This is a genomic window from Clostridium sp. Cult3 (assembly GCF_021655115.1).
Taxonomy (GTDB): Bacteria; Bacillota; Clostridia; order Tissierellales; family Tepidimicrobiaceae; genus PPXY01.
In genome coordinates, this window is the sequence record NZ_PPXY01000034.1 from 1 (window position 1) to 57,671 (window position 57,671).

Here is a 57,671-nt window from a genome sequence, read left to right on the forward strand (position 1 = left end):
ATATAAATCCTAAAGCAGAACTAAAAAGGGAAGATGCAGCAAATATAATATATAATTATCTATTTAGTGGAAATTAATATTATATACCAAATAATAAGTCAGGGCTGCACCCCTGACTTATTATTGGTAGAATACATGTCCACCAATTCTTGATACATAGGTTTTATTTTTTACTATCCATGTCCCAGCTGCTTTACTTGGATTAAAGAAATATGTGGAATTGCCAACGGGCCTTACACCGTTTATGGCTTCCTTTGCAGCATTAATACTTTCTTGGGATGGAGTATTGTAAATCGTGCCGTCGGCAACGGGACTGAATTGAGGAATACTTCCATAATACTCAAATATTACATTATAGATGGTATTTGGAAACTCTTTAGAATTGACTCGGTTTAAGATTACATTTCCAACGGCTACCTTACCTTGGTAGGATTCTCCTCCAGCTTCTGCCTGGATAATTCGGGCTAACCAATAGAGGTCACCATCAGTGTAGTTTCTATTGATTGTCCCCCCTCTTGAAGGAGTGGAATTGCCATGCAAAGTTCTTTGAGTTTCTGGCCCTGCGATACCGTCAATTCTTATGTGATGGTCTATTTGAAAGTTGATAACAGCTCTTTCCGTTATAACTCCATATATTCCATCTATGTTATAATTATAGTAGCCTTTCTGATTTAGAGTTTGTTGAGGTTTACGAACATCATCCCCACGATGTCTAAACTGCAATGTTCTAGAATAGCCACTAGCCGATACCGGTACAGTAACTGTCACTAATATCAGCATGATCAACAAAATATGTGCAATTTTCTTCATTTCTATGCACCCCTTCCTAAATTTTATCTCCGAAGTTAGCATTCCTTCAGGGGGTTACCCCTTGTGTTGGTTCCCTCGTACCTAAAAATTTAGGACTCAGCCATTGCATGATTTACAATAAACAATATTATATAGGAACCAATATATTATGTAAACAGCTTTTAGACAATTACCAGAAACTACATTATTTTCATTACCTACATCTTATTATTCATTGATAAAACAATTTTCGTGTGATACAATAGCAAAAAAACACAATCTATTTTTGGAATTTTAATCAAATTTTAATCTTTCTTAAATGGTTTTCAAAGCTTCTGTTGTTATAATTAAGCTACATTAAATAACAGGAGGTTATATTTATGGTCACATTAGAGCAGGTTGAGAAATTACGCCAGAGAGCTAATATATCCTATGATGAAGCAAAAGCGGCCCTTGAAGAGACTAATGGAGATATGCTTGAAGCAATAATTAATCTTGAAAAACGGAATCGTATTAAACCGCCTAAAGGTGGTGGCTATTACAGTTCAAAAAATTCACAAGAAGGCAGAAAACAAGAACAGTATAATGGAACTACGGAAGACGGAACAAAGGTAGATTATGGTGCATCTTTTGGGGAATTAATGGGTAGGTTTTTCAGATGGTGCGGAAAGATAATAAATAGGGGGAATAAAAACCATTTTGAGGTTATTAAAGACGGGGAAAAAATAATGGCCATACCGGTAACCGTACTAGCAGTTCTTCTAATATTTACATTCTGGATTACTATTCCTATCATAATCTTAGGACTATTCTTTGGATATAGATATATGTTTAGTGGTCCTGATTTAGGGAAAGAGAATGTTAACCGTGCCATGGATTCAGTTGCCGATGTAGCTGATAATCTAAAAAAGGAAGTAAAAGGTGAGAAATCTGATGGAGAGAATTCTGATCGTTGAAGATGAGGAAAAAATAGCTCGTTTTATTGAATTAGAGCTTAAATATGAGGGGTATGAAGTAGAAAAAGCTTTTAATGGAAGAGATGGGCTGGAACTTGCTAGAACCCAGCCCTTCGATCTTATTTTGCTGGACATAATGATTCCAGGTATAAACGGCATTGAAGTCCTTAGGAGGATTAGACAATTTTCTGATTTACCTATTATCCTTCTTACAGCTAGAGATGCAGTTGTAGATAAAGTCACAGGTCTTGATGGAGGGGCTGATGATTATATTACTAAACCTTTTGCAATAGAGGAGCTGCTGGCTAGAATTAGAGTTGCACTAAGAAAAAGGGATACGACAAATGAATCGGGAAAATCCTCTGAGCTGGTCTTAGGGCCTTTACATATTGATCCTTTGAAAAGGGAAGTTCGGGTAAATGATACTTTAATACATTTGACTAAACGGGAATTTGATTTATTATACTATCTTTTGGAAAATAAAAATATTGTTTTAAGCCGTGAGAGGATACTTGAGAAAATTTGGGGATATGATTTTTCAGGTGAAACCAATGCAGTAGATGTATATATTAGATACATCCGAGCAAAGATTGAAGAACCTTTTGGATTAAAAATAATATACACTGTACGGGGAGTGGGGTATGTAATAAAAGATGAATAGAAAGAACAAATCTTCAACCAATTTAACTACAAAAATACGTTCATCCCTTGTTATAAAACTAAACCTAAGAATGACAGGAAGGTTAATTTCAGGCTTTTTAGCAATTAACATCCTCATTCTTCTACTGGGTTCCTTTGTCATCCTTTGGAAAACCGAAGAAGGACTTCAAGATATAGTTGGCGTTGTAGATGAATCTGGTGATAATTTAGGACAAATAGATTATGGAAGAAAAAACTATCAAGTATTAGTGGGAGAAAAGATGTCAAAAGGTATTAAACTCCCCAGTAGTATACAAAAAAGTTTACCCTTAAAAATTCATGATGCAAAACGAAATATTTATATACCTCCCCATGATAAAAACATGAGGTGGCTGGAAAAAATAGACTTAGTAGAATATACTATTGGATTTACCATTGACGGTGTATCTTATCAAATAATATATTACATAGGCTCTGATTTAAAACTATTCTTATACTTATTCTTTATTATACTAATATTTGAGTTATTGATACTAATTGGAAATATAGAAAAAGGTTCCAGAATGATTAGAAAAACCCTAAAACCCCTGGCTGAATTAGCGGAAACAGCTAAAAGCCTTAACCAAGAGGTATCTTCAATGGCCGATGGAACCTATATTAAAGATTTAGCAGGAGCTATTAGCAATATTGATGCTAATAGACTTGATAGCCGCATTTCTGTAGATAGTTCTCAAAATGAGCTTAAAGATTTGGCTGCTGCAATAAATGATATGTTAAACCGGATTAACGATGCATATCAGTCCCAAGTTCGGTTTGTATCCGATGCATCCCATGAACTAAGAACCCCTATATCCGTTATACAAGGATATGCCAACTTACTGGATCGATGGGGAAAAAGGGACGAGAAGACTATGCAAGAATCCATTGACGCAATTAAAACTGAGGCAGAAAACATGAAGGATTTAGTAGAACAGCTTCTTTTTCTTGCTCGAGGAGATAACGAAACCATCCAACTTCACAAAGAAGTGTTAGATGCTTGTGAAGTAGTGGATGAGATAATTCGAGAAGCTGAATTAATTGATAAAAGTCATAAATTTGAAATGGATCTAATTAGACCAGCTTACATTGATGCAGATAGACAGCTTCTTAAACAAGCTATACGAATACTAGTGGATAATAGTATAAAATATACACCTAGGGGAGAAAAAATATTCCTTAGAATTTTTAATAAAGATGGGCATATCCATATTACGGTCCAAGACAGTGGCATTGGAATAGACCCTGAAGACTTACCCCATATATTTGATCGATTTTACCGTTCAGATGAATCTAGAGCGAGAGAAACGGGAGGTTCTGGTTTGGGCCTATCTATTGCAAAATGGATAATAGAACGCCATGGTGCATATTTTGAGATACTGAGTAGGATGAACATAGGTACTCGCATAACTATTATTTTTCCTGCAGTTGAGAAAATATATACTGAAACTACAGTTCAAGAATGATACGATCAATTCCCTTGCATTAGGATTTTTTAATCATTACGGTTTTGCATTTAGGGCAGGTAATGGCAATTTTGCCCTTCCCCCTTGGTACTCGAAGGGTTTGTTTGCAATTGGAGCATTTATAGTATTTGTAGTGTTTTAAGCTTTTAATATGTTGAATTTTATTGTTGACTTTTCTCTTTATGGAATTCCACTTGTTTAGGAATTTGGCATTTTCCTGGTAGCGCTTTGCTATATCTTTGGAAAACATTCTATATAGTACCGTCCCTAAGGGGATGATATAGAGTATAGCTAGTACTTGACTGTGTAAAATATTAGATAAAATAGATATGAATATGGAAATCCCCAAAAGGGTCCAGGATAGTTGGTCTACCCCATATCTACCAGCCATAAACTTCTTTAGCCAATTCATATATAAAACCTTCTTTCTAACGCATATTGTTGTACCTATCTATATTATCATCACTTAAAAATTCATAGGCATTATTTATTTGTTGAAACATCCTTGTAGCATCGGGTGATTTGTTTAGATCTGGGTGATATTGCTTTGCCTTTTTTCTGTAGGCTAGTTTTATCTCATATTTATCTGCATTGTATCCAACTCCTAGCATGTCACAGCTTTCTTCATATTTCTTTTTGAACTCGGTAGTTGGATTTACATAGGCTTGCTCATTATTATATCCGGTGTATTGACCATATCCACCATATCCTCTCTGTTGGTTTTGGTATTCGTACCACTGTCTAAATCTCTCTTCCCATTCTCTTTGTTGCTCAGCTTGACGTCGTTGTCGTTCTTTCCTTCTTTTTTCGTCTTCCATCTCTCTATAGTAGTTTTTGTATTCATTAAAGGATTTGAATTTGTAGCTTGTTCCCTCAATAAGATAGTTAGCCCGATCAAACATATATTCCGTTAGGATATACTTTATATATTTTAAATAGGACACGAATTGGGTTCCCAAAATTGGGAATATGACGAAAAACAATATGACTAAAAGAATAACAGGATTTAACAACACTACAAGGCCTAGGGGACCAGCAAACATGAAAAGTAACAGACATCCTCCTAGTCCAATTAAGGCGATGAACCCTGTTGCGATGCTTCTCACAAGATTAACTATAATCTCTATGATTTTGATCAAAACATCTAATATGGCAGAAACTGCCGTAGCAATACCATATAATATTTTTCCACCTATTTTTTTAAATATATTCATGTATCATTAGACTCCTTAACTTTGCTATTGTATATTTCATATATAGTTTAGATTATATCACAATCTTTTAAACATTAATATAAAATTGAAATATAAAGGGATACTTTCAAAAGCTGGTTTGAATTGACGGGCTATCTTCAGTTATATAAAATGATAGTAAAGGAGGCATGTGTAGATGGATTTTGATTATAAATTAAATTTGGTAGATGCATTAAATAGTTTGGAACAAAGAGGGGCATTTTTGACGGTAAAGGATGAAGAAGGTAGAGTAAACACCATGACCATAGGTTGGGGAAATATAGGCTATGAATGGGGTAGACCTGTATTTATAGTATTGGTTAGGGAGAGTAGATATACACATGAGTTACTAGAAAAGGCTGAAGACTTTACCGTATCCATTCCATTAGATGATAATATGAAGGATGCCTTAGCATTCTGTGGGACTAAATCTGGTAGGGATCACGATAAATTTGAAGGCTGTGATTTAAACATACTAGATAGCAAGAAAGTCAAATCTCCAGCTATAGGGGATTGCCAAATGATCTATGAATGTAAAATAGTCTATAAACATGATATGGATTTACAGCTTTTAGATGGTGAAGTAAAGGATAAATGGTATAGTTCAGAGGGCTATCACACCATTTATTATGGAGAAATAGTCAATTGCTATCAGAATGATTAACCTCGTACAAGAGGGGCGGATCCTTTGCTCATGAAAAAGATCCGCCTCTAGTGTACAATAAAGGGGGGAGCCCTATGAGAATGGGGGAATTTTCTAGAAAGCACAATATACCTAAATCCACGGTGAGGTACTATATCGATTTAGGTTTGATTGCTCCTAACAAGGTGAATTCACAATACATATTTGATGAAATGTGTTCCAAAAACTTAGGGACAATTAAGAAACTAAAGGATCTAGATTTTAGTTTAGATGAAATAAGCGATATTCTGTCCTTTATGCTGTTGAGCGAGGTTGAAGATTCAATATATGTGGATTATTTTACTAAAGTATATTCTAAAAAGAAAGATGAACTTATAGAAGAAAAAATCAATATAGAAGAGAAGCTCAAGGCTATTGAAAAAGAAATGGAAAGATTGAAAACCATAGAGAAGGATGATAATGAGAAAATAGGAGTTCCCTTGAGTTTTATACCTTATCTATATTGTCCTAAGTGCAAATCGGAAGTAACGGTGAATAGCAACAATGTGAAAGACAATATGATAATGGAAGGAGAAATAAAGTGTTCCTGTGGCTTTACTATGGAGATATATGAAGGGGTAATTATCGTAGATGAGAGTTTAAAAAGTAGATTGGACTTAGATGTAGACTTAGACAAATTCCAATTGAATTATATCGGTAAAACCGATAGGGAATTTATAAAGCTTATATATGAAGCATCCAATTGGATTGCAAAGAAAATAGATTTAAAATCCCTTTCAAATAAAATAATCATGAAGAATAATACAGGTACAGGAATGTTTATTAGAAAGTATTGTGAACTATTGCCTAAGGATTGTTATTATATAGCAGTGGACAACAAATTGGATTTTTTAAGGTATACCAAGGAAGTATTGGAGAAAAAATCAGAAAGGCCTAAGATTATTTTTATATGTACTGAATTTGATGATATGCCTATAAAGGATAATATCATAGATATAATTATCGATAAGACCAATGGTTCATTTTATGATATTGATAAAGTAGCCTTTGTAATGGATATGCTATGTGATAAGTTGAAGGATAAAGGCAAGTGGTTGGGAACCTATCTATACTTTCCCCATGGGAAATATCCAAAGAAAATGGAAGAGAAGTATTTTAAGTATTTCGATATAGACAATCTAAAAGGAGTTTTTAATAAAAATTATAAGGAAATAGACACAATGGAATATGCTCCCTTCCGTATGAAAATTGGTGAATATGGCTCCTTTTTAGAAAAGGGAGATATAGTATACCAATGGACTTACTATGGGGAGAAGAATCCAAAAACCTAAAGTCGACTTTAGGTTTTTGGATTTTTTATATTTAATCTAGTCTTTTATCATATTGACCTAAAGTGAACTTCAACAGTTAATATATAATTAAGAAGATTCCAACAATTACAATGAGGGGGTATGAAATGTGGAGGATTATCTGAGTATTGCTAACAGTTCTTTTATCTATGTACTAGGAATTATCATAGTGGTTTTTGTTATGATTCAGTCATTTATATTTCTTAGAAGGGCTTGGAAAGAAGGATTAAAAATAGGATTAAGTAAAGAAACTATGATAAACGCCATTAAATCCAGTGCTATTTTTTCCATAGTTCCATCTTTACCAATAATCATATCATTGATTGCAATGGCACCAGTACTGGGATTGCCTTTCCCATGGATTAGACTTTCCGTAGTGGGTTCAGCACCTTATGAGCTTCTATCTGCAAATGTAGGAGCCCAAAGCATGGGAATCAAAGGGTTAGGTGGTGCAGGATATACTGCTGAGGTCTTTGCTAACTCCATGTGGGTCATGAGTTTTGGTATAATCTGGGGGCTTTTGCTAGTAATATTGTTCCTAAAAAAGCTTCAAAGCAAAATGGACAATATAAAGAAAAAGGATTCTCGATGGTTAGAGATCCTTATCTCATCTCTATACTTTGGAATGCTTTCAGTATTTATCGGTCAACCGGTTGTTGAAGGTGGAGTCCCGCTAGCAACCATACTTTCTGGAGCAGCAATAATGACTTTTCTTACCTATATCATAAAACGATTTGAGATTAAATGGTTAAACAACTTTGCCTTAGCAATAAGTATGGTTGGGGCCATGGCATTGGCTATTCTGTATTCGAATATATAAAGGAGGACTTCTAATGGAAAAAGGGATAAAGATTGTTGATGATTATGACGAGAGGACCCATAGATTAGGCAGATTAACTGGGATATTAGCTTTAGGTTTGATATTTATGGTTCCAACTCTAGTCTGTATAAAGTTTAATATATTTCCACCTATAAAAAATGTGATTTCTGGTATTTTGACGATTTGGATGCTAGAGCTACCTATTTGTATAGCTGAGGTATTAACCTACACTCCTATGTTAGGAACAGGGGCTTCCTACTTAGTATTTGTAACGGGCAACTTAACCAATCTTAAGATTCCTTGTGCAACTATGAGCATGGAAATAGCTGGTGTCAAACCTTCTACAAAGGAGGGAGATATAATATCCACCATTTCCGTTGCAGCCTCTTCTATTGTGACAGAAGGAATTATTATAATTGGCCTTATAGCCATAGTACCCTTAACACCAATACTAAGTTCACCAGTATTAGCACCTGCCTTTGAAAATATCCTTCCTGCTCTATTTGGTGGATTGGGCGCCTATTGGATATTAAAGGGATGGAAATTAGCTGTTACACCCCTTTTGGTAACTGTAATCATTTCCCTATTTATCGATGTAGAACCAGGAGCGCTTATACCCGTATGTGGGCTAGTATCCGTCTTAGCAGCTAGATTTATGTATAAAAAGGGATGGATATAATATTGGAGGTGAATTAATATGGGTTTAAAACTTGTAATTACAGGGATATTCGTTTTAATTATCATAGTTATCATAAGGGCTTTGATGTTAAAACCAAAGAAAGCTTCTATAAGAGAGAAGGCTCAAATAGATATAGATGTACAAGGAGCAGCAGAAAAGCTATCTGAAATGGTCAAATGCAAGACCATATCATCAAGAGATCCATCAAAGACAGACTATAATGAGTTTAAAAAACTACAGGATTATATGGATAGTGCCTTCCCTCTAGTCCACTTGAATCTAAAAAAGGAAACCGTAAATGGTTATGGACTCCTTTATACTTGGAAGGGCAAAGAAGAAGGGAAAAAACCTATACTATTAATGTCCCATATGGACGTGGTAGCCATAGAAGATGGAACGGAAAAGGATTGGGAATACCCTCCCTTTAGTGGAGCCATAGAGGAAGGCTTCGTTTGGGGCAGAGGTACTTTGGATATAAAGATACAAGTCCTTTCAATTCTGGAAGCGGTGGAAACCCTTCTTAAAGAAGGCTATGAACCGGATAGGGATATATACCTAGCCTTTGGATTTGATGAGGAAGTAGGTGGATACCAAGGTTCCACCTATATTGCTCAATTGTTAAAAGAAAGAAATATAGAATTTGATTTCGTATTAGACGAAGGCGGCTGTGTAACGGAAGGAGGGATAGAAGGCATATTCAAGCCAATAGCTGTCGTAGGGATTGGTGAGAAGGGATATGCAGATATAGAATTTGTAGCAGAAAGTGGTGGCGGTCATGCATCTATGCCTCCTAGGCATACAGCTGTAGGGGAGATAAGTAGGGCTATAGTAGATTTGGAAAAAAGGCCCATGAAAACAAAGATAACGGAACCAGTAAAGGAAATGCTTAGGTATGTAGGACCAGAGATGAGCTTTTTAAACAGGATAATCATTGGAAATCTATGGCTGTTTGGAGGAATATTTAAAAAGATATTTGCAGCTAATTCCTCGGGAAATGCACTATTGAGAACTACTGCAGCCCCAACCATTATCGAAGGTAGTAATTCGCCTAATGTATTAGCCCAAAAAAGCAGAGCAGTTGTAAATTTTAGGATATTGCCAGGAGAGACGAGCAGTGAATTGATAGAGCATATTGAAAGAACTATACACAACCCAAATATAAAGATTGTTCCTCAGAGAGTAGATGAACCATCTAATATATCTAGCACCAGATCCAAGGGATACAAGATAATAGAGGAGACCATATACCAAGTATTTATAGACTCCTTAACCACCCCTTATTTGTCCCTTGGCAGTACAGATGCTAGGAAATACCAGATCGTCTGTGACAATATATATAGATTTTCTCCCTATCAAATAAGCACAGAAGACCTAAGCCGTATGCATGGAACCAACGAGAGAATATCCTTTGATAATATTGAGAAGGGAATAGATTTTTTCATTCAATTGATTATAAACTCAACAAACTAATGCAAGAGGGGCGGATCTTTTGCTCATGAAAAAGATCTGCCCCTAGTGTATTTTGTATTACTAAAGAAGCTATCTAGAAGTGGATCCATAAAAACTAGTTATTCGGAGCTGACCCATACCAATATTGTCAATGAAGATGATGGAAGATGTGAAGAGAATATTATAATTATAAAAACCTTTTCCTAAAAAGGCTTTACAAATATTAAAAAATAGTATATCCTTTATATAAAGGGTGTGCAAGCGGTTGCACAAATTTATTGCAAGAGGAGACGGGTATGAAAACATATAAATTAAAAAATGACACAAAGATATTTGAATACGGCCATCCCATAGAGACTGGGGCTGTAGTTGAAGCAAAGATAAAAACAAAATTGGAAGAAGATTTATATATTCGATTTGAAGAGGGGCATGCTAAAATTTCCCTAAAGCTTTTACCAGAGGATGTGGTATTTGGCCTTGGTGGAAATCTAGGGGGAATCAACAAGAGAGGTAGACTATATGAATCCTATTGTACCGACGAACCTTTGCATATTGAAGATAGGGCTAAGCTATATGCAGCTCACAATTTTTTTATAATATCAGGAGAGGAAGCCAGGGGATATTTCATCGATTTTCCTAGTAGGATTAAATACGATGTGGGATATTACGACAAGAATTATCTTAATATTGAAATTTGTGGACAAGATTTTTATATTTACATAATTGAAGGAAAAGATGCAGAAGAAGTTTCAAGGAAGTTCTTAGAAATAATCGGCAGGTCCTATATTCCGCCTAAATGGGCTTTTGGATACTTTCAAAGCCGATGGGGATATAAGGATAAGGATGAGGTTAGAAAGGTCTACGAAAACTTTAGGGAGAACGATATCCCATTAGAGGGGATTTTCCTAGATCTAGACTATATGGAGGATTTCAAAGATTTTACTATATCGGATGAGAAATTTAGTGGATTTAAGGAATTTGTAGAGGATTTAAAAAGAGATGGCCTATATCTAGTACCTATAATAGACGCTGGTGTGAAGGTGGAAAAAGGCTACCACATTTACGAGGAAGGCATTGCAGGAGATCATTTCTGCAAAGATGAAGAGGGAAAACCCTATGAAGGGGTAGTATGGCCAGGGAAAGTCCATTTTCCAGATTTCATGAAGGAAGAAACTCAACTGTGGTTTGGTTCTAAATATAAGATCTTAACGGACTGTGGGATTGAAGGCTTTTGGAATGATATGAATGAGCCAGCTATATTTTATGAACCAAAAGCTTTAGATGCAGCCATTCAGTATGCGCAGGAACAAAAGGGCAAGGATTTAGATGTATTTTCCTATTTTGAATTGAAGGATAATTTTACAAATCTAGCTAACAAGGACTCATACTATAAGAATTTTTATCATGAAATAGATGGAAAAAGATTTTCTAACGACGAAGTTCACAATCTGTACGGTTATTACATGACTAAATCCGCCAACTTAGGCTTAACAAGATTGTTAAAGGACAAGAGGTTTTTATTAATATCTAGAGCATCTTCCATTGGAATGCATAGATATGGCGGCATTTGGACAGGGGACAACTCCTCTTGGTGGTCCCATTTAGAGCAAAATATTAAGATGCTACCGTCCTTAAATATGTGTGGGTTCTTCTATATAGGTGCAGATACTGGTGGCTTTGGAGGCAATTGCAATGGAGAGCTTTTGACTAGATGGCTACAATTAAGCATATTTACGCCATTGTTAAGGAATCATTCTGCTATTGGCTGCAACAATCAGGAACCCTATGTTTTTACAGAAGAGGTACTTGAAAATACTAGAAATTTAATCAAGGCAAGATATAGCCTAATTCCCTATATATATTCAGAATATATGAAGGCTGTAAACAACTATACTTTAATGTTCAAACCTTTATCCTTTGAATTTCAGGGAACTTTAGCTGAAGAAGCAGAAGACCAAATTCTATTAGGAGATCAGTTAATGCTTGCACCAGTATATGACTCCAATCGTAGAGGAAGATACGTATATTTCCCAGAGGAGATGCTAGAGGTATCTTTCTTGGAGGAAGATATGACTACGACTATAAGGAAAAAGGGAATTTACTATATAGAATATGGACTGGAAGATTTGAAATTCTTTTTAAGGAAGAACTCAATCCTTCCTTACGTTAAGCCTTCTAAAAATGTAAAGGAATTGGATCTGAAAAACATAGAGATATTAGCCTATGTAGATGATGAGGCTATATATGAACTATACGACGATGATGGCAAAAGCTATGATTCAAGCTATTCAACTAATATAAATATAGTTAAAAAGACAGAGGATTATGATGTAAAAGTGGATAATGACAATCCCTCTATAGAAAATATAAATATTAAAATTATTGACTCTAAAAACAATATCAAACATAAAGAAATTTTGATCAGAGGAGAATAATATGGCAAAAAAACGATCAAGCGGAATTTTAATGCATATATCTTCATTGCCTGGTGAATATGGAATTGGAGATTTTGGTAAAGAAGCTTATAAATTTGTTGATTTTTTAGCAAAAGCAAATCAAAGGAATTGGCAAGTATTGCCTTTGGGAATTACAAGCTTTGGTGACTCCCCCTACCAATCATTTTCTGCCTTTGCTGGGAATCCCTATTTTATAGATTTAGATGAATTTATTGAAAGGGGATACTTGACCAAAGATGAAATCAACAGTTTTGATTTGGGGAGGGATCCTAGCAGGGTAGACTATGGTTTGTTATATAAAAACAAGATGGAGCTTTTGAGAATAGCCTATGGGCGAGCTAAAGACTCTATGAAAGAAGAACTTAATGATTTCTATAGGGACAATAGGGACTGGCTTAGGGAGTTTGGCCTATTCATGGCTATAAAGGAATACCAGGATAACAGATCCTGGATGCTTTGGGATGAAGAATATAGAAAAATAAATTCTATAGAAGTACAGGACTTTGAAAAACAAAATGAGGATTCAATTTACTTTTGGGTTTTTACACAGTATTTTTTTACAGAACAATGGATTAGGCTTAAAAATTATGCAAATGAAAATGGGATAAATATCATTGGAGATCTACCAATATATGTAGCTGAAGATAGTTCTGATGTATGGGCAAATCCAGAATTATTCAATTTAGATGAAAACTTGGTGCCAATAACCATATCTGGTTGTCCTCCCGATGCCTTTTCTATAAAAGGACAGCTTTGGGGAAATCCAATCTATAACTGGGATGCCATGGGAAAGGATGAATATAGTTGGTGGATCAAAAGATTTGAATACAGTTTTAAACTATTTGATGTACTTAGAATCGATCATTTTAGGGGGTTTGAGTCCTATTGGGAAGTGAAATATGGAGCTGAAGATGCGGTAGATGGACAATGGACTAAGGGACCAGGGATAAAACTATTTAATAAACTCAAAGAGGAATTAGGAGATTTAAATATAATAGCTGAGGACTTAGGTTTTTTAACAGAAGATGTAAAAAAACTACTTGAGGAATCTGGATTTCCTGGGATGAAGGTATTGCAATTTGCTTTTGATTCAAGAGAAGAAAGCGATTATCTTCCCCACAATTATGATAAAAATTGTGTAGTATACACTGGTACCCATGATAATTCCACAGTAGTGGGATGGTGTTCTAGTGCAGATAAAGAAGATGTAAACTATGCAATTGAATACTTAAAACTAGACGTTCATGAGGGGGTGAATTGGGGTTTTATAAGAGGTGCTTGGAGTTCAACAGCTTACCTAGCTATAAGCACTATGCAAGACCTTCTAGGTTTAGACGATTCAGCTAGAATGAATATTCCTTCTACGGTTGGAGGCAACTGGACCTGGAGAATGAAAAAGGAAGATATTACAGAGGAGATAACAAAAAAATTAAGGGATTTAACAAGAATTTATAGGAGGTGACCCTTTGGAAGATAAGGAAAAAATGATGGAAAGAATAGAAGCCTATGCTTTGACTACATTTGGGAAAGATTTTATTTACTGTGATGACAAAGAAAAATATATTGCTCTAGTTAAAGCATTGATGGAGGATATAATACCTAAATGGAACGCCTCCCTTAAAAAACATGAGGATGAAAAGAAAGCTTATTATCTTTCAGCTGAATACTTGATGGGAAGAGCATTGAGCAACAATCTAATCAATATGAATATACAATCTGAAGTAAAAGAATTGCTAGAAGAATGGGGCATAGACTACAACCGTATTGAAGAAGCAGAGGAAGATGCAGGTTTAGGAAATGGTGGTTTAGGAAGATTGGCTGCTTGTTTCTTGGATTCAGCGGCGACTCTAAACTATCCCTTAATGGGATATGGAATCAGGTATGAATATGGAATATTTCGCCAAAAGTTTGAAGATGGATTTCAAGTAGAAGAAGGAGATGATTGGCTTAAGCTTGGAGATCCTTGGTCTATAAGAAAGGATAAGGAAAAAGTTCTAGTGAGTTTTGCAGATGGGGATGTGTTAGCAGTTCCCTATGATACTCCAATTATAGGCTATGGTGGAGGTACCATAAACACCTTAAGACTATGGCAAGCAGAGGCCATCGATCCCTTTGATTTAGATGAGTTCAACAAACAGAACTATGATCTATCTGTAAAGGAGAAAAATAAGGCAGAGACCATATCCAAAGTCCTGTATCCAAATGATACAAAGGATGAAGGGAAGATACTAAGGTTAAAACAACAATACTTCTTTGCTTCTGCTTCCTTACAGGATTTAGTTAAGAAACATCTAGATAAATACAATACTTTGGATAACTTCCATCAACTACATGCAATACAGCTAAACGATACTCATCCAACGGTGGCTATTCCCGAATTGATGAGAATTTTAACCAAGGTCTACAATATGGATTGGGATAAATCTTGGAATATAGTAGTCAATACCTTTGCCTATACAAACCATACCATTATGCAAGAAGCACTGGAGAGGTGGCCTGTAAGGATATTCAAATCCTTGCTACCTGAGATATATGAAATAGTCGAGAAGATAAATAGGAATCTAGTAGAAGAACTTGAAAGAAAGGGTATCCCCTATGAGGAGATAGAGGAGTTAAAGATAATAGAAAAGGACAACATCAAGATGGCATATCTTGCAATATATGGCACTCACTCCACCAATGGGGTAGCAAAAGTTCATTCGGATATATTAGCAAAAAGGGAATTGAACAACTGGTACAAAGTATATCCAGAAAGATTTAACAACAAGACCAATGGAATAACCCAGAGAAGATGGCTACTAAAGGCCAATCCAGAACTATCAGAGTTGATTACAGAGCTGTTGGGCTCAAAGACTTGGATAACCAATCTAGAAGAATTAAAAAGATTAGAAAGCTATAAGGATGATGAGGAAGTTCTAAAGAGATTCTTAGACATCAAGCAGACTAAGAAGAATCAGCTAGCTGAATATATAAGGATCCAGGAGGGCATAGATATAGATCCCTATTCCATATTCGATATTCAGATCAAGAGATTTCACGAGTATAAAAGGCAGCTTTTGAATGCTTTCCATGTACTAGATCTATACTATAGGCTCAAAGATAATCCAGACCTGGATATAGTAAATAGAACCTTCATATTTGGAGGAAAAGCAGCACCAGGATATGATAGGGCTAAAGGGATTATAAAGTATATAAACGAAATCAAAGAACTGATAAACAACGACAAGGATATAGATGGGAAGATCAAAGTAGTATTTGTAACTAACTATGGAGTTTCCTATGGGGAAAAGCTTTTTTCTGCAGCTGATATATCAGAACAGATTTCTACTGCTGGAAAAGAAGCTTCAGGTACTGGAAATATGAAGTTTATGTTAAATGGCACTCCTACCATTGGAACATTAGATGGAGCAAATATCGAAATAGTAGAAGAAGCAGGAGAGGAGAACAATTTCATATTTGGATTAAAGGTTGAGGATATTGAAAGAATAAAATCCACCTATGATCCGAAGGAATACTATGAGAAAACAGAAGGGCTTAAAAGAGTAGTAGATTCCCTAGTAGATGGAAGCTTTGGAGATGGAGGTAATGGCATATTTAAAGAGCTTCATGATTCTATATTGAAGGGTGCATCATGGCATAGACCCGATGCATATTATCTGATGAAGGATTTTGATAGCTATAGGAAAGCTCAGCAAAGGGTTAATGACGCCTATATGGATAGAATATCCTGGGCACAAAAATGTTGGGTAAACATGGCCAATGCCGGTAGATTTAGTTCTGATAGAACTATAGAGCAATATGCTAAAGAAATATGGGGTATTGGGAATTAGTATTATATAAAAATTAGGAGGGAATGAGATGAAAAGATTTGGTATTTTATTATTAGTGGTAGTATTGTCTTTGTCCATGGTAGCTTGTGGTAACAAGGAACCTGCAAGTACAGGAGAAGATGAGAGTAAAACTGAAGGGGAAGTTGTAGAAATCAAAGAGACTATCACCGTACAAGTAGAAGAAGAATGGTTGCCTCATTACGAAGCAGCAGCAGAAAGGGTTAAAGAGATACATCCAGATGCAACAATTGAGTTCATAGTTACGCCTTCTTTCGACCATTTAGATGTATTGGATGCAACGGATGTTACAAACAAAGATGTAGCAGATGTATTTGCTATTCCAGCTGATAGAATATATGGATTAGCACAAAACGAAGCATTAGCAGCTATGGATGCTAAAGCTATGGCAGAAAATGTAGGAGGTTTCTCCAACTATGATGAAGGCCTTGGTGGAAATTTCAACGTAGAAGGAGATTATTTAGCTTTTCCTATGAATATTGAAACCTTAATCATATTTGCCAACAAAGCTAATGCAGAAGCCCATGATATAGACCTATCGAGTTCTATAGAATTTACTGAATTAGAAGCAGAAGATATGTTGATACCAGTATTTGATGCTTGGTTTGGCGTTGCAGTAACCAACTCAGCTGAAATAGAATTACTTGGGAAAGATGACTCTGGAAATCTATTCTCAGATCTAACTTCTGATTTTGATGAACTACCAAAAGAAAAACAAGAGGTATTTACAGCTTTATTTGACTATTGGAAAGCACACAACGAGGCAAAAACCTCCCTTTGGGATGAGGATGCAGCTTGGGGATATATGGACTCTGCCTTTAGTTCTGGTGGAGATGCTTCCTTAAGACTTGAAGGACCTTGGTCTACAGGCAGTCTATCCAATCTAGCAAATGATGGAGAAGATTTGGAAATATTACCTATAAACAATGTTACCATTAATGGAAGACCACTAGCCCACTGGAAAGGTGGATGGGGCCTAGCAATCAACTCCCGAGTAGAAGAAAATGAAGAAAAGATGTTACTAAGTCAAAAATTCATCGAAGAAGTGGTAAACCCTGAATATGCAGTAGATTTCTTCAAAGCTACAGGTAAGATATTGGAAAATGTCCCACTATCTGCCTATGAAGATTCTGATCTATCGGATACGGATAAGGTTGTAATTGGAGCAGTCATTGAATCCTATGAAAATGCTCCAGCTCGTCCACTATTCTTAGAATGGGGTTCTGTTTGGGATACATGGAAGAATGCAATACTTTCATGGCCAAATACTAAGCCAGCTACTGTAGAAGACGCTTATAAAGAAATAAAAGCATCCTTCGATGCTATGATGCAGAACTTCTAAAGCTATCAATGATTATATAGGGAAGAACCGCTTAGGCTTTCTTCCCTATACATTTATTAAACAGGAGGAAATATGAATTTTAATATAAAATTACCTCAAAAGCAACTTTATATGATATTGATATTATGTTCTATAATCATATTTTTAAACTGTATAGAAGTGATGATAAAAGTAAAGGATATAGGCCTTTATGAAGAGTGGATGGATAGGATACAAAAAACAGAGGACCTTAATGCTGAAGATATAGATTATGCTCAGCTATATTTAACAACCAATCTTAGTCATTTTTTCATCAAGATTATAGCTCCTATGGTCCTAGGCATCTACTCCTATTTTGCATTTAAACGCACTAGAATAAATAAGATATATGTATATATATGGACTATATTATTGTTGGGGAATTTAGTTTTTATCCTAGTTGAACAGAATTTTGGCTCCATATTTTTCTATATCAATACAGCTTGTTATATAATATTAATGATAACCCTATTATCCTTAAACAGACTTATGGAAAATAGAGGAAATTCATAAAAGGTGGGAATGAGTTGATTAGTTATAGTAAGTTTTTATATGATGAAGTTGGAAATCCATATAAAAGGAAAAACCTATACTTACAAGAGATTGCCCAGTTGAATGAGGAAATCAAAGGAGCAGATCCTGAATCTAAAAACAAATTAAAATTGGAATTAAGAGAACTAATAAAGAATAAGGAAACCCATCCATACAATATAGAATTAAAGGAATTCAAAGCTAAGGAAAGGGAATTTTTAAAATCATTAAAGAGCAAGAAGAAGCAGTTTGTAAACACCCTAGATAAATCCTTGCCCTATAAGACAAGAAAATTAAGAATTCAATTGTTCCTAGCCCAGGAGAGATATAAATTCTATAAGGACTATGTAGAGCTTACTTATGATGCTGAATTGGAATATGAAAAGAACAAACTATTGATGGAAGAGTTACCCAATATAATAGAATACATAGTTGATGGAACATCAGCCATAGAAAAAGCACTGGAAGATAGGAAAGAGATAGATCTGGCTGATGAGAAAAAATTTAATCGAAGATTGAAGGCATATAAAAAAGAACAAAAGGAGCTTCTAAGAGGAGAAAAGAGAAGGTTAAAGGCTAAAAGAAAAGAAGGGTTGATTTCAAAGAAGGCCCAAGTAAATGAAACCGAGATCCTTAAGGAAAAATACAAGGAAGCATTGTTACTTAAATCCTATGAATCTCCATTGAAGACCAACAAGGAATTTGTTAAGAATAAAAAACATGAGATTAAGGAAAACACCAAAATGAGCTTAAAAGTGATGAACTCCAATATTGCTGACATACGTAGGACAACTCCTGTTGAAGTGGAAAAGACCAAAGCTAAAATAGCCTATTTTACCCTACTGTTTCCAGGGGTTGGGCAGATGTTCAATGGCCAGCATAAAAAGGGGATTATCTTTTTATTAGCCACTTTATTTATATATCTTGTTGCTATTCCATATGCCCTAGGATTTGGAAATTATCAAGGGGAAGGTATAAGAGGGCTTATCACTTTAGCTGAAGGAGGCAGAAGAGTAGATAAATCCTTAATATTCATGATAGAGGGTATAATAGCCGTATTTCTAGTGATTATATCTCTATTTATTTTATATTTTTCCTTTAAAGATGTATTGAGAGTGGAAAAAAACACCATAAAAGGAATTAGACCTAACAATTGGTTTGAAACGAAATCATACTTAGGAGAAGGGGGTTTCCCATATATTGCAAACCTTCCAGCTCTCATAGTTATTGTATTCATGGTATTGGTACCAGTTACTACCACTATATTGTTATCATTCACTGGAATGGATCCTCAACATCAATCGAAATTTAGCTGGATAGGAATTGAAAACTATAAAATGATATTTCTAGGTAAAGGACTAGCTGGTTCGGTTTTCTGGTTGACTTTAGGTTGGACTATTATATGGACCTTGGCGGCTACTAGTTTAGCTATATTTATAGGATTTGCATTAGCCCTACTGGTGAACAACGATAGGGTTAAAGGGAAAAATATATTTAGAACCATATATCTGTTACCTTGGGCTGTTCCAGCATTTATTACCATAATGTTCTTCAGTATAATGTTGTCTCCAAATGGAGCTATTTCTCAATTGATTAACAATATTTGGGGTATTGAGATGAGTATAAAGACCAATGCTACCCAGACTAGAATTGCATTGATATTATTGCAAGGGTGGCTAGGGAGTTCATATATATTCTTACTATCTACTGGAGTGTTGCAAGCTATACCCGATGATCTATACGAGGCAGCAGAGATGGATGGGGCAACTAGGTGGCAGAAGTTAAAAAACATTACTATACCCATAGTATTATTCCAAACAGCACCCTTGTTGGTAGGTCAATACGTATTTAACTTCAACAACTTCTCCATCATATATCTATTCAATGGAGGAGGGCCTTTTGAACCAAGTGTATATGGGAACTTAGCAGGTTCTTCCGATTTGCTTATTTCATATATATACAAATTGACCATAGAAAAACAATATCAAGGTATAGGTGCAGCCATTACCGTATTCGTTTCTATTGCTGTAATGTTTGTTTCGTTTTTAGGATATAGAAATTCTAAAGCCTTTAAAGAGGAGCGATTATAATGAAATTGTTTAGAAAAAAAGAGGATTTATATCTATCGGATAAGCAACCATTGAGTATTTCAGGTAAAATCCTGTTGGTGGTTACATATATAATACTGATATCTTGGGCAGTAGCTATTTTGTGGCCTCTTTTCCAAATGATTTTATCGGCCTTTAATGGAAAGCAAGAGCAGTATCTGATGCTAAATGACCAGTTTGCTTTTTCATTGAAGCATTTTGAATACTTGTTTAAACACACATTGTTCTTGAAATGGGCGAAGAACACCATATTGATTGCTTTGGCTACAGCTGTTTTGACCTTGATCATCGTCTCGTTTACTGGATATGCCTATTCTAGATATAGGTTCAAAGGTAAAAAAGCATCTCTAATGGCCATGATGCTAATACAAGCTATACCTACTTTTGCTGGGATTACCGCTTATTTTACCATGTATTCTGTTATGTCTTCTATAAATCCAGGTTTTACAAGGCAGATGATGCTCGTGCTTATATATGCAGGAGGAGGAATAGCCAACAACACCTTTATCCTGAAGGGATATATCGATTCCATATCTACGGAATTAGACGATGCTGCTAAAATTGACGGCTGTTCCAATCTGCAAGTTTATAGACTAATTATCATGCCTATAGCAAGACCTATGTTAGCTTTAATAGCATTGTGGTCATTTATTGGACCTTTTATGGATTATTTGCTACCAAAGGTATTGTTAACGAGTCCAGAAACATATACGCTAGCAGCAGGATTGTTCACATTAATAAATGATGTTAGAACCTTAAACCAACCTGCCTTTGCAGCAGGAGGATTGCTTACAGCTATTCCCGTGGTAATATTATTCATAGCACTACAAAAGGAATTGGTTTCAGGTTTAGCTCAGGGTTCAGTGAAAGGTTAAGCATGGATTTACCATATAAAATTACAAAGGGTTTGGAGGTTGTTTTATGGAAGTTACTTTAAAAAATGTGGGTAAAAAGTATGAAGGACGGGAAGAGTTTACTCTAAGGGGTATAGATTTAAGGATAGAAAGCAAAGACTTTTGTGTTATACTAGGACCATCAGGATGTGGCAAGACCACATTGCTTAGGATGATAGCAGGGCTTAACTCTATAACTGAAGGGGATCTGTATTTTAATGACAAACGGGTAAACAAAACTCCCCCTAAGGATAGAGATATTGCCATGGTTTTTCAGTCCTATGCCTTATATCCTCATATGACTGTATACGACAATATGGCTTTTTCTCTTATGATGAGGAAGGAAAACAAAAAGGTCATCCATGAAAGAGTGATGGAAGCGGCTAAATTACTGGAACTTACTGATTATTTGTATTCTAAGCCTTCAGATATTTCAGGTGGTCAGAAACAAAGGGTTGCTCTGGGACGAGCCATAGTGAGGAAACCTCAAGTATTCCTCATGGATGAGCCCTTATCTAACTTAGATGCTAAGCTTAGGGAGCATATGAGGGTAGAGCTGGTAAGGTTACACAAAACCCTAGGTAGTACCACCGTATACGTAACCCATGACCAAACGGAGGCAATGACCATGGCAACAAAGATAGTATTGATGAATGATGGGAAGATTCAGCAGGTAGGAAAACCTGATGAGTTCTATAACGAACCAGCCAATATATTTGTGGCTGAATTTATCGGTTCTCCTACTATGAATATAATCCATGGAAACATGATAGATGGAAAATTTGTATCGGAGGATGGTATTATAAGAGTTAGCCCTTCAAAAGAAGATGAAGAGCATCTGAAACCCTACGAAGGAAAAGAAGTATCCCTAGGGATTAGGCCAGAAAGGTTTGAAAGCGGCGGGCAACTAGGAGATACCTTTGATTGTACTATAGATGTGGTGGAGATGCTAGGAAAGGAAAAGACACTATATACTCGATTGGAAAATGGATATGAATTGATCATATCGGTCCCAGGACATTATGAATATAATGAAGGGGAAAAGCATTCTTTTGGGTATGATATTAGTGCATTACATTTCTTTGATAGTCAAACGGGAAACCGAATAAACTAAAACAAGTAGAAAAGAGGTGAAGCGGTGAAAAATAAAAAACAGGTTACAGCTAATGATGTGGCAGAATTAGCAGGAGTTTCTCCATCCACGGTATCCAGGGTAATATCCAACAATCCTAAGATAAGCGAACCTACTAAGAAGAAAGTACTAGAGTGCATGGAAGAACTGGGATATTATCCCAATGCTAATGCTAGATCATTGGCTATTAAAAAGACGGGAACTGTAGGTATAATAATACCTACTACATCAGAAGATTATTTTTCTAATCCTTTTTTCATCGAAGCCCTTAGGGGAATTATTAAAGGTGCATCTAAATCTGGCTACGACCTTTTATTATCTACAAATACGGAAAAAGGTGAGGAATTAAAAATAACTGAAAAGTTTATAAAGGGTTCTAAAGTTGATGGAGTAATACTCATGACCAGTAAGGTGGATGATGAATGTATAGAATATTTACAGAGTATTGATTTTCCCTTTTCCCTAATAGGCTCTACCAATGGGGAAGATGGAAAGATCAACCAAGTAGATAACGATAACCGCCTTGCTGCATATGAATTGACAAAGCATATCATTGGTATTGGAAGAAAACGAATTGCTATGATAGTTGGAGATATAGAGTTAATAGTAAGTAAAAAGCGTGTAGAAGGCTATAGAAAAGCCTTATCAGAGGCCAATATCGAATTTGATGAAAATCTGTTGTTTAGTGGTAGCTTCGATGAAAAAACAGGATACGATTATGCAAAACAAATATCCAATCTTAAACCTCTACCGGATGGGTTGATAGTAGCAGATGATTTGGTAGCCTTTGGAGCCGTTAAGGCCTTTGAAAATCTAGGGATCGATATACCAGAAGACATAGCGATAGCAAGTTTTAACAACAGTGTACTTGCTAAGCATTCAAATATACCTTTGACATCTGTAGATATCAATGCCATAGAACTAGGACGAGAAGCCATGAATCTATTGGTAGATGCTATTGAAGATGAAGTGCGAGGGAAGAAAATAACAATCCCCTATATTATCTATGAAAGGGAATCTACTAAAGGATAAATATTTTCAAATTTTTATACATTTTCAAAAAAATAATTTGTAGAAAAAAACTATTGATTCCTGTAATCTAGATAATAAGCGGAATTACTTGAATAAAATAAACTAAAATAACATATAAAGATAGTCTATTAAATCGATTCTATTGTACGAATATTTTTTGATTTTTGTAAAAAGTGAACAAAGCGAATTTATTGACTATGGTTAATATGTACTATATACTTTTATAATTGTAGACACTAACTAAAAATTAGGGGGAATTGACATGACTAATGATTCAGCAGGTTATTTAGAAAGAAGGTTTAGGCTTAAGGAAAACGGTACTACTGTAAAAACAGAAATAACAGCTGGTGCTACAACCTTTATTACCATGGCTTATATATTGGCCGTAAACCCACTGATTTTATCAGAAGCAGGGATGGATAAAGGAGCGGTATTTACTGCAACAGCGGTAGCTTCCATTGTAGCAACTTTATTTATGGCATTTTTTGCTAATTATCCTTTCGTACTTAGTGCAGGAATGGGACTTAATGCTTTTTTTACTTATTCAGTTGTTTTAGGAATGGGACATTCTTGGGAGTTTGCATTGACAGCCGTATTTATTGAAGGGATTATATTTATATTGCTATCTTTTATTAATGTTCGTGAAGCAATAGTTAATTCCATACCAGAAAATCTTAAATATGCAGTTTCTGTTGGTATAGGTTTGTTTATAGCTTTTGTTGGCTTCCAAGCTTCCACATTGGTAGTTGCCGATGAAGCTACGCTAGTTACCTTAGGCAGTGTAAAATCACCAGAAGCTATAGTGACCATAGTTGGATTAATAGTATCCATATTATTTTTGGTAAAAGGTGTACAAGGTGCTCTTCTCATAGGGGTATTAGTGGCAACAGTAGTTGCTATTCCTTTAGGTGTTACCCAGCTACCAACATCCATATTTGAATTACCACCTTCAGTAGCACCTACAGCTTTTGCATTTACAAGAGTAGGCATGGATGAGATATTCTCTTTTGATATGTTTATGGTAGTTATTACTTTCTTATTTGTAGATATGTTCGATACCATTGCAATGTTAATAGGTACTGCTACAAAGGCAGACATGCTAGATGAAGATGGAAAACTTCCTAATCTAAAACCAGCTCTAATGGCGGATGCTATTGGTACAACATTAGGAGCTTGTTTAGGAACTAGTACTGTAACTACTTTTGCTGAAAGTGCTTCAGGAGTTGCAGCTGGGGGTAGAACAGGTCTTACATCTTTAACTTCAGCGGTATTGTTTGGATTAGCCTTATTCTTTGCTCCATTATTTACGGCTATACCAGCTGCTGCAACAGCGCCAGCATTAATAATCGTTGGACTTTTCATGATTGGATCTGTAGTGAATATTGATTTTGAAGATTTTACAGAAGGTTTCCCAGCATTCTTAGCTATTATCGTGATGCCTCTTACTTATAGTATTGGGGACGGATTGATGTTTGGTATAATAGCATATGCAGTAACTAAGCTGCTTTCAAGAAGAGCTAATGAAGTTTCACCGGTAGTTTATATATTAGCCATACTATTCACTTTAAGATTGATATTCATGTAAGTAAGTTGATACCCTATTAATAAATACTAGAGGTGATTTATACATGGCTAGTCTAAAGATATTGAAAGGAAATATAGTTCATACGCCAAAATTTGGTGAATTTGAAATAAAGGAAAAGGCCTACTTAGTAGTCAATGGGGCATTTGTAGAAGGAATATATGAACAGCTTCCCGAAAAATATGCTTCAATAGATATCCTTGATTATGGAGATAAGCTAATCATACCTGGTTTTGTAGATTTGCATTTACATGCTTCCCAATTCAACAATAGGGGATTGGGAGTGGACAAGGAACTACTTGATTGGCTAAATGTTTATACTTTTCCTGAAGAGGCTAAATATGAGGATTTGGATTTTGCTAAGAAAGCCTATGAGAAGTTTGTGTATGAATTGTGGAAACAAGGTACTACTAGATCGGTAATATTTGCAACTATCCACAAGGAATCAACTATGCTTCTGATGGATATGATAGATAAGGCAGGCCTTGGAGCTTTTGTAGGTAAATTAAATATGGATAGGAACAGTCCAGATTTCTATATAGAGGATACCAAAAAGTCCTTAGAGGATACGGAAGACTATATAAGATCCACCAGGGACAAATACGATTTAGTTAAACCTATAATTACCCCAAGATTTGTTCCAAGTTGTACTGAAGAAATGATGAAGGGGTTAGGAGAACTAGCTGATAAATATGATGTCCATATACAATCCCATCTATCTGAAAATAGAAGTGAGATAAAATGGGTTGAAGAACTTCACCCAGACTGTAGTTCTTATGCTGCAGTATACGATAAATATGGATTGTTTGGTGGGGACCATCCTACGGTAATGGCCCATTGCGTATGGAATACAGAGGAAGAAATGGAGTTAATGCTTAAGAACAACGTGTTCGTAGCCCATTCCCCTTGTTCCAATGCTAATGTTTCCAGCGGTATTGCCCCTATAAGGAAGTTCATCGATAAAGGAATTCCTGTAGGATTAGCTAGCGATATTTCCGGTGGACATAAGCTGGCTATACCTGATGCAATGGTATTGGCAGCCCAGTTGGCTAATCTAAGATGGGTTCATATAGATGATAGGGACGAACATTTGTCGACAGCTGAATTATTCTATCTAGCTACAAAAGGTGGAGGAGAATTCTTTGGCAAGGTTGGATCCTTTGAAGAAGGATACGAATTCGATGCTTTAATAATAGATGATACAAATCTATTTGATGTAAATGATCGTACTTTAGAGGAACGAATTCAAAAGTATATCTATCTTGGAGATGATAGAAATATTGTTGACAGATATGTAGCGGGAAATAGATTAGAAGAACCAAAGTTTTAGATGCAATAATATAGTGGCCTTTAGGTGTACACCTAAAGGCCACTAATATTATAATAATCTTTATTTAAATTCTAATACCGTTCCTGTTGAGTTTACAAAGCTTATATCAGGAGCCATTTTTTCAAACATTTCTACAGCTCTGGTTCCAGTACAATGGGATAGTCCTACTTTTTCAATTCCTAGTTCTTTAAAGTGCTTGATAGTTTCTTCAGTTCTAGCATCATCTGCTTCTATTAGATGGGTTCCACCTATAACTGCATATATATTCTTTCCTGTTTTTTCGTGAATTGTGTCAACTATGTTCATGATTCCAGTATGCGAACATCCGGTTAGTATAACAATTCCTTTGTTTGTGTCTATAGCAATGGCTACTTCTTCTACGAATTCATCAAGTTTGTATTCGTCATCAATTTTAACTTGCATAGCAGGGTTTAACTTTTCTTTTTCTGTTTTTCCAAAGTTGGTAAATATACTTACTTGGTCTGAAATTTTCAATTCATCTACGTCAATATATTCTACTTTTACATTATTTTCGTTTAAATATTTTTCGTCGAAGTCTATTCCGATAAAGGTATAACCAGGTTTCCCATCTGTAAAGTCTAGCTTTGGACCAGGTTTTGCTTGGTGGTGGTACTTGTCATTATATTTAAAGAATTTGTCGTTTACATAAAGGGTAAAGTCTTCTGGCTTAACTTTTTCAACAAAATCTTTTACTCCACCACAGTGGTCGTAATGAGCATGGCTTAGGATCATACAATCGGTTTCTTTCATATTTATGCCCAGTTTTTTTGCATTTTCTAGATAGTTTGCACTTTTACCTGTATCAAATAAAATATTTCCCTCTTCGGTTTCAATATACATTGCAATACCGTGTTCAGGCGTTAAACTTTCATTTGAATTATTTGAGTTTTCGATTAAGGTAGTTACTTTTACTGGTGATTTTTTCTCCGTATCTACAAATACAGTTTTGTCTTTGTAGTCAACTTTTCCACCGAAAAGCTCTATAAAATAACGAATAGGTGCGTATGTTGTGCCATCTTTAATAAATGCATTTACATCTGCCTCTTCCCCGTCTACAAGGATTTTAACATCGTTGGCAGCAAATGTTGGCACAATCTGCATGAGACATAAAACTAAAACTAAGATCATACTAAAGATAGATTTTTTTGACATAAACAATTCCTCCCACAAGATTGATATTTTTATAACAACAAGATTATACCATAAAGGTCTTGGCTTAACCTTTGATATATCAATATTTGATAGAATCCAAATAGCTATAGATAAAATCTATAGCTATTTTGGACAAGTTAAACCTAATTTAGTAAAATATATATTAATATGTGAATTAAAATTTGAAGGGTGGGAATGCCATGGATATAAAGGAAGTTAGAAAAGTTGCAAGGGAAAGGATGAAGGGCTACTGTAGAGTATGTCCAGTATGCAACGGGGTAGCCTGTGCAGGAGAGGTTCCTGGTATGGGAGGATCTTTGACAGGAGCTGCTTTTAAGAGCAATGTAGAAGATCTAGGGAAGGTAAAGTTGAGATTAAAAACTATTCATGATGCTAAGGATCCTAATATGAAATTTGAATTTTTCGGTGAAGAGCTAGATTTCCCTGTATTGGTTGCACCTATAACGGGAAGTGCCTTCAATATGGGAGGGGCCTTGACGGAAAGGGAATATATAGACAGCGTAGTAAGGGGCAGCCTATCATCAGGAACTATTGCCATGATTGGGGATTCAGCAGACTTGACCATGTATGAAGATGGCCTAGAGGCTTTAAAAGCAGCTGGAGGTAAAGGAGTACCTATTATCAAGCCAAGGGAAAATCCCCATGTTATAGAAAATGTAAAAAAAGCAGAAGAGATCAATTCGGTAGCGGTGGGAATGGATATAGATGGAGCAGGATTAGTCACCATGGCGCTAAAGGGGCAACCTGTGGGACCAAAGACTGTAAAGGAACTAGAGGAAGTAGTCTCTTCTAGTAAATTGCCTTTTATCCTAAAGGGGATAATGACTGTTGAAGAAGCTCAATTAGCTGTAGAAGTAGGAGCTAAGGCCATAGTAGTTTCAAACCACGGCGGCAGAGTACTAGATCATGCAGAATCCACAGCCAAGGCATTGTCTGAAATAAGTAAAGCAGTAAAGGGTAAAATTATGATCCTTGTAGATGGAGGAATACGTTCTGGAGTAGATGTGTTCAAGATGTTGGCCTTAGGAGCCGATGGAGTACTAATAGGTAGACCCATAATCATAGGCGCCTTTGGCGGTTATGAAGAAGGAGTATCACTAATCCTTGACAATATGAAGAAGGAATTGCATCAAGCTATGATATTGACTGGTTGCAAGGATTTGGAGGCTATTGATGAGAGGAGGATTATTATCCCAGACTAAAATTTATGACATAAAAATCTTCAAATGAGAAAAGATAATATGGACTAGGATTTCTACTAATAAATATTGAAGGGATGGTAATATGAATCTTGATAATATCATAGAGAAGAGAAAAGTTAACGATGGTATTCACAGTTTAGTGCTGGAGATTTCTGCTGATGAATATAGAAAAGATTATGATGAATATGAAGCAGATTACGCCTTAAATATTTTGGAAAGGCATTTAGAAAATAGAAACGATGATGGGAGACCGTCAGATGTTAAGATTGATTACGATAGCAAAAATGATATAGTAAAGATATTTGCAAATATTCATTACCTGGGCAATGAACATACAAACTATAGATTTGAATAATATTGGAGACCTACTATTTATCTGACGTATAACAAGAGTTATGAAGTTAATAAAAAAGCTCATTTTTAGTGAGGAAAAACTAGAAATGAGTTTTTTTGTTTTGCAAAGGGGTTGAACATATGTTACAATATACATGAACACTAGTTCTAAACCTAATTAATACTAAGGTGATTAATTTGAAAATAACCTATGTTTTAGAGTTGCTAAAACCAACAAAGAGAAAACAAAATATACTTTTTAATAATATTTCAGAAGTGGTTGAAAACCGTCGCGATATTGCTACTAGGCTTAAAGATGGTGAAACCAAACTAACTTCTGCTCACTTCAAAGGGAGTAATTTACCATCTATTGTAATCAATCAAAATATTAGAGAAGTTAAAGCTTTATACAACAATTTTAAAAAATCTAATCCCCAAAAAGAAAATATAGAATTTAAACCAAATCAACCTATATGCTATAACAATCAAAACTATAAAATAGATGGACATATAATTTCAATACCTCTTTTTTATAATGGTAAATGTCAAAGGTTTGCACTTCCAATCAAACAAACGGATAGGCTTGAAAAATTAATTAAGCATATGGAAAATGGGTGTAAGCTTGGCAAAGCAAGTCTATTTTATAAAAATAACCTTTGGTATTTTGCTGTAACTATAGATTTAGAGGACAAAAAAAGGAAATATACTAATGTGATGGGAATCGACATAGGGCTCAGACAATTAGCTGTTGCTAGTATTATGAATTTAGAAGGCGAAGAAATTAATCGTCAATTTTATAATGGAAATGAGGCCGGGTTCAAACGCAAAAAATATCGTTCACTAAGAAGAAAATTAGGCATGGCTAAAAAACTAAAAAAAATTAAAAGTATTAACAATAAAGAGCAAAGATGGATTAGAGATTTAAACCATAAAATAAGCCGACAACTTGTTAATCTTGCTGTGCAAGAAAATGTGGGCATAATAGTTATGGAAAATCTAAAAAATATCCGTGAAACTGCTAGGAGTTTCAATAGAGCTGATAGAAACATAAATAGCTGGGCATTTTATGACCTTCAACAATTTATTGAATACAAAGCTAATTTGGCTGGAATAGAGGTGATATACATAAACCCGAAATACACTTCCCAAAGATGTTCAAAGTGTGGTAAGGTAGAAAAAAGTAATCGCATAGGCAATCTATATTCCTGTGCGTGTGGTAATCATATTCACGCTGATTTAAATGGGAGTAGAAACATAGCTAAAAATTATATAGAAAATATCTGCTTAGACGGTAACGGTCTAAGTGCCTAGGTTGGTATATCCATATCTTAGGAGGGTTGACGACACAGCCTAAAGTCTACACCATACTCACTAACCAGAAATGGAAAGGTGTTTAAGTAGTAGATAACCTCGTAAGTTCCTTGTAGGAATCCCAAAGAAAACTATGAACGATTGGGTAGGATGTCGGCTATAAGGAATTGAAACAATTTATAGAATTTATAATTTACTCTAAAAAAATAGCCACTAACTTATGACAAAAGCATAAGTTAGTGGTATACAAGTTCTAAAATAAGTTAACAAGTTAGTGCCGGGGGCGGATATTTACCGGGGGCGGATATTTATATTTAATAATCATCCTTAAGTAACTTTTCTATGGTATTTACGCTATTATCCTTCCTTAGTGGTTTTACTGCAGGACCTTGGATTATCTCGCCTTTGTAGGTAAATCTTGAACCATGACAAGGACAATCCCAGGATTTTTCCGCAGAATTCCAATTTAGCTCACAACCCATATGGGGACAGGTGGTATTTACTAAATGGAAGTTGCCTTCTTCATCTCTATAGGCTCCAACTCTTTCCCCTTCTATTTTCACTACCTTGCTTTCTCCAGGTTGAATATCTATATCTTCAGGTATTGGAGTAAGCTTTCCATCTAACAGATGCTCTGCAACGCTTAAATTTTGTACGATGAAGTTTTTGGCTGATGCAATTATATTTTTCCGTGAAGGATTATACACATCCTGCCATTCGCTTTCCCCTTCTACTATCAAATCCCTAAGAATCATAGCAGATACCATGCTATTTGTCATACCCCACTGTTGAAATCCTGTGGCAACGTATAGATTAGGGGTGTTGGATGTAAAGTTTCCAACATAAGGAATCCCATCTAAAGTTAAATAATCTTGAGTAGACCATCTATAGGGAATGCTCTCTACAGTGAATAAATTTTCGGCGAAATCCACCAAGGCTTGGTAATTCTCCTCTGTATCATCCTTCTGCCCAGTAATGTGATTGGCCCCTACTACTAATATGAGTTCCCCGTCTTCAGTATTTTGATGGCGAAGGGATCGGGTAGGGCTTTCGGCATTAATATACATTCCACCGGGGTATTTTTCTTTTGCCTTGATTCCGATGATATAAGATCTTATGGGGAAAATTCTTGCAAAGTAGATTCCCGGCTTATTATAGAAGGGATAATGAGATGCCATGATAACCTTCTTAGCCTTTATTCTTTTTCCCTGTTCAGTAGTAACTATATAATTGTCATCTTTTTCAATATTAATTCCTCGACTGTTCTCAAATATTTGAACACCATTCTTGTGTATAACTTCTGCTAAGCCTAGTACATATTTTCGTGGATGAAATTGGGCCTGATCATCAAAGCGAACTGCTGCCTTAATGGGAATGTGAAAAGGTATTTTATCTACGTAGGAGGCCTTGATCCCTAGATTATACGCTGCTTTAGCTTCATCCTTAATCTTTTGGATATATTTGTCTTCTTGAGTATATACGAAGGCTGATTGGGAGATATAATCACAGTCAATTTGATTGTCCTCGGAAATCTTCTTTATCTCCTTTATTGCATATTCATTAGCTTCAGCATATTGCTTGGCTAAATCCTTTCCCATGGCCCTTTGGATTTTATCATATATCAGCTCATGCTGAGATGTAATCTTAGCTGTGGTATGGGCTGTGGTACTTTGACAAATACGGTCTGCTTCAATAATTGCTATTTTAAAACCTTCCTTTTGCAATAGATAAGCACAGGATATACCCACCAATCCACCACCTACTATAAGAATATCTACATCTATATCTTCTTCTAATGTTGGATATTCTGTAGTAGGAGTAGATGCCAGCCAATAGGATTTAGGCAAATCCCTGAAGTTATTCTGATCATTAACACCCATATTATCCCCTCCAAATAGATACGTAAAGTTTCTTTCAAATCTATTTTTTGCTTTAGCAAGATAAAATATACAGATACTTTTTACTTTTATTTTATAGTAGATATAAAAGATTTGCCTTATTTAGCAAAACCAATAAATATAGAAGAATTTTTTCTGTCATCCTGTTATTTAACCAAAGAATATCCCAATAAGTTCACAAGTTAGTGCCGGGGGCTGATAGTGTTGAGCGCCGAGGAAGGATATTGGTATGTTTTTTTTGGTGCAATTGAAATAGTATAATGCTATAATTATATGTAAAAGGAGGTATATATGAGAAAGGTTTCTAAAGTATTACTCATTTGCTTAAGCATATTAATACTATTTACATCAATTCCCCAGAAAATTTATTCAGAAAGAAAATCCCAATCCATAACCATACTTTTTACCCACGATATGCACGACCATTTCTATCCTTCCAAGGTAGAAGGAAATGGGGAAATTAAAACAGTAGGTGGATATGCTAGGCTGTATACAGCAATTAATGAAGAAAGGGAAAAGGATCCCAATCTGCTACTAGTAGATGGAGGAGATTTTTCCATGGGAACTCTGTTTCAAACTATCTATGCTAGCCATTCTCCCCAATTGAGAATTCTGGGACAGATGGGATATGATGTGGTAACTTTAGGGAATCATGAATTCGATTTTAGGGCAGAAGGATTAGCAAATAGTCTAAAAAATGCCAAAGATAGTGGAGAAGATTTACCCCAGATTGTAGCCTCTAATATTTCCTTTCCAGTAGACGATGAAGGAAAACTAACCCCCACCTTATCCAAGTTAAAGGATTCTATGGAGCACTATGGAGTAAAAGATTATACCATAATCCAGCGTAATGGAATCAAAATAGGTATCTTTGGGCTAATGGGAAAAGAGGCAGATTCCAATGCACCTATGGCTGAGGTGGTGTTTGATGATCCTATTGAAACAGCTAAAAATACGGTAGATATACTAAAAAACGAGGAAAATGTAGATCTGATAATTTGCTTGTCCCATTCGGGAACTCACAGAGATAGCTCTAAATCAGAAGATGAAATACTAGCTAAAAAGGTTCCAGACATCGATGTAATCATAAGTGGCCATAGCCATACTACCCTTGATGAACCTATAATAGTGGGGAATACAGTTATCGGTTCTTCTGGGAAAAATGGAGAAAAACTTGGAGTATTAAATATAAAACAAGAGGGGGATCATTGGAAAGTAGAGGATTATAGATTGGAACCTATAGGAGATCATCTAATTGGGGATCCATCCATTGACGAAACTATAGAATCCTACAAGGAAATAGTCCAAGAAGAATATCTAGATAATTTCAATATGGCCTTTGATGAAGTGGTGGCCTATACTCCCTTTAGCTTTACCCCTTATAGTGTATTAGGAAATATACACGATGAGGATACACTAGGCAATCTAATCAGCGATTCCTATATATATGCAGTAAAAGAAGCTGAGGGAGAAGATTATGAACCTATAGCTGCATCTGTAGCTCCTGTAGGGACTATAAGAGGTTCCTTTCCTAAGGGAGATATTACAGTATCCGATGTATTTACAGTTAGCTCATTAGGCATAGGACCAGACAAGGTTTCCGGCTATCCTCTAATATCCGTATACCTAACGGGTAAGGAGTTAAAGACCGTAGCGGAAGTAGATGCTTCCATTACCCCTATCATGAAAGTAGCTCAACTATATTCATCAGGACTTAACTATACATTTAATCCTAACAGGCTCATTTTTAATAAGGTTACTGATGTGTATATACAAGATGAAGAAGGCAATAGGGAGGAAATAGTAGATGACAAACTATATAGGGTAGTAGCAGGTTTGTATTCAGCTCAAATGCTTTCAATAGTTGGTGATGAGTCCTTTGGAATACTATCCATAGTGCCAAAGACAAAAGAAGGCATTCCTATTACAGACTATGAAGCACAAATAATATATGATGAAGGCCACGAGATAAAGGAATGGCTGGCCATAGCTGAATACCTAAAATCCTTTGATAAGGAGAGCCAAATACCCCAAGTACCAGAATACTATAGTCAAAAGCAAGGAAGAAAAATCGTAGATGATAATCCTAATCTATTTGTTAGAATTAAAAATCCAAATAAAATAGCACTAATCCTATATGGGATTGGACTAGTTATAATAATCCTAATACTACTGTTGATTAGATTTATAGTAAGGAAAAATAAGAGAAGAAGAGAAGCAAGTCGAGGATAGTTATAGTCCTCGACTTGTTTATATTTAACATGTATCTAAAGAATCCCTAAATAAGTTAACAAGTTAGTGCCGGGGGCGGATATTTACCGGGGACGAATATTTGCTTAATCAGCTTTAAGTCCTGATCCACATAATGGAATTAACACTTTTTTATTTAATAGACTCTTATCTTGTTCTACATATTTAGCATAGCTAGCAAAGGTGGCAGCTGTTGTTGGTTCTACAAAGAATCCTTTATTGGAAAGGGATTTCATAGTATTCAATATTTCATCTTCAGGGCTAACTATTATCTTACCTTTTGTAGCTCTTATTGCTGCAAGTATTTGCTTTCCCCTTTTAGGTTCGGCAATTGCTATTCCTTCAGCTAGGGTAGGCGTAGTTTGTATTTCTTCTACATAGTCTTTCTTTTCAACAAAAGCCTTATATATAGGGGCACAGTTTTGTGATTGGACGGCAATTATTTGTGGCATCTTAGATATAAGCCCAGCATTAAATAGATCTTTAAGTCCATAGTAGGTGCCCAATACTAGAGTACCATTACCTACAGGAATTACTAGAACATCGGGCATTTCACCCTTTAATTGTTCATAGACCTCATAGATATAGGTCTTGGTTCCTTGATAGAAAAATGGATTATATACATGGCTAGCATAAAAAGCTTCCCCTTTATTAGCTGCTACTAAAGCAGCTTTTGCTGTATCTTCTCTACTTCCTTCAATTACATGTATATTAGCACCATAAGAAGCTATTTGTCCAATCTTTTTATGAGATGTATTTTCAGGTACATAGATGTCGCATTGGATATCTGCCCTACTTGCATATGCAGCTATAGAAGTACCAGCATTACCACTACTATCCTGAATAACTTTTTTTACTCCTAATTCTTTTGCTTTAGCAATCAATACAACGGCACCCCTATCCTTAAAAGAAAGAGTAGGCATTAAATAATCCAATTTAACCAATAGATTGGAATTATCAGCATCTAATGGAACAATGGGAGTAAGCCCTTCACCCATAGAAATACCTTTCCAAAGAGTAAAATCCTCCCTAAAAGGTAGAGCCTTGATATATCTAAATAGGCTGTATTCATCTTTAATTATGTCTTTCTCTGAAAGGGAAATACCAAAGTTATCTAGATCTAGCATTCCACCACAAGGGCATCTAAATATCAATGTTTTGGGATCATGTTTTTTACCACATTTAGTACAAATATAATTAAAAGGCATCAAATCATCTCCATACTTTTCTTATATATTGTTTTTCCTTACTTCATCTAGATAGCTATATATCGTTACCTTTGAAACATGCAACTTCTCAGCAACCTTATCAATAGAATTTTTCATTAAAAATATGCCTTTCTCATCCATGAACTTAATCAATTGAATTTTATCCATTCTTTTCATCTCTGCTATATTATTATCTCCAATAATCTTGTCAATCAGATCATCTACAATATCTTCTACATTTTTAAAGGGCTCTATCTCTTGTTCTACTTCTTCAACCTCAACAAAGGTGAACTCTTCTAGCCAACTTTCAAAATCATCCATAAGAGTTATATCAAAATTCACACATAAAGCCCCAACAACCTTATCCTCATTATCTCTAATTAAGGCTGTGGAGGATTTGATTCTTTTACCACTAGGATCCTCATGTAAATAATTTGATAGATAATCATCCTTAAAATTTTTAGAAAGCAAAACATTTTTTATCAGATGATCAAAAGTTTGACCAACTTTACGACCAGTTACATGATTGTTAACAGTATATACCACAGATTCTTGAGGTATAGCTAGATCATGAATAACTACCTCGCAATTTTTTCCGAAGGTACTAGCGATTAAATTAGCAATAGGAATAAACTTTTCTAATTCTTTATTTATTTTTGTCAGGATACTCACCTCCCAATTAATAAATTTTATGTATATTACCAAGGAACAAAAAAGGTAAAATATAAAATTTTATATATAATTACATAAAACTTTATGTAAATTGGCACAAAATGTATCAATATAACTATTATATATAAATTATTATACAAAATCCAATAAAATATTATACATTTTCTGAATTTTGTGTTACAATTACATTATACACAATATAGGAAAGATACTGACAATTATTTAAACCTAATTATTTTCAAATATTAAAAATTAAATATATGGGAGGGGATAATAAACGACCAAATTCTATAATAATAAAATTTTAGGAGGATATTTATGGCAGAACTAAAACAAAGATTAATGGAAAAGGTTATTGACGAAATCGATAGTAGAAAAGCTGAGTTAGTAGGACTATCAAGTTATATTTGGCACAACCCTGAATTAGGTTACGAGGAGCATAAGGCATGTAAAGTATTAGCAGATTCTTTAGAAGAAGAGGGCTTTCAAGTTACAAGGAAAGCAGCAGGATTAGATACTGCATTTACAGCAGTAAAAAAAGCAACAAAAGAAGGACCTTGTATTGCCTTGATGGCTGAATATGATGCTCTACCTGAAATTGGCCATGCTTGTGGTCACAACTTATTTTCAGTATCAGCAGTAGGAGCTGCTTTAGGACTATCCAAAGTAATCGAAGAAACTGGAGGCACTATCATGGTAGTTGGAACTCCTGCAGAAGAAGGAACGGTTCCAAATGCAGGCGGTAAGATAATAATGCTAGAAGAAGGCATATTTGACGACGTAGATATAGCTATGATTTGCCACGCAGAAGGAAGAACCATAATAGAAAGACAACTAGTAGCATCCGCTGTCGTTAAAGCGGTATTTACAGGAAAAGCAGCCCACGCAGGAGGCTCTCCCCATGAAGGAATCAATGCACTAAGTGCAGGGATTCTAGCCATAAACAATATAAACGCATTACGTCAACATTTCCTTCCGAGGGTAGTTGTAAATACCATAATTACAGAAGGTGGAGTTACTCAAAATACTATCCCGGATAGATGTGTCCTAGAGATGAGTGTAAGAGCAGACAAAAGAGAGGTTTTAGCAGAAGTGATGGAGGTCATCAACAACTGTGTGAAAGCAGGAGCGATAGCTACGGGATGCAGCTATGAGATCAATTCACCAAAGAAAACCTATGAAAATCTTATATCTAATCACAATTTAGCATTAGCATTTAAAGAGTCATTGGATATTTTGGATGTTCCTTCAATTCCAACGGAAGCCACTAATTATGGCTGGGATGCAGGAAATATTAGCCATGTATGCCCAACTATTGCACCATATATAAAGATAGGTAGTGAAGATCTTGTAGGACATACTGCTGAATTCAGAGAAGCAAGCAATTCCAAAGAAGGGCATGATGGAATGCTTATAGGAGCAAAGGCTATGGCTATGACGAGTATCAGTTACTTAGTCGATGAGGATCTAAGAAAAAGGGTAGAAGAAGAATTTAAGAATAAAAACTCGTAGAACTTATTAAAGGGGGAGAATGATATGAGTAACAAAAAAGAGAAGGGTGGAGTACTGAAAGGAATAGAAAGAATAGGAAACAAATTGCCTCACCCTATTTATATTTTCTTAATATTAAGTGTTGCAGTAATTATCATATCAGCATTAACTGCCGGTACCGAAATAGTACATCCTGGTACAGGAGAAACTGAAACAATAAACAGTTTAGCCTCAGCAGAAGGATTTAGATGGATATTAGATAATTTAGTAAAAAACTTTACTAAGTTTCCACCCCTTGGCATGGTCTTGGTAATGATGATAGGCTTAGGACTTGCAGAGGAAACAGGACTTTTGAGAGCAGTTTTAAGGAAAGTAATCGTGGGAGCACCCAAGACTTTGGTAACTTTTATAGTAGTATTTGCAGGAGTTATAGGTAATATTGCTGGAAGTGCTACATTTGTAGTTATTCCACCATTAGGTGGTTTAATATTCAAAGCATTAAATCGTCATCCGTTAGCTGGTATTGCTGCAGGGTTTGCAGGAGTAGCAGCAGGACTAAATGCCAATATACTAATCACACCGACGGATATATTATCAGCTGGAATTACAGAAAAAGCTGCACAGATAATATCAGCAGACTTTTTAGTTCATCCTGCGGTAAACTGGTATTTTATGATAGTTTCAACAATTATTTTATCGGTAGTAGGAGTTATTGTAACGGAAAAAATCGTAGAACCTAGACTAGGAAAATATGAATCGAAAGATACAGATGAAATTACCTCAGAAGACGAAGAACTAATGGAGATAACACCCCTTGAGCAAAAGGGATTGAGAAATGCCGGGATAATAACTTTAATATATTTTGCTATTATAGCTTTTATGGTGGTACCTAAGAATGGCATACTTAGAAACCCTGAAACAGGATCATTAGTGCCATCACCATTTCTTTCTTCAGTAATACCATTGCTTTTATTCTGGTTTATTTTAGCAGCATTGGCCTATGGAATAACATCTAAAGGTATTAAAAACTCTAATGATATAGTAAAATATATGACAAAATCCATGGAAGGTTTTGCTGGGTTTATAGTACTATGTTTCTTTGCAGCCCAATTTGTAGAGTTCTTTTCCTATACAAATTTAGGATTATTATTAGCAGTAAATGGAGCTGACTTATTGGAATCTAGTGGTTTCACAGGAATACCGCTAATAATAGTATTTATATTGATAGTATCCTTTATCAACTTTTTCATTGGCAGTGCATCGGCAAAATGGGCATTATTGGCGCCAATATTCGTACCAATGTTTATGCAAATAGGATTGTCACCATTTTTCACCCAAGCTGCATACCGTATAGCAGATTCAGTGACAAATTCTATATCCCCTTTGGAACCTTTTATGCCATTTATAATAACTTGTGGTCAACGTTATGATAAAAAGACAGGCCTTGGCACAATAATATCCATGATGCTTCCTTATGCCATAGCATTTTTAGCATCTTGGACTATACTATTAATTATATGGTATGTGTTTAATATACCACTTGGACCAGGCGCTACAATAGGAATGTAATATAAAATGTAGATAACGTATACCCACGAATTCTATTCGTGGGTATATAATTTAGAAAGAATAAGGAGGACAGAAATGTCAACTCAAGTACAACAAAACAAAAAATCCATAGAAGTAAAAGAAGTAGTAAGAAAACTAATATTCATCGTATTAGGAAATTTTTTATGTTCTATAGCTTTCAATGTCTTTTTTATACCCAGTAGACTTTTAAGTGGCGGGGTAGGAGGACTAGGCATATTGACCCAGTATTTAACAGGTATACCCTCTGGGATTGCCGTATTTGCTATTAATGTTCCCATATTTATCATAGGAGCCAGGTTAGTAGATAGAGAATTTGCTCTATATGGATTTATATCTATGTTTGTTTTTTCCTCTCTATTAACTCTAACCAATGGCATAGATAAATATTTTGCAGTAGAGGATATATTATTAGGTGCAGTTTTTGGTGGGGTATTTAATGGTGTAGGAATGGGACTTATGTTTAGAAATAGAACTTGTCAAGGGGGCTTTGATATAATAGCAGCTATACTTAAGAACAAGTACAATGTAAATATAGGTTCAGGATTAATGGCTGCTAACACCATAGTTATATCTCTTTCATCTTTACTATTTGGCTATAAACCTGCTATGTATACATTAATATCCATGTACATAGGATATAAGATATTGGACAAGGTTCAGACCGGATTTAATGTAAAGAAGAAGATAGTCATAGTATCCAATAAATCGGAAGAGCTAGCCGATGCCATAATCACTCAATTGAATAGGGGAGTCACCTTCCTAGATGGCATAGGAGGCTATACTAAAGAGGACAAAAAAGTTATATATTGTATAGTAACATCTAGAGAAACAGCAAAGCTAAAAAATATCATAGATGAAATAGACCCTACAGCTTTCTTTACCGCTAGTGATGTAGTTGAAGTAAGGGGAAGTGATTTTAAAAATGTAGGTATGTGATATATTTGTTACTTTAAGGTATAGTCATATCATTTTGAGAGGTAGTGGAAGAAACTCATAGGCTTGAAAAGCGAGCTCTTTCACTACGCTCAAGATGATATTTTTTTGTAGCTCTATTTTGGGATATAATTAATGAATCCCTAAATAAGTTAACAAGTTAGTGCCGGGGGCGGATATTTTTTTCTTGGGTAACCTTACCAATTATACTTTTATTTTTGCACAACAAGAGTATAATAGTTTTAAAGGTTTGATATGTAGAAGTTAGCTAAAACTTAACTGAAAGGAAAATGCTTATGTTTGATATTCTAGTTATAGGAAGTATTAATGCAGACTTGGTCTTTACATCAGATATTATGCCAAAGGCTGGCGAAACAGTAATCGGCAAAGATTTTAGAGTTGTTCCAGGAGGTAAAGGTGCAAATCAAGCTATTGCAGCTGCAAGACTAGGTAAAAAGGTTGGCTTTATTGGTTGCGTAGGGGATGATGATAACGGCAAAATGCTAATCGATAATTTTAAAGAAAACAATGTAGAAACTAGACATATTAGGACTTTAGAAGGGATTCCCAGTGGGGTTGCAAATATAGTAATATCTGAAGATGACAATAGTATTATTGTAATACCTGGGGCAAATTATTATATTACGAAAGAGATGATAGACGAAAATATAGATATTATAATGAATTCAAAGCTAGTAGTATTACAGCACGAGATTCCCATGGATATTATAGAATACATAGTAGATATATGTTTTGAAAATAGAATTAAGGTTATTCTAAATCCAGCTCCTGCCATCAAGCTAAAGCAAACTATTATAGATAAAGTTGATTATTTAACGCCGAATGAACATGAATGCAAAATAGTATTTGACAATTCCAATATAGATGAACTTTTGTCTAATTACCCAAACAAGTTAATTATTACCAAGGGTGATAAAGGAGTTGTATATCACAATGGAAATAGAATGGTTAATATACCCGCTATTAATGTAGATGTAGTGGATACAACTGGGGCAGGAGATACCTTTAATGGTGCACTTGCTACCGCTATTGTTAATGGGTACAATATAGACAGTGGAATTGAATTTGCAAATAAAGTGGCAGCTATTTCAGTTACCAAATTTGGAGCACAAAGTGGCATGCCTTATTGGGAAGAGTGTTTTGTAGACTGTGAACCTTAGTTACGCAAAAGTATAAAATAAGCTATCAGTTTATAATTGGAAACTGCTGAGATTATTCCTCAGCAGTTTTTTGGTGCTTACACATATATTCAATAAATAAAACTAGATTTAGTGACTACCAGGGAGTACTGTAACCATAGTAGAGAATAAGTTAACAAGTTAGTGCCGGGGGCGGATATTTACCAGGGGCGGATATTTATTAGGGGATGGATATTTACCAGGGAAGATTTATAATCAATATCTACCTTATCTACAAACAATATACCTTCAACATCAATGGTACTAGAGGGGTTTTCAAATATATACTTTGAATTAATATGGTTTTCTTTGATGAAATAAATATATTCTAGCAACTCCTCTAATCCCTTAATTATATAATTTTTATTGGTGGTATATTTTACTTCACCGATGATTATTTTAACCAAATCATTAGTATCCTTGCGGCATATTTCAATTAGTATATCCGGTCTTCCGCTCCAAAAGTTATCACTAAAATTAATATTATTAAATAGTGACTTAGCAATAGTTTTGGTACTGTTTATCGCTTTTATCTTTCTATTTAAATATTCATTATCTGAACCTTCAACTTCATCAAAACCAATATTAAAAGAAAGATTGTTAGAGCCTGTACTATCATGGTATATCTTATATAAGAATTCATCATCCTGCCAGCTAGCTACAATATTATTAGTACCGTCAACAATATACATTTTCTCGTCTATGGCATTTTCCCTTATTATATTGATGATCCAGTATAATTCAAACAAGGTATTTTCATCAGCAATTTCTATGAAGGTTCTTTCAAACAACTCTTTCACCATAGTCACATCTAGATTTAGATTCATTAGATTCCTATACTTTTGTAATAGTTGAGCAGCGGTACTATATAGGATATTCCTATCCTTTGTCACATCTTCAACCATTCTATCGGTTACATGAACTCCTTCTATATTTATTCTATTTATATACACATTTTTTTCATATATTTGTTTAACAATATTATTTATATCCTGACCACTAGCATACCAGGAATAATGGACGAATTTATCCATAGAAATATCTACAAATATGATGTTATATAGGGTTTCAATAAACTCTTTTAATACAATATTTTCCTTGGTATTATACCATTTATCTATTTCATTGCAGACAAATAGGGTTGGATCTTTGTAATTATAATTTAAACGTCTATTTAAGGTTTCCTGCCAATGGATACTTCCCCTAATTTCCCCTTGGTTAATTGTTCTCGTAAAACTAGTGGAGGTTTTCAAATTTCTAATTAAAATAGGTAAATTTAATATATATTCTCTTACTTCTGGCAACAATAGAAAGTGTATTTTTAACAGATCTTCTATTCTATCAATATTTAAATTTAATTTATTGAGAAAAGGCCTAGGAGATAGTTTGCCAGACTTTAGATATATAATTAAATCATCAGAAATATCCTTTAGCAGTGCTTCTTTGCTGGTTTTCATCATAATAACTCCTCTAAATTATCTATATTCTAAAGAAATCTTTAACGAAATTATCTAGCATATTTCTTTGATTAGAAAAATCTTTAATACTAGAAGCATATAACTCTTTAGTAAAGCTGATGATATCCGTTGGCATAATTCCTTCAAATTGGGGTAGTACATATAGTATTAACGCAGAGGTATAATCCCCTTGAACGCTAACATATCTAGCAATATCTTCAATAATAGCAGGACCAACTGTCCTATATTTGTTGATGATATTCCATATTTCAACTAAACCTTCCTTCAGATCTATATCGTTGATACTCTTATCTTCTATTCCCCAAAGGGTTAAATATTTTTGCATAATATCCTCATCAATATTTTCTGGTATTCCTACCGGTATGAAAGCAAATCTTCTCATGAAAGCATAACTCATCTCATATAGAGAAGTTTTATCGAAGGTATTCATAGTCCCTATAATTCTCCAGTCTTTAGGTATTATATATTCATAATCATTAGGTTCTATCATATCGCCATCCTCTTCAGGTTTTAAAACTATATTATTATCCGACTGAGATTTAAAGTGTAAGGTAATCTTATCGTCTGTTAAAGCAGAAAATAGGGAACCAAAGGCTTTGTCAATATCAGCCCTATTTATTTCATCTATGATTAGCCATTTATTTATAGGAGAAAAATCATCCTTATCTTTAAATAGCTGTAAGAATATCCCTTCATCAAAATACAAATTCCCATCCTTACCAGGTTTATATCCACCAATAGTATCATAGGTAGACCAATCGGACATAGCAGTAGTCATTTCATATTCTATTTCATAGGATTCGCATATTTCCTTAGCTAGTTTTGACTTACCAGTACCAGGAGGGCCTACAAGTATAATATTTTTTCCTGATTTAAGTGCAGTAGATATTTGGTTTAATAAAATATTTTTATTTTCAAAGAATAGTTTTTTGATTTCAATATTTCTATTGAAATCCACTTCAAGATCGTAGGTTTTTCCATTATCAGTACCATTACCATTGATATCCTTATCAGCACTTTTGTTAATTTCTTTAAATTCATCAAATACTTCTAACATTTTCTGTTTCATATCTTTGAAACTAAAATCATCAGGATTTTCTACTATATCGACATTCTTTATTAAGGATCTATTCTTTTTTTCTAATTCGTCACCAAAAGTAAGGCCGTAGGATATATGGTTATAGTCTTCTTCTTTCGTATATCCAATACCTAAATATAATTGAGCTGAATCCTTGTGACTATTTTTATCACTAGGATATAGTACAAACCAACATCGAGAGTTGCCATAGTTATTTGGACCGAAAAAGTCAGATATAAACTTATTTTCCTTGAACTCAAAATCTTTAAATTCCTCTATGGATTTAACGGTATCGAAAAGCTTTCTAAACTCTATACCTACTTTTTCTTTATACTTTTCATAATAAAAGGGGAATAATATTCTAAAATTGTTCCATTGCTTTAGTATATTTTCTCCAAACCTATTTAGAGCTTCAGTTTTTATACCTTCTAGTTGATCAATATCTATGCTTCCCTCATTTAATATTTTATCTGCAATATTAAATCTAATGAAATTTACCTTGTCATCTCCTTCATACTTAATACGAATATTATTTAAAAATTCTTTATCTAATTTATTTATATAGTCTATAAAGACTTCATCATCTAGTTCAAAGGATCTGATCTTTTCGGCATGTTCATAAATATACCTAAGGGATATCCTAGCATGCAGTTCGTGGTATTGGGTTGTGCAGAATATGAAGTCTTGTACATCTAACATATTTGGATTGTCTATGTAGTGGTTTTTATTGAAATAATCCAGTAATATAGTACATAGTTCATAGTAATTAGTATATTTAGTGGGTATATCGCCTAAGTTTTTATTGATTCCAAAGGGTCTTAAGAAGTCCCTATATATTTCGTCTTTATATAGGGGGTATTTTTCCAAGTCATATCCTGCCAATAAATATCCAAAGAGTGGGGTACCTAAACTAATTTTTCTATTGTAGGCTTTGCCAGCATTTAAAAACCTTGTAATCCTGTCATTTAAATCAGCAGAATCCTCATATAAATAATTCAAAAGCTCTGCCACCTCTAGAGGCTTTGCTGTTGCATAATCCTTCAGGTTGCCAAGGTTGCTCCAATGGACAAAACCACCGCTAGATGGATTTTGAGTTTGGAAGTATTTTATTATCTCCACTACATTTTCAGAAGTTATTTTTTTATCTTTCAAATAATTATTGATTTCCTTCAAAACTTCTCTTTTATATGTCTCACCGTAATCATCTTGATCTTTAAATTTTAGATATTCTTCAATTGCTATATCTAAATAATTATCTTTAAACAGTTCTTTTTTCAAATCTTCAACTTTCATCCTAACACCTCCAATGGATTTGAGTGTAATGGTTAATATATACAATATTCTATAAGGATGGCAAAAATCCTTTTTATCTATAGTAAGTTCCCATGAAAATGATTTAGCTAGTAGCTCCTCCCGATTAGTCAAACAAGAAGCAAGCAAATACTAGAACATCATCTAATGAAGTAGATAATTGGAGTATTAGTTGATATAATAATCTTATTATTGTATAGTTAAAAACAACAAATAGAAAAATATAAATATTTTTCTATTTGTTGTTTTTTAGATAATCTTTAATATATAGGAAGGGATTGAAACAAATTGAGAAAATTAAACCACAACTTAACTGAAGGAAATATATACAATTCGTTGTTGCTTTTTTCAATACCTTTTGTTATAGCAAATCTAATACAAGCCTTATATGGAACAGTAGATTTAGTAGTAGTTGGATTGTTTACAGATACACAAGGGATATCATCTGTTGCAATTGGGACACAGGTTATGCAGATTGTAAATGGATTGATAATAGGCTTCACCATGGGTGGGACAATACTTATTGGCCAATACTATGGAGCTAATAAGAAAGAAGATACCCAAGAAGTAATTGGAACTATGTTTACTTTAGGGTTAATTATATCTTTGTTTATTATGATTTTTATGTGGGTAATTACAAATCCACTACTTAATATTTTACGCACACCTGATGAAGCATTTATAGATGCCAGGAAATATGTCACCATTGCCTCCAGCGGTATTGTTTTTATATTTGGATATAATGCTATTAGTGCTATATTACGTGGTCTGGGTGATTCTAAAAGGCCGGTTTTGTTTATCGGCATAGCATGTGTATTCAATATTTTATTGGATTTTCTTTTTGTTGGGTATTTAGGAATGAGGGCATCTGGTGCAGCTCTAGCAACTATACTTTCTCAAGGCATTAGTATGGTTTTAGCAATTGTGTATCTGAAAAAAAACAATCTTTTATCCTATCTTAAATTAAATAATTTTGCTATAAATAAAGAAAAAGTGAAAAAACTATTTAAGATTGGTTTTCCTTTATCATTACAAGAGGTACTACTATGGATGTCGTTTTTATTTATTGCAGCTATTGCTAACAGCATGGGGGTTGCAGAGTCTGCAGCAGTAGGTATCATAGCAAAGTTTGAGACATTCTCCATGTTACCACCTATGGCTTTTTCAAATGCATTAGCAGCATTAGTAGCACAAAACGTTGGAGCAAATAAATTGGAACGGGCTAAAAAGGCTTTATACATAAGTATTTTCATATCCTTGGCATGTTCATTATTATTCTTTTTATGGGCACAAATATCCCCTCAATCTATAATTGGGTTGTTTCAGGGAGATGAAGATGTAAAAATAGCTGGTTCTAAATATTTCAAAAGCTACAGCTCCGATTATATTCTAGTTTCAATCAAATTTAATTTGAATGGATTCTTAAACGGATGTGGATCTACTACATTTACAATGATAAATGGAATAGCCTCATCATTATTGATAAGAATTCCAGTAGCATATATATTAAGTATATATCTTTCTAAAGGCCTAATAGGCTTAGGTGTTGCAGCACCAATAGCCTCTATAATCTCTATAATTGCATCAACAATATATATAAGAATGGGGAAATGGAAGAAACATAAGTTAGAAGACTAACTCATATTTAGCGTGAAAGAACCACAGAGATTTTCTGGTGAAGTTAAGGAGAGCTACTTCACCAATGAATAACACATAATTGTCGTCGGTCCAAGGTAATGAACCTAAGGATGTCGACGACAATTTTCTTCTGTCATCCTGCAGCGTAGCTGAAGAATCCTCAATAAGTTAACAAGTTAGTGCCGGGGACGGATACTTTGGGGACGGGTGTTTTTCTATCCTAAATTTTCAATATGCTTTTCCTTTAATTCATCCGACACATTAGTATAGGGCTTTAATATTTTATATATTTCGAGAATCCTATCTGGTGATATTACCTGACGTGAGTCTGCTAAGATATTTTCCATTACCTCTTGAAGTTCTGTCCTTTTTATTACATATAATTGATCCGAATAAGTTTCTATTTTTTTCAGGGTGCATCTTTCACTAAATACGATAATAGAAGTGTAAACATCATCTTTTTCATCTTTTAATAGATTTTTTAGACATTTTATGTGGGTGTTGTTTTGCCAGATTGGGTTATAGAAATATGATTTGTGACCATTTTTGAATGTTTGGAGCCAATTTTTGTTATTCTCATTTCCAAATATCCAACCTCCATAGTTTTTAGATTCAATCACATATATTCCTGTTTGATGGATAAATATTATATCTATTTCAGTAGTTTTGTCATCTTTAGGTATGTAGGTATTGACTAATATTTTAGAGTATCCAGGCAGAGATTCCAATATTCTGAAACTCAGGTATTCTCCATAAAGGCCTTTGTTAAACTTGACTTGGAAATAGCTTAGTTTGGATTCATCTTTATATATACTTTTGTTGTATTTTTTTCTATCAAGATAAAAATATAATAATATAATGGCAATTAATACTATTGTCACTAAAATCACCTCTTCATTTTTGTTAGATACTTCCCTATTTAGTAGTATATACAAAACAATATTTTGTGTCTATATATATTTCTTAACAGTAATATTGAATAAATAGAACCAGATACAGTGACTGCTAGGGAGTACTATAACTACAACAGAGAATAAGTTAACAAGTTAGTGCCGGGGGCGGATATTTACATTGCAGCATATGCATTAGGAGCAAAGCCAATGACTATAAATGTAGCTGCTCCACGAGGAGTTGGAAAAGCTGGTGACCCAGACTTACCACAAGGGCCTTTAACTGCCGCATTAAAAGAAGCAGACGTATGGATTGAATATAATAATCAATGGCTTTTATACTCAACACCATTTGATGAAGCAGTAGCAGCAAACAAAGATTTAAGATACATGTGCTTAGTTGGCATGAATCCGGACTTAATGATTAGGAACATTGGAAGAGTAAACAATATTGCAGTAGGAAACTTTTTAAGAAAAGTTGAAGAAATTACGAAAAACGCAGAGCATGTTAAGGTTACCACACCTGCTGGTTGTGATGTAGAATTCTATCACCAACCAAATAGGGACTTTTATACTTCAGATGGATTTGTAGGACATGGGGAAAAGAAAATGATGGCTGGTCAGATAAGTTGGGCTCCAAAACTAGACACCATAAATGGGAAAATTGTATTTGATGGTTCAATAGTACCTGGACCAGGTTTGCTAAATAATCCAGTAGAATTAACAGTAGAAAAAGGAATAATAACGAAAATAGATGGTGGAATAGAAGCAAAACAACTTGAAGAATTTCTAAGGGGTTTTGAAGATGAAAGGATGTTTAAAATGGCCCACATATCCTATGGTTTTAATCCAGGAGCTAAACTTACAGGGGATATTGTTGAAGATGAAAGAGTATGGGGCTGTACAGAATGGGGAATTGGGAATGTAGGACCACAGTTAACTTCAGATATACCTGGTGGTATTGAAGCACCATCACATACGGATGGTATATGTCTAAACTCATCAGTTTGGTTGGATGGTGAATTATTCCTAAAAGATGGAGAAGTAGTAGGGCCAACAGATGAGATTATAGAACTAGCAAGAAAGGCAAAAAAATTAGAATATTAAAATTTGCATTAGTATGTTAAAAATATAGCTTGACCCTTTATTATCTACGTAAAGTAGTTTAACACTAAGCTTGTCCTCATGTTTATAAATGTATAGCGTTTATATTTATGACAACCCCTGTCAAAATAATATTACTACTATAGGTAGAGACCTTCGATTTAGTACCAAGGAATTTAATCAAAATCAAGTTGATAAAAATATGAGGACAAGCTAATTAAATTAATTTTGGATCGATTTTATGATACATAACTGAATTCAAAACTATTAAATTAGTTAGATTATGCCTATGGGAGGGATTACTAAATGAATAACTTTGTAGGAGGACTACCTGGGGAAACTTGGGGGATGATTATAGTAATAATTGCAGTTGTATTAATAAACATAATAACCGTACGAAAGGAAATCAAAAAAGAGGGGGTAAAATAGATGACTCATTATGGAATCTATTTATTTTGTATACTTGTATTTATGGCGATTATGATAATAATAGGTTTTAAGACTAGAAAAAAAGTTACTGATGCTAGTTCATATATTACTGCAGGTAGGAGCATAGGCGTACTGTTAGGTGCTGGCATGTTTGTAGCTACCTTCCTTAGTAGTAGTTCAATAGTAGGATATGTGGGCTTTTTATATGACTCAGGTTGGTCTGGTTTTTCATCAATTTTAGGAACAGTTATATCTGTATTTATAGTAGGTAGGTTCTTAGTTGGAAAAATTAGAGAACAAGGGGATTATGGCCAGGAGACTATACCTGATTTCTTTGAGGATAGATATTATTCAAAATTTGCAAGAGGGTTTTCAGCTTTATTTATCGCAGGACTATATGTAATATTTGTAGCTGTAGAGACTATGGGAATGGCTAAAACATTAGAGGCATTTTTAGGTTGGAATTACTCTTTATCAGTTATACTGGTATCTATAATAACTATATCCTACATATTTTTAGGAGGATTACTAGCAGTAGCTGTTAATGATACTATTTGTGCTTTTATAGGGGTTGGTGGAGTATTAATTACCACTGCCATAGTGATGGCAAGGCTAGGCGGGATGACTGAAATGAACAATCAACTGGCAACAATTGATCCAAATCTTATCTATACATTCAAAGAAGAAGGAGCTTTAGCATTTGTTATTAGTAATGCAGCAGTTTGGGGTATAGGAAATTCCTCCCACCCATCTTTTTTAGGACAAGCTTATGGTGCTAAAAGCAAAGAAAGTGTCTTAAAAAGTTTGGCGTGGAGTTCTGTAGTCATATTCCTCTTTTATGGTGCAGCCATGCTTCTAGGAGCAGGTGCTAGGGTTATGTTACCAGATCTAGCTGATCCCGACTTTGCATTTCCAATGTTAGTCCAGATGGTATTGCCACCATGGGGTGCAGGTATATTAATTGCAGCGGTGCTATCATTAGTAATTTCAACTACAGATACGGTATTATTAACTGCTGGTACAGCTATAGGTAGCGATTTTATTGTTAAAACCTTAGGAAAAGAAATGGATGAAAAAGAAAGATTAAAGGTTGTAAGGATTTGTGTAGTGATTATAGGATTGTTGGGAATGATCATATCCCTTATGAAACCAGCACAAGTGCTAATCTTTCAAATGTTGAATTTTGGTGCAGCAGGTGCTGTATTCTTTGTACCTATAATATTTGGACTGTATTGGAAAAGAGCAACCAAAGAAGGTGGAATTGTATCTATGGTTGGTGGATTAATCGCTTATATAATTTGGTTCTTGATAGGATCTCCATATGGAATACATGCTGTAATAGTAGGGACTATTGTATCAGTACTATTGATGATTATAGTTAGTTTGAATACGGAAAAACCACCCAAAATAGTAATCGACCAATTCTTTGGTGAAAAAACTGAGGAAATAAGCATTCAAAATTAAAAATTTATAATATTAGGTATTGCATGGTGAACATAATTTAAAGGAGATGATATTCATGGATTATAGATATACCTTGTTTCCCGAAATAGAGTCCTATGAAAAAGGTTATATAAAGGTATCCGATTTACACACAATTTATTATGAAGAGGCAGGGAACCCTAAAGGGAAACCTATATTATTTTTACATGGGGGACCTGGTGCAGGATTAGATCCAATGAACAGACGATTTTTTGATCCTAAATTCTACAGGATTATATTGTTTGATCAAAGGGGTTGTGGAAATAGTACACCTCATGCAGAATTAAAAGAAAACACCACTTGGGATTTAGTTGAAGATATTGAAAAAATAAGGCAACATTGTAGCATAGACAAATGGGTGGTATTTGGTGGAAGTTGGGGCGCTACTTTATCCCTTATTTATTCTATATTACATCCTGAAAATGTATTGGGATTAATATTACGTGGGATATGGCTTTCTAGGAAAAATGAAGTTCAGTGGTTATACCAGGAGGGAGCATCAAGATTTTATCCAGAAGTTTGGGAAGAATATTTGAAGCCTATACCAGAGCATAAGCGTAACGATATAGTTAAAGCTTATTATGATATCTTTACAAAGGGCGAAGAAGAAAAACAGATGGAAGCTGCAAAGGCATGGAGTGCCTGGGAAGGTAGTATATCAAAACTAATTCCATCCAAGGATCTAATAGAATCTTTTAGCGATCCAAATAATGCAATAGCTATAGCTAAAATAGAATGTCATTACTTTGTAAACAATATGTTTGCTAAATCAGACAACTTTGTCATAGAAAACGCACATAAAATTTCCCATATACCAACTATTATTGTAAATGGAAGATATGATTTAGTATGCCCAATATATACTGCTTGGGAACTCCATAAGGCACTACCAAAATCGAAATTTATAGTAGTAGATGATGCTGGTCATTCTGCTACAGAGCCAGGTATAGTTTCTGAACTTGTCAAAGCAACAGAAGAATATAAAGAATTATACTAAACATTTTACAAATCAGTGCATAGGGCTAAGTATTTAGGTCTATGTACATTAATATATATAAGCTGGACAGCGAAGAGAGCTGTCTAGCTTTGCTTTTTGGCGATTCAATCTATCAATCCTAATGAAGGAGTATAAGATGAGATTTTCTCAAAGGATGGGGTTAATACCTATTAAAGTTGATATCCAAAAAGATGGTATGGATAAAGAGCTAAGGATTGGTTTATGGAATGTGTTTTATGAGTATATTGGTATTCATAGTCCAGGTAATGATTTATTGTCAAGCTCTCTTTATAAAGAACTTATCATGATAATATGGAAGGTTTTTTTAAAAAAACCTTCAGCTTTAGAAAAAGCATTTATTTCACCTTGCTCCCCTTAGCTAATATATCCATCTTCTTCTTTTCCTTATAATTCTTATAATAAGAATCTACATCCTTGGTAATACTGGTATCAAAACCATTGTCCTTCAATTCCTGTTCCATCTCTTTTAATACCTGATTGAAATTAGCATCGCTTTCCTTTTCTAGAGCCTTGCTCATGGAGATGTATTTGTTTGCAAGTTTTATCTTGGACATATCTCCATTTTTGTATTCCTGGTATCCTTTCTTTACCATATTATCTAGTTGGCCTTCAAAATTTGTTTGCAATGCTTCAAACCTAGAGTTATATTTAGCTAGTATTTCCACATACAGATTCTCATTGTTTTTTTCTATAGCCTTATCTTTACTATCAATATTTTCTATAGAAGAATCATCCTTTTCATCCTCAGTATTCTCATCTACTGAAGGCGACTTAATATTTCCTTCTTCAATAATATCCAACAAAGGATTTTTAAGATCGGCTAATTCTTCTTTAGCAATCTGTTCATCACCACTAGAACTCCTTGACATCATATTGACCAAAAGCTTTATATCTCCCCAATTAACAGCAACTAATACGATAATAATTCCGACAATACCTAATAATATATACTTGCCTGTTTTCTTTTTCATAAGCTTTCACCTCCCATAAGGATATTTAATAAATTATAACACAAAACTATAAATTACTGTATAAGATAATATAATATTCTCCTTTTTCAAAAACATGTCGAAAAATGAGAAATAAAATATGTAGGAAAATTGGTAAGTATGCCATTAATGGTTTGAGATTGGAATGAAAATTTGGTATAATAAGATAAGCATAGGCATTGTTACCTATATTTACATAGGAAGATTGTACTAAATCCATAGAAAAAATTTTACCATGGGTTTGTAGGGGGAATATTGGATGGGATCAGCCAAGAAGGCAGCAAAATCTGCAATAATCATCATAATATTTTCGCTTATAAGCAAATTATTAGGTTTTTTAAGGGAAGTTTTAATAGCATTAAATTTTGGCTCAGGTATGGAAACTGACACCTACTTTGTAGCTCTATCAGCTACTACCGTTCTTATGGGCATGGTAGCAGCAGGACTAAATACTACCCTTATACCTATACTTGCTGAAATAGAAGTAAAAAATGGCCATGATAAAAAAATAGACTATATGAATAATCTAATAAATGTGGTAAATATACTAGCAGTTTTCTTTGTAATATTAGGCTGGTTTTTATCTCCCATGATTATTAGGGTAATGGGCAAAGGATTTGAAGGGGAGCAGTTCCAACTAGCAGTCAATCTAACCCGTATAGGTCTACCTATAATGCTATTTACAGGAACTAGAGCTATATTTACAGGATACTTACAGAGTAATGAATCCTTTTTAGCACCAGCAGCTATTGGATTGCCTTTTAATGCGGTATACATATTGTATCTAATATTTTTATCCCCTAGTTTTGGCATAAAGGGCTTAATGGTAGCTAGTGTGTTGGCAGCTTTAGCTCAGATATTCATCCAAATTCCAGCAGCAAAAAAGCAGGGATACAAGTATAGGTTTAAAGTAGATTTTAAAGATAGGTATATAAAAAAGGCATTATTATTAACCTTGCCAGTAATGGTAGGTACAGCTATCAATGAATTAAATATGATAGTAGATAAGACCATGGCATCTAGTCTACAGGAGGGAAGCATATCCTCTTTAAATTATGCAAGTAAGCTTAATGGCATAATACTAGGGGTATTTATAGCAGCTGTAACTACTGTGATATTTCCCATGCTGTCTAAAGAATCCAATAAGGATAATATGGATGGGATAAATATCATCATGAGCCATGGGATCAATATAATCCTATTGATAACCCTGCCAGCAACTGTAGGATTGATCATATTATCTGAACCTATAGTTAGGCTGTTTTTTCAAAGGGGAGCTTTTGATGCTACAGCTACAGTTATGACTGCAAAGGCTTTGATATTCTACGCCGTAGGGTTGGTGGGCATGGCCTTAATGCTTATGTTAAATAAAGTATACTATTCCATGCAGGATACCAAAACACCAATGATAAATAGTGCTATAGCTGTAGGAGCAAATATAGGTTTAAACTTTCTATTTATAAAACCTCTAGGCCATGGGGGCTTAGCTTTAGCCACTAGTATATCCACTACTATAGCTACTATTCTACTCATAAGGGATTTAGACAAAAGGGTAGATGATATAGATCATAGTACCAATAGAAAATGTATGGTCAAAACCCTAGTAGCATCTATAATAATGGGAGTAGTAGTATACTTCCTATATGGAGGGCTAAACCGGGTATTCATAGGAGGCAAGATGATAGAACTGTTGATATTGATAGTATCTGTAGCTATAGGGGCTATGGTATATATAGGACTGTGCTATCTATTTAGAGTAGAGGAGATCAGGATGGTAATAGATAGGATGAAGCTAAGGTTGGGAAAGAGTATGGCTTAAAATAAGGCAATCAATAGATACTATTGGTTTACACAAATATCCATCCATGCTATACTATAATCATTCGTACGGCGAACGAAAGGATGGAGGATGAATATGAAGTTTTTCAACCCAACTATTGTATATAAGGAAATGATTCTATTACAGGAAATAGAAAAGAATCCTAGCATAACCCAAAAGGAACTAGGAAATATCATAGGGGCAGCACCATCTATGGTTAATGTATATATAAAAGAATTGGAAGAAGAAAAGTATCTAAAAAGAGAATATATATCCACTAAAACAGTCAACTACAAGATTACTCCCGAAGGTATAAAGCGGAAGAACTATCTACTGATAGTCTATATGAGGGAGCTTTTAGGTCTTTATCATTTAGCTAAAAACAATGTGGAAGAATTTCTATCAAAGGTAGAAGAAAAAGGCTACAAAAACCTACTACTATATGGAGCAGGAGAAGTAGCAGAAACCATCATAGGAGTAATCAGAGACAGAGAAAACTCTACACTTAATATATTGGCAGTAATAGATGACGACAAAGAAAAACAAGGCAAAGAAATACTAGGATATAAGATAATATCCACAAAACAAATACCCAACTACCCCCACGACGCCATAATCATCACCAGCTACACCTTTGAAGAGGATATAATGGGAAGATTGAAGGATATGGATTATGAGATGAGTAGGGTGGTTAGGTTCTTTGGGGTGGGGGAGCATAGAGTTTAATACGGAGAAGGATGTTGTTTATGAAAGTGTATCCAATAATTAAAAGAATAATAGATTTTATATTGTCTTTAATAGGATTAATAATTTTAAGTCCATTGTTTTTAATTATTTCAATAATGGTATACCTAAAACTAGGGAGGCCCATATTTTTTATCCATGAGAGGCCAGGAAAAGATGGTAAAATTTTTGGAATGATAAAGTTTAGAACAATGTTAGATTTAAGAGATGAAGAAGGCAATTTACTTCCCAACGAAAAAAGACATACAAAATTTGGATTGATGTTAAGAAGTACAAGCCTTGATGAGTTACCAGAATTAATAAATGTGTTAAAAGGTGACATGAGCCTAATAGGACCGAGACCTTTATTGGTTGAATATTTGCCATTATATAATGAAGAACAGGCCAGAAGGCATGAAGTAAAACCTGGGATAACAGGTTTAGCTCAAGTAAATGGTAGAAACACAATATCATGGGAAGAAAAGTTTAAGTACGATGTTTGGTATGTGGATAATTTTAATTTGATTTTAGATATAAAAATATTATTTAAAACAGTTATAAAGGTTTTCAAAAGAGAAGGAATTAATTTTGAAGAAATAAATAAAAGTAACAAGTTTTCAGGGAGATGAATTAATATATGAAATCTCTTTACATAATAGGTAGTGGAGGATTTAGCAAACAGGTTATAGAAATTGTGGAGGAAATAAACAATATTCATAGAGAATATGATTTAGTAGGGATAATTGATGATAATCCTAATTTATTGGGTAAAACTGTATTTGATTATAAAATAATTGGAGACACAGATTATTTAAAATCAATTGCAGAACATAAAGAGGTGCATTCTGTAATTGCTATAGGGGAAGGAAAGACAAGAGAAAAAATAGCTAGTAAATTTATGAATATTAATTGGGTTAATTTAATACATCCAAAAGCCATAGTCAGCAAATATATATCTATTGGTGAAGGAAATATTATATGTGGCGGGGTTATCATAAACCCTGAATGCAGAATAGGAAATCACTGTAATATTAATATAGGATGCACATTAGGACATGATGTTATTTTAGAGGATTATTCTACATTAATGCCAGGATGCAATGTATCTGGGAATGTGAGTGTAGGGAAGTATTCTACTGTAGGGACAGGAGCAGCTATAATACAAGGATTAAAAATTGATAAAGCTACTACTATAGGTGCTGGATCAGTAGTTATTAAAGATTTACCTGCTAATTGTACAGCTGTAGGAATTCCAGCAAAGCCAATAAAGTTTAACTAGTATAGAAAATGAATTATAAGAAATAATAGAATAGTCTTGAGTTTGCCCTACTAATCTAAATTTATGCAATACTATATTAAAAAGAGGGATAAAAAATGCTAGGTGAAAATATAAGAAAATGTGGATTTTGGACATTAGATTTTTTAAGACAAGGACAAATAAGAAAACCTTATGATGATATAAAGAAAATTATTGGAAATGAGGAACTAGGTAATAAACGAACAGAAGAATATTTAGACAATTTATTATATCATGCAGTAAATACCACGAATCATTACAGAAAGTATAAAGAATATGAAAGCCTAAATGATTTTCCAATTATCACAAAAAAAGATATTAAGAACGATTACGAGGGATTTTTATCAAATAAATATAGAATGCAAGATTTAATAAGTGTAAAAACAAGTGGGTCATATGGAACACCTTTTACATTTTATCTTACTAATGAAAAGAAGGCTAGGCAAACTGCAGAAATAATCTATTTTAGTGAATGGGCCAGATATTATGTTGGAACTAAACATGCATATTTAAGAGCAAGAGTTAATAAGTCAAGGTTAAAACTAATTATGCAAAATGAATATTACATATATACTAGAGTAATCGACGATAATTGGTTAAAAAATGCTAGAGACATTATTAAGGATAAAAAAGTAAAAGTTTTAATTGGATTTCCTACAGCTATATCTGCAGTTGCTCAGTATTGTAATGAACAAGGAGATGTATCTGAAGATTTTTCTATAATCGGTGTCATAACTTCTTCAGAGCCATTACTTGGTAGTCAAAGAAATGTTATTGAATCAACTTTTGGTTGTACTTGCTTAA

General features: G+C 34.4%; 50 protein-coding genes (1 of these 50 running past the window's edge). 39 read left to right on the plus strand and 11 right to left on the minus strand.

Annotation, left to right across the window (positions count from 1 at the left end):
* Positions 1-120: 120 nt before the first annotated feature.
* Positions 121-810: a cell wall hydrolase gene (locus C3E88_RS07140; RefSeq protein WP_236909483.1), complete on the minus strand. Its 690-nt coding sequence runs from the start codon at positions 808-810 to the stop codon at positions 121-123.
* A 359-nt stretch (positions 811-1,169) separates the two neighbouring features.
* Between C3E88_RS07140 and C3E88_RS07145 the strand changes: the two genes are divergently transcribed.
* From C3E88_RS07145 to C3E88_RS07155, 3 genes are read left to right on the plus strand one after another with little or no spacing between them, the layout of a single operon-like run.
* On the plus strand, positions 1,170-1,745 hold the full coding sequence (locus C3E88_RS07145) for a DUF4342 domain-containing protein (protein WP_236909484.1): 576 nt from the start codon (positions 1,170-1,172) through the stop codon (positions 1,743-1,745).
* Positions 1,720-2,406: a response regulator transcription factor gene (locus C3E88_RS07150; RefSeq protein ID WP_272878490.1), complete on the plus strand. Its 687-nt coding sequence runs from the start codon at positions 1,720-1,722 to the stop codon at positions 2,404-2,406. The genes C3E88_RS07145 and C3E88_RS07150 overlap by 26 nt, the downstream gene beginning before the upstream one ends.
* A complete protein-coding gene (locus tag C3E88_RS07155) occupies positions 2,399-3,886 on the plus strand; it encodes a sensor histidine kinase (protein WP_236909486.1) in 1,488 nt (495 codons plus the stop codon). Before C3E88_RS07150 ends, C3E88_RS07155 begins: the two co-directional genes overlap by 8 nt.
* A gap of 19 nt (positions 3,887-3,905) precedes the next feature.
* Here the strand turns inward: C3E88_RS07155 and C3E88_RS07160 are convergent, their stop codons facing one another.
* Both C3E88_RS07160 and C3E88_RS07165 read right to left on the minus strand, forming a co-directional pair.
* Positions 3,906-4,298, minus strand: a complete 393-nt coding sequence (locus tag C3E88_RS07160; RefSeq protein ID WP_236909487.1) for a hypothetical protein — start codon at positions 4,296-4,298, stop codon at positions 3,906-3,908.
* 16 nt (positions 4,299-4,314) lie between these two features.
* Positions 4,315-5,100, minus strand: coding sequence for a DnaJ domain-containing protein (locus C3E88_RS07165; RefSeq protein WP_236909488.1), 786 nt, complete (start codon positions 5,098-5,100; stop codon positions 4,315-4,317).
* A 175-nt stretch (positions 5,101-5,275) separates the two neighbouring features.
* On the opposite strand from C3E88_RS07165, the gene C3E88_RS07170 reads away from it, so the two are divergent.
* The 17 genes from C3E88_RS07170 (at position 5,276) to guaD (ending at position 26,330) form a co-directional block, all read left to right on the plus strand.
* On the plus strand, positions 5,276-5,782 hold the full coding sequence (locus tag C3E88_RS07170; RefSeq protein WP_236909489.1) for a flavin reductase family protein: 507 nt from the start codon (positions 5,276-5,278) through the stop codon (positions 5,780-5,782).
* 74 nt (positions 5,783-5,856) lie between these two features.
* A complete protein-coding gene (locus C3E88_RS07175; RefSeq protein WP_236909490.1) occupies positions 5,857-7,092 on the plus strand; it encodes a MerR family transcriptional regulator in 1,236 nt (411 codons plus the stop codon).
* A gap of 127 nt (positions 7,093-7,219) precedes the next feature.
* Positions 7,220-7,930 carry a DUF5058 family protein gene (locus C3E88_RS07180; RefSeq protein ID WP_236909491.1) on the plus strand — a complete coding sequence of 237 codons (711 nt, stop codon included), beginning with the start codon at positions 7,220-7,222 and terminating at the stop codon, positions 7,928-7,930.
* 13 nt (positions 7,931-7,943) lie between these two features.
* Positions 7,944-8,609 carry a hypothetical protein gene (locus C3E88_RS07185; protein WP_236909492.1) on the plus strand — a complete coding sequence of 222 codons (666 nt, stop codon included), beginning with the start codon at positions 7,944-7,946 and terminating at the stop codon, positions 8,607-8,609.
* An 18-nt stretch (positions 8,610-8,627) separates the two neighbouring features.
* The gene (locus tag C3E88_RS07190; protein WP_236909493.1) at positions 8,628-10,079 is read left to right on the plus strand and encodes a M20 family peptidase; all 1,452 of its coding nucleotides are present in this window, start codon (positions 8,628-8,630) and stop codon (positions 10,077-10,079) included.
* A 45-nt stretch (positions 10,080-10,124) separates the two neighbouring features.
* A complete protein-coding gene (locus C3E88_RS07195; RefSeq protein ID WP_236909494.1) occupies positions 10,125-10,265 on the plus strand; it encodes a hypothetical protein in 141 nt (46 codons plus the stop codon).
* A gap of 89 nt (positions 10,266-10,354) precedes the next feature.
* Positions 10,355-12,493, plus strand: a complete 2,139-nt coding sequence (locus C3E88_RS07200; protein ID WP_236909495.1) for a glycoside hydrolase family 31 protein — start codon at positions 10,355-10,357, stop codon at positions 12,491-12,493.
* 1 nt (position 12,494) lies between these two features.
* Complete coding sequence (malQ, locus tag C3E88_RS07205) at positions 12,495-13,976, plus strand: 4-alpha-glucanotransferase (protein WP_236909496.1); 1,482 nt, start codon at positions 12,495-12,497, stop codon at positions 13,974-13,976.
* 22 nt (positions 13,977-13,998) lie between these two features.
* The gene (locus C3E88_RS07210) at positions 13,999-16,344 is read left to right on the plus strand and encodes a glycogen/starch/alpha-glucan phosphorylase (protein WP_442870638.1); all 2,346 of its coding nucleotides are present in this window, start codon (positions 13,999-14,001) and stop codon (positions 16,342-16,344) included.
* A gap of 28 nt (positions 16,345-16,372) precedes the next feature.
* The gene (locus C3E88_RS07215; RefSeq protein WP_236909497.1) at positions 16,373-17,704 is read left to right on the plus strand and encodes a sugar ABC transporter substrate-binding protein; all 1,332 of its coding nucleotides are present in this window, start codon (positions 16,373-16,375) and stop codon (positions 17,702-17,704) included.
* Positions 17,705-17,776: 72 nt separating this feature from the next.
* Positions 17,777-18,235: a hypothetical protein gene (locus tag C3E88_RS07220; RefSeq protein ID WP_236909498.1), complete on the plus strand. Its 459-nt coding sequence runs from the start codon at positions 17,777-17,779 to the stop codon at positions 18,233-18,235.
* A 14-nt stretch (positions 18,236-18,249) separates the two neighbouring features.
* Positions 18,250-20,343 carry a carbohydrate ABC transporter permease gene (locus C3E88_RS07225; protein WP_236909499.1) on the plus strand — a complete coding sequence of 698 codons (2,094 nt, stop codon included), beginning with the start codon at positions 18,250-18,252 and terminating at the stop codon, positions 20,341-20,343.
* Positions 20,343-21,236, plus strand: coding sequence for a sugar ABC transporter permease (locus C3E88_RS07230; protein WP_236909500.1), 894 nt, complete (start codon positions 20,343-20,345; stop codon positions 21,234-21,236). The genes C3E88_RS07225 and C3E88_RS07230 overlap by 1 nt, the downstream gene beginning before the upstream one ends.
* Before the next feature lie 46 nt (positions 21,237-21,282).
* Positions 21,283-22,368: an ABC transporter ATP-binding protein gene (locus C3E88_RS07235; RefSeq protein WP_236909501.1), complete on the plus strand. Its 1,086-nt coding sequence runs from the start codon at positions 21,283-21,285 to the stop codon at positions 22,366-22,368.
* Positions 22,369-22,392: 24 nt separating this feature from the next.
* Complete coding sequence (locus C3E88_RS07240) at positions 22,393-23,418, plus strand: LacI family DNA-binding transcriptional regulator (protein ID WP_236909502.1); 1,026 nt, start codon at positions 22,393-22,395, stop codon at positions 23,416-23,418.
* 262 nt (positions 23,419-23,680) lie between these two features.
* Complete coding sequence (locus C3E88_RS07245) at positions 23,681-25,003, plus strand: NCS2 family permease (RefSeq protein ID WP_236909503.1); 1,323 nt, start codon at positions 23,681-23,683, stop codon at positions 25,001-25,003.
* A 43-nt stretch (positions 25,004-25,046) separates the two neighbouring features.
* The gene (gene guaD, locus C3E88_RS07250) at positions 25,047-26,330 is read left to right on the plus strand and encodes a guanine deaminase (RefSeq protein WP_236909504.1); all 1,284 of its coding nucleotides are present in this window, start codon (positions 25,047-25,049) and stop codon (positions 26,328-26,330) included.
* 60 nt (positions 26,331-26,390) lie between these two features.
* Here the strand turns inward: guaD and C3E88_RS07255 are convergent, their stop codons facing one another.
* Complete coding sequence (locus C3E88_RS07255) at positions 26,391-27,503, minus strand: MBL fold metallo-hydrolase (RefSeq protein WP_236909505.1); 1,113 nt, start codon at positions 27,501-27,503, stop codon at positions 26,391-26,393.
* Between the two features lie 200 nt (positions 27,504-27,703).
* On the opposite strand from C3E88_RS07255, the gene C3E88_RS07260 reads away from it, so the two are divergent.
* The 3 genes from C3E88_RS07260 to C3E88_RS07270 all read left to right on the plus strand — a co-directional run bounded on the left by C3E88_RS07260 (position 27,704) and on the right by C3E88_RS07270 (position 30,370).
* Positions 27,704-28,726, plus strand: a complete 1,023-nt coding sequence (locus C3E88_RS07260; protein ID WP_236909506.1) for an alpha-hydroxy-acid oxidizing protein — start codon at positions 27,704-27,706, stop codon at positions 28,724-28,726.
* A gap of 82 nt (positions 28,727-28,808) precedes the next feature.
* Positions 28,809-29,081 (plus strand): hypothetical protein, encoded by a 273-nt coding sequence (locus C3E88_RS07265; protein ID WP_236909507.1) that lies wholly within the window; start codon positions 28,809-28,811, stop codon positions 29,079-29,081.
* A gap of 176 nt (positions 29,082-29,257) precedes the next feature.
* Positions 29,258-30,370, plus strand: a complete 1,113-nt coding sequence (locus C3E88_RS07270; protein WP_236909508.1) for an RNA-guided endonuclease InsQ/TnpB family protein — start codon at positions 29,258-29,260, stop codon at positions 30,368-30,370.
* A gap of 314 nt (positions 30,371-30,684) precedes the next feature.
* Here the strand turns inward: C3E88_RS07270 and C3E88_RS07275 are convergent, their stop codons facing one another.
* Positions 30,685-32,250 carry an FAD-dependent oxidoreductase gene (locus tag C3E88_RS07275; RefSeq protein WP_236909509.1) on the minus strand — a complete coding sequence of 522 codons (1,566 nt, stop codon included), beginning with the start codon at positions 32,248-32,250 and terminating at the stop codon, positions 30,685-30,687.
* A gap of 309 nt (positions 32,251-32,559) precedes the next feature.
* Between C3E88_RS07275 and C3E88_RS07280 the strand changes: the two genes are divergently transcribed.
* Positions 32,560-34,500, plus strand: a complete 1,941-nt coding sequence (locus C3E88_RS07280) for a bifunctional metallophosphatase/5'-nucleotidase (protein WP_236909510.1) — start codon at positions 32,560-32,562, stop codon at positions 34,498-34,500.
* Between the two features lie 104 nt (positions 34,501-34,604).
* On the opposite strand, the gene C3E88_RS07285 is transcribed toward C3E88_RS07280, so the two are convergent.
* Both C3E88_RS07285 and C3E88_RS07290 read right to left on the minus strand, forming a co-directional pair.
* On the minus strand, positions 34,605-35,726 hold the full coding sequence (locus C3E88_RS07285; RefSeq protein WP_236909511.1) for a threonine synthase: 1,122 nt from the start codon (positions 35,724-35,726) through the stop codon (positions 34,605-34,607).
* A gap of 21 nt (positions 35,727-35,747) precedes the next feature.
* Positions 35,748-36,398, minus strand: coding sequence for a helix-turn-helix transcriptional regulator (locus tag C3E88_RS07290; protein ID WP_236909512.1), 651 nt, complete (start codon positions 36,396-36,398; stop codon positions 35,748-35,750).
* Positions 36,399-36,716: 318 nt separating this feature from the next.
* On the opposite strand from C3E88_RS07290, the gene C3E88_RS07295 reads away from it, so the two are divergent.
* From C3E88_RS07295 to rbsK, 4 genes are all read left to right on the plus strand, one after another.
* Positions 36,717-37,910, plus strand: a complete 1,194-nt coding sequence (locus tag C3E88_RS07295) for a M20 family metallopeptidase (RefSeq protein ID WP_236909513.1) — start codon at positions 36,717-36,719, stop codon at positions 37,908-37,910.
* A gap of 24 nt (positions 37,911-37,934) precedes the next feature.
* On the plus strand, positions 37,935-39,458 hold the full coding sequence (locus C3E88_RS07300) for an AbgT family transporter (protein WP_236909514.1): 1,524 nt from the start codon (positions 37,935-37,937) through the stop codon (positions 39,456-39,458).
* Between the two features lie 75 nt (positions 39,459-39,533).
* Positions 39,534-40,415, plus strand: coding sequence for a YitT family protein (locus tag C3E88_RS07305; protein ID WP_236909515.1), 882 nt, complete (start codon positions 39,534-39,536; stop codon positions 40,413-40,415).
* A 293-nt stretch (positions 40,416-40,708) separates the two neighbouring features.
* A complete protein-coding gene (gene rbsK / locus C3E88_RS07310; protein WP_236909516.1) occupies positions 40,709-41,593 on the plus strand; it encodes a ribokinase in 885 nt (294 codons plus the stop codon).
* 179 nt (positions 41,594-41,772) lie between these two features.
* Here rbsK and C3E88_RS07315 read toward each other — a convergent pair whose 3' ends face one another.
* Together C3E88_RS07315 and C3E88_RS07320 are read right to left on the minus strand one after the other, a co-directional pair.
* Positions 41,773-43,068 (minus strand): hypothetical protein, encoded by a 1,296-nt coding sequence (locus tag C3E88_RS07315; RefSeq protein ID WP_236909517.1) that lies wholly within the window; start codon positions 43,066-43,068, stop codon positions 41,773-41,775.
* 22 nt (positions 43,069-43,090) lie between these two features.
* Positions 43,091-45,460, minus strand: a complete 2,370-nt coding sequence (locus C3E88_RS07320; protein WP_236909518.1) for an AAA family ATPase — start codon at positions 45,458-45,460, stop codon at positions 43,091-43,093.
* 306 nt (positions 45,461-45,766) lie between these two features.
* Here C3E88_RS07320 and C3E88_RS07325 point away from each other — a divergent pair, with 306 nt between their 5' ends.
* Positions 45,767-47,116 (plus strand): MATE family efflux transporter, encoded by a 1,350-nt coding sequence (locus tag C3E88_RS07325; RefSeq protein WP_236909519.1) that lies wholly within the window; start codon positions 45,767-45,769, stop codon positions 47,114-47,116.
* A gap of 215 nt (positions 47,117-47,331) precedes the next feature.
* On the opposite strand, the gene C3E88_RS07330 is transcribed toward C3E88_RS07325, so the two are convergent.
* The gene (locus C3E88_RS07330; RefSeq protein ID WP_236909520.1) at positions 47,332-47,997 is read right to left on the minus strand and encodes a nuclease-related domain-containing protein; all 666 of its coding nucleotides are present in this window, start codon (positions 47,995-47,997) and stop codon (positions 47,332-47,334) included.
* Between the two features lie 219 nt (positions 47,998-48,216).
* Here C3E88_RS07330 and C3E88_RS07335 point away from each other — a divergent pair, with 219 nt between their 5' ends.
* The 5 genes from C3E88_RS07335 (at position 48,217) to C3E88_RS07350 (ending at position 52,397) form a co-directional block, all read left to right on the plus strand.
* Positions 48,217-49,113, plus strand: coding sequence for an aminopeptidase (locus C3E88_RS07335; protein ID WP_236909521.1), 897 nt, complete (start codon positions 48,217-48,219; stop codon positions 49,111-49,113).
* Positions 49,114-49,416: 303 nt separating this feature from the next.
* The gene (locus C3E88_RS12335; protein WP_272878488.1) at positions 49,417-49,539 is read left to right on the plus strand and encodes a hypothetical protein; all 123 of its coding nucleotides are present in this window, start codon (positions 49,417-49,419) and stop codon (positions 49,537-49,539) included.
* Positions 49,540-51,003: a sodium:solute symporter family protein gene (locus C3E88_RS07340; protein WP_236909522.1), complete on the plus strand. Its 1,464-nt coding sequence runs from the start codon at positions 49,540-49,542 to the stop codon at positions 51,001-51,003.
* Between the two features lie 55 nt (positions 51,004-51,058).
* Complete coding sequence (gene pip / locus C3E88_RS07345; protein ID WP_236909523.1) at positions 51,059-52,018, plus strand: prolyl aminopeptidase; 960 nt, start codon at positions 51,059-51,061, stop codon at positions 52,016-52,018.
* 121 nt (positions 52,019-52,139) lie between these two features.
* Complete coding sequence (locus tag C3E88_RS07350) at positions 52,140-52,397, plus strand: AbiJ-NTD4 domain-containing protein (RefSeq protein WP_236909524.1); 258 nt, start codon at positions 52,140-52,142, stop codon at positions 52,395-52,397.
* Here the strand turns inward: C3E88_RS07350 and C3E88_RS07355 are convergent.
* Positions 52,375-53,010, minus strand: coding sequence for a hypothetical protein (locus C3E88_RS07355; RefSeq protein WP_236909525.1), 636 nt, complete (start codon positions 53,008-53,010; stop codon positions 52,375-52,377). The two genes, C3E88_RS07350 and C3E88_RS07355, sit on opposite strands and share 23 nt — an antisense overlap.
* A 277-nt stretch (positions 53,011-53,287) precedes the next feature.
* On the opposite strand from C3E88_RS07355, the gene murJ reads away from it, so the two are divergent.
* The 5 genes from murJ to C3E88_RS07380 form a co-directional block, all read left to right on the plus strand.
* Complete coding sequence (gene murJ / locus C3E88_RS07360; RefSeq protein WP_236909526.1) at positions 53,288-54,847, plus strand: murein biosynthesis integral membrane protein MurJ; 1,560 nt, start codon at positions 53,288-53,290, stop codon at positions 54,845-54,847.
* A gap of 96 nt (positions 54,848-54,943) precedes the next feature.
* On the plus strand, positions 54,944-55,573 hold the full coding sequence (locus tag C3E88_RS07365) for a winged helix-turn-helix domain-containing protein (RefSeq protein WP_236909527.1): 630 nt from the start codon (positions 54,944-54,946) through the stop codon (positions 55,571-55,573).
* Between the two features lie 20 nt (positions 55,574-55,593).
* Positions 55,594-56,199 (plus strand): sugar transferase, encoded by a 606-nt coding sequence (locus C3E88_RS07370; RefSeq protein WP_236909528.1) that lies wholly within the window; start codon positions 55,594-55,596, stop codon positions 56,197-56,199.
* An 8-nt stretch (positions 56,200-56,207) separates the two neighbouring features.
* Positions 56,208-56,849 carry an acetyltransferase gene (locus C3E88_RS07375; RefSeq protein WP_236909529.1) on the plus strand — a complete coding sequence of 214 codons (642 nt, stop codon included), beginning with the start codon at positions 56,208-56,210 and terminating at the stop codon, positions 56,847-56,849.
* Between the two features lie 95 nt (positions 56,850-56,944).
* Positions 56,945-57,671, plus strand: the 5' portion of a protein-coding gene (locus C3E88_RS07380) for a phenylacetate--CoA ligase family protein (RefSeq protein ID WP_236909530.1). The gene runs 575 nt beyond the window's last position; the window shows 727 of its 1,302 coding nt (coding positions 1-727); it begins with the start codon at positions 56,945-56,947; its stop codon lies beyond the right edge, outside the window.

Coding starts and splice junctions, on each gene's coding strand:
- C3E88_RS07160 (WP_236909487.1), bottom strand. CDS start 4,298: ATGAATTGGCTAAAGAAGTTTATGGCTGGTAGATATGGGGTAGACCAA.
- C3E88_RS07340 (WP_236909522.1), top strand. CDS start 49,540: ATGACTCATTATGGAATCTATTTATTTTGTATACTTGTATTTATGGCG.
- guaD (WP_236909504.1), top strand. CDS start 25,047: ATGGCTAGTCTAAAGATATTGAAAGGAAATATAGTTCATACGCCAAAA.
- C3E88_RS07280 (WP_236909510.1), top strand. CDS start 32,560: ATGAGAAAGGTTTCTAAAGTATTACTCATTTGCTTAAGCATATTAATA.
- C3E88_RS07335 (WP_236909521.1), top strand. CDS start 48,217: ATGACTATAAATGTAGCTGCTCCACGAGGAGTTGGAAAAGCTGGTGAC.
- C3E88_RS07370 (WP_236909528.1), top strand. CDS start 55,594: ATGAAAGTGTATCCAATAATTAAAAGAATAATAGATTTTATATTGTCT.
- C3E88_RS07320 (WP_236909518.1), bottom strand. CDS start 45,460: ATGAAAGTTGAAGATTTGAAAAAAGAACTGTTTAAAGATAATTATTTA.
- C3E88_RS07275 (WP_236909509.1), bottom strand. CDS start 32,250: ATGGGTGTTAATGATCAGAATAACTTCAGGGATTTGCCTAAATCCTAT.
- rbsK (WP_236909516.1), top strand. CDS start 40,709: ATGTTTGATATTCTAGTTATAGGAAGTATTAATGCAGACTTGGTCTTT.
- C3E88_RS07200 (WP_236909495.1), top strand. CDS start 10,355: ATGAAAACATATAAATTAAAAAATGACACAAAGATATTTGAATACGGC.
- C3E88_RS07260 (WP_236909506.1), top strand. CDS start 27,704: ATGGATATAAAGGAAGTTAGAAAAGTTGCAAGGGAAAGGATGAAGGGC.
- pip (WP_236909523.1), top strand. CDS start 51,059: ATGGATTATAGATATACCTTGTTTCCCGAAATAGAGTCCTATGAAAAA.
- C3E88_RS07145 (WP_236909484.1), top strand. CDS start 1,170: ATGGTCACATTAGAGCAGGTTGAGAAATTACGCCAGAGAGCTAATATA.
- C3E88_RS07185 (WP_236909492.1), top strand. CDS start 7,944: ATGGAAAAAGGGATAAAGATTGTTGATGATTATGACGAGAGGACCCAT.
- C3E88_RS07265 (WP_236909507.1), top strand. CDS start 28,809: ATGAATCTTGATAATATCATAGAGAAGAGAAAAGTTAACGATGGTATT.
- malQ (WP_236909496.1), top strand. CDS start 12,495: ATGGCAAAAAAACGATCAAGCGGAATTTTAATGCATATATCTTCATTG.
- C3E88_RS07235 (WP_236909501.1), top strand. CDS start 21,283: ATGGAAGTTACTTTAAAAAATGTGGGTAAAAAGTATGAAGGACGGGAA.
- C3E88_RS07375 (WP_236909529.1), top strand. CDS start 56,208: ATGAAATCTCTTTACATAATAGGTAGTGGAGGATTTAGCAAACAGGTT.
- C3E88_RS07230 (WP_236909500.1), top strand. CDS start 20,343: ATGAAATTGTTTAGAAAAAAAGAGGATTTATATCTATCGGATAAGCAA.
- C3E88_RS07285 (WP_236909511.1), bottom strand. CDS start 35,726: ATGCCTTTTAATTATATTTGTACTAAATGTGGTAAAAAACATGATCCC.
- C3E88_RS07140 (WP_236909483.1), bottom strand. CDS start 810: ATGAAGAAAATTGCACATATTTTGTTGATCATGCTGATATTAGTGACA.
- C3E88_RS07170 (WP_236909489.1), top strand. CDS start 5,276: ATGGATTTTGATTATAAATTAAATTTGGTAGATGCATTAAATAGTTTG.
- C3E88_RS07365 (WP_236909527.1), top strand. CDS start 54,944: ATGAAGTTTTTCAACCCAACTATTGTATATAAGGAAATGATTCTATTA.
- C3E88_RS07255 (WP_236909505.1), bottom strand. CDS start 27,503: ATGTCAAAAAAATCTATCTTTAGTATGATCTTAGTTTTAGTTTTATGT.
- C3E88_RS07215 (WP_236909497.1), top strand. CDS start 16,373: ATGAAAAGATTTGGTATTTTATTATTAGTGGTAGTATTGTCTTTGTCC.
- C3E88_RS07355 (WP_236909525.1), bottom strand. CDS start 53,010: ATGAAAAAGAAAACAGGCAAGTATATATTATTAGGTATTGTCGGAATT.
- C3E88_RS07350 (WP_236909524.1), top strand. CDS start 52,140: ATGAAGGAGTATAAGATGAGATTTTCTCAAAGGATGGGGTTAATACCT.
- C3E88_RS07300 (WP_236909514.1), top strand. CDS start 37,935: ATGAGTAACAAAAAAGAGAAGGGTGGAGTACTGAAAGGAATAGAAAGA.
- C3E88_RS07305 (WP_236909515.1), top strand. CDS start 39,534: ATGTCAACTCAAGTACAACAAAACAAAAAATCCATAGAAGTAAAAGAA.
- C3E88_RS07210 (WP_442870638.1), top strand. CDS start 13,999: ATGATGGAAAGAATAGAAGCCTATGCTTTGACTACATTTGGGAAAGAT.
- C3E88_RS07165 (WP_236909488.1), bottom strand. CDS start 5,100: ATGAATATATTTAAAAAAATAGGTGGAAAAATATTATATGGTATTGCT.
- C3E88_RS07220 (WP_236909498.1), top strand. CDS start 17,777: ATGAATTTTAATATAAAATTACCTCAAAAGCAACTTTATATGATATTG.
- C3E88_RS07175 (WP_236909490.1), top strand. CDS start 5,857: ATGAGAATGGGGGAATTTTCTAGAAAGCACAATATACCTAAATCCACG.
- C3E88_RS07245 (WP_236909503.1), top strand. CDS start 23,681: ATGACTAATGATTCAGCAGGTTATTTAGAAAGAAGGTTTAGGCTTAAG.
- murJ (WP_236909526.1), top strand. CDS start 53,288: ATGGGATCAGCCAAGAAGGCAGCAAAATCTGCAATAATCATCATAATA.
- C3E88_RS07155 (WP_236909486.1), top strand. CDS start 2,399: ATGAATAGAAAGAACAAATCTTCAACCAATTTAACTACAAAAATACGT.
- C3E88_RS12335 (WP_272878488.1), top strand. CDS start 49,417: ATGAATAACTTTGTAGGAGGACTACCTGGGGAAACTTGGGGGATGATT.
- C3E88_RS07295 (WP_236909513.1), top strand. CDS start 36,717: ATGGCAGAACTAAAACAAAGATTAATGGAAAAGGTTATTGACGAAATC.
- C3E88_RS07315 (WP_236909517.1), bottom strand. CDS start 43,068: ATGAAAACCAGCAAAGAAGCACTGCTAAAGGATATTTCTGATGATTTA.
- C3E88_RS07190 (WP_236909493.1), top strand. CDS start 8,628: ATGGGTTTAAAACTTGTAATTACAGGGATATTCGTTTTAATTATCATA.